Raw genomic sequence first — 53,245 nt, 5'->3', positions numbered from 1 at the left:
GCACGCTCCGGCGCCGGCCGCCCAGGCGCAGCTGCCGGCCGTCGCGGCGCTGGACCGCCCGCTCGGCGCCGCCTTGGCCAGCGAGCCGCCGGCCGCGCCGGTGCCAGGCCCCAATGACAGCCGCATCACGCTGCGCGCCAGCGCCGACAGCTGGGTCCAGATCCGCGACCGCCAGGGCGGGCTGGTGATGACCCGGGTGATGGGCGCGGGCGAGACCTATGCCGTGCTGCCGCAGGAAGGCCAGCGCCTGACCACCGGCAATGCCGGCGGGCTGCAGGTCGAGGTCGACGGCCAGCCGGTGGCGTCGCTCGGCGGCCCGGGCCAAGTGGTGCGCAACATCCAGCTGGATCCGCAGAAGCTGCGCGACCGGGCATCGGTGAACTGAGGCTGTGGCCGGGAATTTGATCCGGTGAGGCGGCTGGCGTGGATTTCGAGAACCGGAGCGCAGCGGACATTTCGTCCGTGAGCACCGGAAGCGCAGAAAGCCGCGTCAGGCGGCCACCGGGCGAATTCCCGGGACGCACATGGTCGCAATGCCGCCTCCCGGATTGCGGGATCGGCGCGAAAGGGCCATGTTGTCGCGCAACGAACGCCGCATCACCTAAGGTTCCGTCATGAGCGCCGCTGTCCGCGCCTATCGCCAGATCCAACGCCGGAAGTCCCGCCTGATCCATGTCGGCAAGGTCCCGGTCGGCGGCGATTCGCCGATCACCGTGCAGTCTATGACCAACACCCGGACCACGGACATCCAGGCGACGATCGACCAGATCCGGCAGCTCGAGATCGCCGGGGCCGACATCGTCCGGGTGTCCTGCCCGGACGAGGAATCCAGCGCGGCGCTGAAGCACATCGTGCCGGAAGTGACCGTGCCGATCGTCGCGGACATCCATTTCCACTACAAGCGCGGCATCGAGGCGGCCCAGAACGGCGCGGCCTGCCTGCGCATCAACCCCGGCAACATCGGCTCGAAGGAGCGGGTGGCCGAGGTGGTGAAGGCGGCGAAGGACCACAACTGCTCGATGCGGATCGGCGTCAATGCCGGCTCGCTGGAGCGCGAGCTCCTGGAGAAGTACGGCGAGCCCTGCCCGGAGGCGATGGTCGAGTCGGCGCTCAACCACATCCGCATCCTCGAGGATCACGATTTCTTCAACTTCAAGATCTCGTGCAAGGCGTCGGACGTGTTCCTGGCGGTCGCCGCCTATCAGGCGCTGGCCGAGGCCTGCGACTACCCGCTGCATATCGGCGTCACCGAGGCCGGCGGCCTGCGCAGCGGCACGGTGAAGTCGTCGATCGGCCTCGGCATGCTGCTGTGGTCCGGCATCGGCGACACCGTCCGCGTTTCCCTCTCCGCCGATCCGGTGGAGGAGGTGAAGGTCGGCTTCGACATGCTGAAGTCGCTCGGCCTGCGCCATCGCGGCGTCAACATCATCTCCTGCCCGTCCTGCGCCCGGCAGCAATTCGACGTGATCAAGACCGTCGAGGTGCTGGAGCAGCGCCTGGCCCACATCACCACGCCGATGACCGTCTCGGTGATCGGCTGCGTGGTCAACGGCCCGGGCGAGGCGACGATGACCGATATCGGCTTCACCGGCGGCGGCAAGGGCACGCATCAGGTCTACATCAACGGCCTGCCGAACCACCGGCTGAAGGACGAGGGCATCGTCGACCACCTGGTGTCGCTGGTCGAGGACAAGGCCAAGCAGATCGAGGCCGAGCGCGCCGCCGCCGAGGCGGAAGCGGCCCAGGCGGCTGAATGAGCCGCCTGTCCGGCCGCTAGCGGGCCCGTCATCCCTTGACCGACCGGCCCGTTCCCCTGATTTGAGCCTTCCGTGCAACTCGACGAAAACCTGAACCGCGTCCTGTCTCGCGTGGCCGAGCTGCGCGACGGCATGGGCTCCGGCAAGCTGTCGCCGGACCAGTTCACCGCCTATTCCAAGGAATATTCCGAGCTCGAGCCGATCGCGGACGAGATCACGGCGCTGCACAAGGGCCGGGCCGAGCTGGCCCAGCTCGAGGCCATGGCCGCGGCCGAGACCGACCCGGAGATGAAGGCCCTGGCGCAGGAGGAGCTGTTCGCGCTGCGCGACAGCCTGCCGGCGTTGGAGCGGCGGGTGCAGGTGCTGCTGCTGCCGAAGGACGAGGCCGACGACCGCAACGCCATCCTCGAGGTCCGCGCCGGCACCGGCGGCGACGAGGCGGCGCTGTTTGCCGCCGACCTGTTCCGCATGTATCAGCGCTACGCCGCGATCCGCGGCTGGCGCTTCGAGGTGATGGACATCGCCGACACGCCGCTGGGCGGCTACAAGGAGGCGTCGGCCGAGATCAGCGGCCGCGGCGTCTTCGCCCGGCTGAAGTTCGAGAGCGGCGCCCACCGCGTCCAGCGGGTGCCGGAGACCGAGGCCCAGGGCCGCATCCACACCTCCGCCGCCACCGTGGCGGTGTTGCCGGAGGCGGAGGAGGTCGACGTCCAGATCGACGACAAGGACCTGCGGGTCGACGTGTTCCGGGCCCAGGGCGCCGGCGGCCAGCACGTCAACAAGACCGAGAGCGCGGTGCGCATCACCCATCTGCCGACCGGCATCGTGGTGGTGATGCAGGACGAGAAGTCGCAGCACAAGAACCGCGCCAAGGCGATGAAGATCCTGCGCGCCCGGCTGTACGAGGCCGAGCGCGCGGCCAAGGACGCAGTGCGGGCCGCCGACCGCAAGAGCCAGGTCGGCTCCGGCGACCGGTCGGAGCGGATCCGCACCTACAACTTCCCGCAAGGGCGGGTGACCGACCACCGCATCAACCTGACGCTCTACAAGATCGAGCGGGTGATGGCGGGCGAGGCGCTGGACGAGCTGGTCGAGGCGCTGATCGCCGAGGACGAGGCCGCCCGCCTCGCCGCCCTCGCCGACCAGCCGTGAGTCTGCGATCCAGCGACGCTTGCCCATTTGAGTTCCCCCTCCCCTTGCGGGAGGGGGAACTCAAATGGGCAAGCGTNCCCAATGAGTCCCCCCTCCCCTTGCGGGAGGGGGGCAGGGGGAGGGGGTTCTCCCGGCCAGAGCCGAGGACGACGTTTCGCGGTTCAGTCTGCGAAGCAGGTCGCTTTCGCGCGCAGACGCGCGCAGACCCCTCCCCCTGCCCCCCTCCCGCAAGGGGAGGGGGGACTCATTGGGGTTGCGGCCCGATCGCCCGATGACCACCCGCACCCCCAAGATCGCCGAAGCCCTGCGCGAAGGCACCGCCCGGCTGGCCGCTTCCCGCATCGACAGCGCCGCGTCCGACGCCCGCATCCTGCTGATGCATGCGCTGGGCACCGACCGCACCGGCCTCTTGTCCCGCGCCGGCGAGGCCGTGCCGGCGGAGGCCGCCGCGCGCTATGCCGGGTACCTCGACCGCCGCGCCGCGCATGAGCCGGTGTCGCGCATCCTCGGGCATCGCGAGTTCTGGAGCCTCGATTTCGCCCTCGGCCCGGCGACGCTGGACCCGCGGCCGGACAGCGAGACGCTGGTCGAGGCGGCGCTGGCCGCCGTGCCCGCGGGGCGGCCCCTGCGCGTGCTCGATCTCGGCACCGGCACCGGCTGCCTGCTGCTCGCCGTGCTGCACGACCGGCCCGGCGCCTTCGGCGTCGGTGTCGACCGCAGCGAGGCCGCGGCCCGGGTCGCGCGGGACAATGCGTGGGCCCTGGGCCTCTCCGGCCGCGCCGCCTTCCTCGTCGGCGACTGGGCGACGGCGCTGGCCGGCCGCTTCGACCTGGTCCTGTCCAACCCGCCCTACATCCCGGAGGCGGACATCGCGGCGCTGGAGCCGGAGGTGCGCGAGCACGACCCGCGCCTGGCCCTGTCCGGCGGCGCCGACGGGCTCGACGCCTACCGGGCCCTGGCGGCCGCGCTGCCGGCCCTGCTGGCGCCGGGCGGCACCGCGGTGGTCGAGCTCGGCATCGGCCAGGCGGCCGATGTGACGGCACTGTTCCGCGGCGCCGGCCTTGACATCGCCGGCACGCCGCACGATCTGGCAGGCATAGCGCGTTGCGTGATCGCGACGTCGCGGTAAAAAAACCATTGGCCCGACGCCTGATTGCCGTTAGGGTCCCCTTATTCCGTCATTTCCGGGCTTGACCGCTTGAGGCGGCCGCCATTCCGGCGCTGGAAGCGACGATGACGCTGGGCCCGGCCGCATCAGGCGGCGGCGAGGGACGGCAGCGCGGAAACAGCGATCTGCAGAAGCAAGGCTGATGAGACCAGGACCGAATTCGCGGCGTGCGCGCGGCAGGAACGGCGGCGGTGGAGGTGGCGGCGGCGGTGGCGGCGGCCAGCAGCGCCGGCCGAACGCACTGCCCAATCGCAACCAGACCATCGACAGCAACGGGCCGGACATCCGCATCCGCGGCAACGTCTTCCAGGTCTACGACAAGTATATGGGGCTGGCGCGCGACGCCCAGGCGTCGGGCGACCGCGTCATGGCCGAGAACTACCAGCAGCATGCGGAGCATTATGTCCGCATCATCAACGCCATGAACGAGGCCTATGGTGGCCCGCAGCACCAGCCGGGCGGCGGCCAGGACGGCGGCCGCGAGCAGCCGGGCGTCGATGCGGATTACGATCCGCTGACCAGCCCGGCGCCGCAGCGCCGCGAGTTCGAGCCGCGCAACGACGGCGGCGACCGCCAGCAGCGGCGTGAGTTCGAGCCGCGCGAGGGCGGCGAGCGGCCGCAGCGCCGCGAATTCGACCAGCGTGACGGCGGCGACCGCGGCGATCGCCCGCAGCGCCGGGAGTTCGAGGGCCGGGGCGAGGGCGGCGACCGCCAGAACCAGGGCTTCCGCGACCGCGACCAGGGCTTCCGCGACAATCGCGGGCCGCGCGACCAGGGCTTCCGTGACCAGAACCGCGACCGCGGCGACCAGGGTCAGCGCGACCGCTTCGGCGGCCAGCCGCGCGACAACCGCCAGGACTATCGCGGCGACCGGCCGCAGCCGTCCGTGGCGCTGAACGCGCCGCAGCCGCACATCCCCAGCCCGCTCGACCCGGCGCCGGTCGACATGGCCGCGTCCTCGGCCAGCTTCGGCGCCGATCCGCGCGACCAGGAGGACAGCGGCATCGACACCGAGCTGGCGCTGCCGGCCTCGATCATCGCCCGGCCGCGCCGGGGCCGTCCGCCACGCGCGGCCGCCCCGGAGGTCGAGGTGGCGTCGTCGGACCAGCCGGCCGCCGCCGCTCCGGTCGAGGCGCCGGTTCCCGCAGCCCAGCCCGAGGCATCGGCCCAGCCGGGCCTGCCCGGGGTCGCGACGGAGGAGGCCCCGGCCGCGCCGAAGCGCCGGCCCGGCCGGCCGCGCAAGGTGAAGGCGGCGGAGGACGCCCCGGCCACCGAGCCCCCGAGCGGCGAATAACGATCCGAACCCAGCGAAAGCCCGGCCCGTGCCGGGCTTTCGTCGTTTCGGGGAACCGCGTCCCGGACCCTCCTGTTGCCTAGGTATCTCCATGAGATCCTCGCCGAAAGGAGGACCGATCATGCGCAAGACCCTGATGACGGCGGCGTCCGCCGTTGCCCTGCTGGCGCTGCCGGCCCTGGCGCAGACGACGACGCAGCAGCCGCCCGCCACGACGACCACCCCCTCGACCAGCGCCCCCGCGGCGGCGGCCCCGGGCGGCGGCACCGTGCCGGAGGGGCAGCAGCAGCTCCCTGAATCCCATATGCTCGGCTCCGACCTGATCGGCGCCAGCGTCACCAACGCCAATGGCGATTCGATCGGCAAGACCTCGGATGTGCTGGTCGACAAGGGCAGCAAGACCGTGGATGCCGTGGTCATCGATGTCGGGGGCTTCCTCGGCATCGGCTCGAAATCCGTGGCGATCCCGCTCGACAAGCTGACCATCGGCGCCCGGCCCGATGAGGGCGTGAAGACCGCCATGACCAAGGAGCAGCTGGAGGCGCTGCCGGCCTTCGAGGGCCGCAAGGCCGAGGAGCCTGCGGCCCCGGCCACCGGCACCATGGGCGGCAGCGGCACCACCGGGACCACAGGCAGCGGTTCGGGCAACTAGCCTGGCCGCCTGTTCGTCGCCGGCAGGGGCGACGGAAGAGCCGCCCCGTCGGACCGGGAGCGATCCCGGGCCGGCGGGGTGGTCTCGTTTTGGGGATGGGCTCGCTCGAGAGATCCGCGCTAGGCCCTCGCCGTCATTGCGAGCGCAGCGAAGCAATCCAGGGCCGGTGCGCACCGGCCCCTGGATTGCTTCGTCGGCTCCGCCTCCTCGCAATGACGGCGTTGGGAACTCTGAAGAGCCCGCCCTCACCGCACCTTGAACAGCGGCACCAGGGGCTCGCAGCGCAGCTCCGCCCGCACCCGCTGCTGGCCGATCGCGGCCGAGAGCAGGGCGAAGACCTCGTCATAGATGGTCAGCACCCGGTCGACATCGGCCTGGCTGTGGGCATAGCTCATATTGTGGCTGCCCAGCGACAGCAGGCCGCGGGCGAAGATCTCCTGCAGCCACAGTGTCTTGATCTCGAAGGCGCTGGTGTCCGGCTGGTCCTTGATCAGCAGGAAGGTCCAGGACGGGTGGCCGGACAGGGACAGCACCTCGCCCAGCCGGTGCCGCTCGACCAGCGCCGCGGTGCCGTCGCGCAGCGCCGTACCCAATGTGGCCATGTGCCGGGTCACCGGCTCGCGCACCACCTTGTCCAGCGTCGCCCGGGCCGCGGCCAGGGACAGCGTCTCGCCGCCCATGGTGAAGGAGAAGAAGATCTCCTCCATCTCCATCATCAGGTCGCGCCGGCCGCACACCGCCGACAGCGGATAGCCGTTGGCGATGCCCTTGCCCAGCGTGGTCAGGTCGGGGGTGACGCCGAACAGCTCCTGCGCCCCGCCATTGGCGACGCGGAAGCCGGTGATGGTCTCGTCGAACACCAGCACCGCGCCGTGCCTGGTCGCCCGCTCGCGCACGCCCTCCAGATAGCCTTCGGCCGGGAAGGCGACGTTCATCGGCTCCATGACGATCGCGGCCACCTGGCCGGCATGCTCGTCCAGCAGCCGGTCCAGCGCCGCCAGGTCGTTGTACGGGAAGCTGTGGGTCAGCGCCCGGGTCGATTCCGGCACGCCGCGGTTGCGGGCGGTGGCGCCGATATACCAGTCCTGCCAGCCGTGATAGCCGCTGACCAGCACATGGTCGCGGCCGGTATAGGCGCGGGCGACGCGGACGGCGCCGGCGGTGGCGTCCGACCCGTTCTTGCCGAAGCGCACCATCTCGGCCGACGGCACGATCGCCACCAGCCGCTCCGCCACCTCGGCCTCCAGCGGGCTCGACAGGCTGAAGATGGTGCCGTCGCCGACCTGCGCCTTGACCGCCGCGGTGACGTCCGGGTCGTTGTAGCCCAGCGTCACCGAGGCCAGGCTGTTGATGAAGTCGATGTATTCGTTGCCGTCGACATCCCACAGCTTGCTGCCCTGGCCGCGGGCGGCGAAATAGGGCGACACGCCGAGCGGATACTGCGTGATGCTCTTGCTGAAGGTCTGGGCGCCCAGCGGGATGGTCCGCCGGGCCCGGTCGAGCATCGCCTCGGATGCCGCATAGCGTTCTGACACTTTGGTCCTCACGGTTTGGTCAAGGCGGCGTCCTGGGCGAGCGAGCGCTCCAGGCCCTCGTTCCGCCGGTGGACGCGGTTGAGCGCGGCGATCTCCGGATGCGCCGCCAGGAACTGCAGGATGTCGTCGGTGCCGAAGGCCGGGTTCGCCGGGTACAGCCCGGCATAGACCGCCCGCACCAGGGCCAAATCCTCCGGCGTGTCGACGGTCCAGCGCTCGGCCGACAGGTCGGTGTCGCCGACCAGGCTGCCCAGGCGGAACCGCTCCGGCCGGGTGTAGATGAAGCGGGTGACGTGCTCGCGGTCGGACGACAGCGTGGCCTCGCGCCAAGCCGTCTCCAGCACCTCGGCGCGCATCACCTCGGCATCGAGCCCGTCGGGCCAGCGCGGCGTCAGCGTGTTGCAGGAATGGTCGTAGCCGCCGGCGACATGCAGCTCGACCAGCCGGTCGATCAGCCCCGGGTCGATCAGCGGGCAGTCGCCGGTGAGGCGCACGATCTGGTCGGCGCCGCTGCCCGAAGCGGCGGCGTGGAACCGGTCCAGCACGTCGTCCAGGCTGCCGCGGAAACAGTCGATGCCGATGCGGGCGGCAAGCTGCACCAGCGCATCGTCGGCGGGCTCGGTGCTGGTGGCCAGCACCAGCCGGTCCAGCGTCCGGCAGCGCCGCAGCCGCTCGACCTGGCGCGCCAGCATCGGCTCGCCCAGCAGGTCGGCCATCACCTTGCCGGGCAGCCGCGACGAGGACATCCGCGCCTGCAGGATCGCCAGCACCGTCATGTCCGCTCCCAATAGCTGGTGTCATCCAGGATGAAGCGCCCTGCGGCCGCGGTCCAGCCGGGGAAGGGCTCGGCCGCCACCAGGCGGCGCAGCCCGATCTGCTCGAAGGCCATGCGCGCCGTCAGCGCCACCGCCTCGTCCCGCCAGGCCTCGGGGACGCCCTCTACGGCGACCATAGCCTCGCCCGCGTCGCGGTCCACCGGGCCGAGCCGCACGGCGCCACCGGCGTCGCCACCCTCCTTCGCCAGCACCGCCAGCACTGCGACATCGCCCGACGCCATCGGCCGCAGCGCCACGCCGCCGCCGGTCAGGATCGCAGCGGGGCGGCCGCCGGAGGGCCACAGGGCCGGGTTCAGCACCAGGTCGTCGGTGGAGGGCACGATCGTGATCGGCGGCGGCGCGGCGGCGACGGCGCGCAGGATGCCGGCCAGCTCCTCCGGCCGGGTGACGCCGACCAGGGTGGTGCCGATCTCCGGCCGGCCGATCACCGTGCCCAGCGCCGCGGCCAGCGGGTCGGCGGCGCCGACGGCGTCGCGCCAGCGCCCGACCAGCGCCTCGGCCGCGGGCGACACCCGGGCGGCCTGGGCGGGCGGGGCCAGCAGCAGCCCCTGCAGGAAGACCGACCGGGCGTGCAGCTCGATGCCTCGCTCACGCAGATCCGCGAGGAGCGGCGGACCGATCCGCCCGTCGACGGCATTCCAGGGCAGCTGCACGAGGTCGAGCGGATAGCGCTCCAGCACGGCGGCGAGCTGCCCGGCGCTGTAGACCGAGGCGCCGATGCGCTCGACCTCGCCGGCCCGCTTCAGCGCCGTCATCGCCGCCCACAGCGCCGCGCCGCCGGGACGCAGCAGGTCGTTGGCGTTGTGGGTCAGCAGGCCGGCCAGCCGGTCGCGGCGCAGCTTCGCCCGCGATGCGGCGAAGGCGTCGCGCACCGCGCGCCCGATCTCGTCGGCGTGGCGCAGACCGCCCAGATGCGGCGTCTTGGTGACGATGCGGAAGCGGTGCGCCGCCGGCAGCACCTGGCCCAGCACCTGCTCGGCGGTGCCATAGGCGGGGGCGGTGTCCAGCACGCCGATGCCGGAAGCGGCGGCGGTCTCCAGGATCGCCGCCACATCCTCCGGCGGGCAGATGCCGCGGTCATTGGCGATGCCGTAGTCGAGCCCGAACTGGGCGGTGCCGAGGCCCAGCGCCGTGGCGCCGCGCCAGGGGGCGGGGGCTGCGCTCAAGATCCGGCCAGGCGGCGCTTCGGCGCGGCCCCGGCGCCCTCGTCCTCCAGGACACGGCGCTCCAGCGCCTCGAGCTCGGTCTTGTACAGCGGCAGCTCGCGGTCGAGGAACTCGCCCAGCCGGGTGGCGAAGCCCTGCCGCGGCAGTGCGGCGATCAGCTTCAGCATGACGTCGTTGCCGGGCCAGAACTGCCCGCCGCGCCGGGCCTTCACCGCCTCGTAATCCTGGTGCAGGCAGCAGATCATCACGGCGTTGCTGACCGTCTCCCGCCCCTTGACGAAGCCGCGCCGCATGATCCCGTCGGTGTAGTAGCCGAGCAGCTCCAGCCACTGGTTCCAGCGCGCCAGGCCGGGATGGGCCTGGCCGGCCCACACCCGGTCCAGCCCCATGCGCTGGAAGGCATGCTCGGTCACCCGGGCCATCGCCTCCAGCTGCATCAGCTGGCGGGCCGGCGGCGGGTTGCCGACCACCAGCGAGATCTGGGCCGAGCGGGCGACCCAGTCGATCGCCGACAGCGAGATGATGCCATGCAGCGGGCCGCCACCCTTGCCGCAGATCAGGGCGGCGAAGCGGTCGCGCTTGCGGATCGATTCGAGGAAGCCGCGCTGGTCCTCGACATGGTTCGGGTAGATGCCCTGGGCCAGCCAGCGCGTCGTCTTCGCGTCGTTGAACCAGTCGGCCCAGCCATCGGTGATCGCCGCCTCGGACGGGACGCAGAGGTCGAGGGTCTCGCCCTCGATGAAGACGGAGTAGTGCTGCGTCTCATCCGCCATGCGGGCGAATCCTTCCGGGGCTCTGCGGTCGCGCGCGCGGCCCGGCCCGGCGCCTGCCGGTGGTTCCTTCGTCGTGGCGCAGCACGGTCGGCAAATCAGCGATCCGCAATCGGTGGTCGAAAACGCCCTAGCAGCGGACAACCGGCCGGTCCTGTCAAGCGGAACCGGAGGGCCGCCCGCCCTATCCCGCTATGCATCCGCCGGCAGCAAAAAGGCGCATCCCGGAGGATGCGCCTTCAAGCGTCGCGAGGGTGGTCCGAAGGGCCGGATCAGGCCTTCTTGAGCTCGGCCTCCAGCTCCGGGATCAGCTTGAACAGGTCGCCGACCAGGCCGTAATCGGCGACCTGGAAGATCGGCGCCTCCTCGTCCTTGTTGATGGCGACGATGACCTTGCTGTCCTTCATGCCGGCCAGGTGCTGGATCGCGCCGGAGATGCCGACGGCGATGTACAGGTCCGGCGCCACCACCTTGCCGGTCTGGCCGACCTGGTAGTCGTTCGGCACGTAGCCGGCGTCGACCGCGGCGCGGCTGGCGCCGATCGCGGCGCCGAGATGGTCGGCGATGCCCTCGAGGATCTTGAAGTTCTCGGAGGAGCCCATGGCGCGGCCGCCGGAGATGATGATCCGGGCCGAGGTCAGCTCCGGCCGCTCGGACTTGCTCAGCTCCTGGCCGACGAAGCTCGACAGCCCGGCATCGGCCTTGGCCTCGACCGCCTCGACCGCGGCCGAGCCGCCTTCGGCCGCCGCCGCCTCGAAGGCGGTGCCGCGCACGGTGATCACCTTGATCGGGTCGGAAGACTGCACCGTGGCGATGGCGTTGCCGGCATAGATCGGCCGCTCGAAGGTGTCCGGCCCGTCGACCGCGGTGATCTCGGAGATCTGCTGCACGTCGAGCAGGGCGGCGACGCGCGGCATCAGGTTCTTGCCAGCGCTGGTCGCGGTGGCCAGCACATGGCTGTAGCCCTTGGCGAGGTCGACGACCAGCGGCGCCACGGTCTCGGCCAGCTGGTGCTCCAGCGCCGGGGCCTCGGCCAGCAGCACCTTCGCCACGCCGGCCACCTTGGCCGCGGCGTCGGCCGCCGGGCGGGCGCCGGCGCCGGCGACCAGCACATGGATGTCGCCGCCGATCTTCTGCGCCGCGGTGACGGCGTGCAGCGTGGCGGGCTTCAGGGTGGCGTTGTCGTGGTCGGCAACGATCAGGATCGACATGTCTTGGTCCCCCGCCCTCAGATCACGCGCGCTTCGGTCTTCAGCTTGGCCACCAGCTCCTGCACGCTGGCGACCTTGACGCCGCCCTTGCGCTTCGGCGGCTCGGCCACCTTCAGCGTCTTCAGCCGCGGCGCCGGGTCGACGCCGAGATCGGCCGGGCTGACGGTGTCGAGCTGCTTCTTCTTCGCCTTCATGATGTTCGGCAGCGAGGCGTAGCGCGGCTCGTTCAGGCGCAGGTCGGTGGTGATGATCGCCGGCAGCTTGACCCGGATGGTCTCGAGCCCGCCATCGACTTCGCGCGTCACCAGGGCGGCGCCGTCCTCCAGCACCAGCTTCGAGGCGAAGGTCGCCTGGCCCCAGCCCAGCAGGGCAGCCAGCGCCTGGCCGGTCTGGTTGGCGTCGTCGTCGATCGCCTGCTTGCCCAGGATCACCAGCTGCGGCTGTTCCTTGTCGACCAGCGCCTTCAGGATCTTGGCCACGGCCAGGGGCTGCAGCTCGACATCGGTCTGCACCAGGATGCCGCGGTCGGCACCCATCGCCAGCGCGGTGCGGATCGTCTCCTGCGCCTGGGCCGGGCCGACCGACACGGCCACGACCTCGGTCGCCTTGCCGGCCTCCTTGGCGCGGATCGCCTCCTCGACCGAGATCTCGTCGAAGGGGTTCATCGACATCTTGACGTTGGCCATGTCGACGCCGGACCCGTCGGCCTTGACCCGGACCTTGACGTTGAAGTCGATCACCCGTTTGACCGGGACCAGGATCTTCATCGGCTCGCACTCCATCGGACGGCGCTTTTCGCGCTGCAGTATGACGCTTTTAGTGCCCAAGGGCGGGATCGGCAACCGCCCCGGGCGGATCGCGAACAAAGGCCCGGATTCCGAGGCTCCGGTCCATCCGGTCCGCGACGGTTTGTGCTCCCCCGCCGACGGCGATGCGCTTACGGCTTCGGCTGGCCGGGGTCGAAGGTGGGCCCGCCCATGCAGGGCGCGACGATGTCGGAGCACTGGGCGGTGCGGAGATAGCCGCCGGAGGTGCGGTAGCGGACCTCGGCGACACGGCCGTCGACCAGGGTGAAGGTGGCCTCGCAGTAGTTCGGGTCGAGCGCGCTGGTGCCGATCTTCTGGCCGATGCCGGCATTGACCGGGCTGATGCCCATGTCGGTCCCGCCCGAGCCGCCGAAGCCGCCGACGCCGGCGGCCTCGTCCGCGGACATGCCGGCGCTCTGATAGGTCAGGTAATGGGTGTTGCCGTCGGCACGGCTGCGGGACGGCGTGCCGGCGCAGGACAGCAGCCGCGCCTCGCTCAGCCCGACCAGGTCGCTCTGGGCCGTCAGCGCCTGCTGCTGCCGCGCCTCGCGGTCGGAGCAGCCGTTGAGGACGAGGAAGGCGATCCCGGCCAGGACGGCGTGGCGAAGGGTCATGGGGCAACTCCGAGAGCGGAAATCAGGTTGGCGGCCACGATAGCACGCCCGGCGGGAACGCAACCCGCTTCGTGGCCGGTTATAATTGTTTGCCGATGCGTTCGGCCATCGCCTGCGGCGACAGCTGCGGCGGCAGCACGTCCAGCACCTGCCAGTCCGGCCCCATCAGATAGGTGAAGGCGGTGTGGTCCATCGAGTAGGAGCCGTCCGGCTGCGGCGCCTTCTTGTAGTAGACCCGGAAGGCCTTGGCCGCCGCGGCGATCTGGTCGGCCGACCCGGTCAGGCCGACCATGCGGGGATAGAAGGCCTGGGCGTACTGGCCGACCACCTCGGGCGTGTCGCGCTCCGGGTCGACGGTGATGAACACCGGCACCACGCCCTCGGCCTTCGACCCCAGCGTGTCCAGCGCCGCCGCCATGGTCGACAGCTCGGTCGGGCAGACGTCGGGGCAGTTGGTGAAGCCGAAGAAGATCAGCGCATCCTTGCCGGCGAAGTCCTTCTCGGTGACCGGCTTGCCGGCCTGGTCGACCAGCGCGATCGGGCCGCCGACCGAGCCGAAGCCCTGGCCGACGACGCCGCGGCCGCCCGGGGGGCCGAGCCAGAAGGCCACGGCCGCCGCGATGGCGATCGCCGGCACCGCCAGCGCCAGGGACCGCAGGATCCGCTTCCTCCACATCTCGACCGGCCTTCCAGCTTGCGTCATCGTCTGCCGTCATAGGCGCTGCGGCCTCCGGACGGAAGCGCGCGCGGCGTCGCAGAACGGACGGATGGTATCATGGCGGAGAAGGCGCAGCCCGGCGCGGCCGGCGGCGATGCGGATGCGGAAAGCGGCTCGGTCGGCGACGACAACCGCGGCCGGGCCCTGGTGGCGCTGGAGATCATGCGCCGCCGCGGCCTGATCGACCCGGCGACCTACGAGGCCCGGCGGAAGGAGATCGAGGAGGCATAGGAGCCGTTCGAGAATGCGCTGGGGTGAGTCGGCTGGCGGTGATTTTGAGAACCGGAGCGCAGCGGACGTTCAAGTCCGTGAGCGCCGGAAGCGGAAAAATCGCCGTCAGACGGCCGCCCCAGTAGCATTATCGGACGGCTCCTACATCAGCACGGCCAGCAGCACCGGCAGGGTCAGCAGGCTGATGATGGTGCCGACGACGACGGCGCCGGCCACCTCCTCCACCGGGCCGCCATAGCGGGCGGCGAACAGGTAGTTGAACACCGCCGGCGGCATCGCCGATTGCAGGATCAGGATCGCCGCGGTCGGGTGCGGTATGGCGAACAGCCAGACCACGCCGTAGCCGGCGGCGAGGCCGAGGCCCAGGCGCAGCGCCGCCAGCCACAGGGCGCGGCCGAGATTGGCGATGCGCAGGCTGGCCAGCGACACGCCCAGCGCGATCAGCATCAAGGGCAGGGTGACGCCGCCCAGGAGCTCGGTCGCGTTGCCCAGCCAGCGCGGCGCGTCGATGCCGCCGGCGGCGAAGGCGATGGCCAGCAAAATGGCGTAGATCGTCGGGGTTTTGAGGATCTCGGTCCACCGGCTGTGGCCCGAGGCGCAGGAGACGCCGACGGTGAACTGCAGCAGCGTCATGGCGGCGGAGAAGGGCAGGGCCAGCGCCAGCCCCTCGTCACCGAAGGCGAAATAGGCGATCGGCAGGCCGAGATTGCCGGCATTCGGCAGCATCACCGTCGGCAGCAGCGGCCGCACCGCCCGGCCGGTGAGGTACAGCGCCAGCCCGCCGACCAGGCCGCAGGCGAAGACCGACAGCATCGCCAGCCCGGCCTGGCCGATGATCTCGCCGGCCGGGACGTGGAACTTGGTCAGGGTCGAGAACACCAGGCAGGGCGACCCGACATAGGTCACGAGGCGGGTGACGAAGCCGAGGTCGAAGGGATGGCGCGACCGGGCCCAGACATAGCCGACGGCGGCCGAGGCGATCACCGGCGCCAGCACCGGGATCAGGGCGGCGATCAGCTCCATCATCGCGGCAGCCCGATCATCGGGCGATCGCCACCGGCCCGCCGGTCGCCTCCAGGCAGCGGCGCATGGCCAGGGCCACGACCACGCCCAGCCAGGCGCCGGCGACGATGTCGGCGGGGTAGTGCGAGGTGACGACGACGCGGCTCAGCGCCACCAGCCCGCCCAGCAGGGCGAAGGCCCAGCCCCAGCGCGGGAACAGGATCCACAGCGCCGTCATCGCCGTGGCCATGGTCTGGGCGTGGCCGGACGGGAAGCTGTTCGAGAACAGGTCCCAGCCGAAGGGGTGCGGCGCGAAGGCGTCCTGGCGGAACAGGTGGCGCGGCCGCGGCCGGCCGATCACCGCTTTCAGCAGCCAGTTGGTCACGGTGGTGGCCAGCAGCGCCGCCAGCATGAAGCCGAAGCCGCGGGCCCGCTTCAGCCGCCGGGCGCGGACATCGCCATGGGCGGCCAGGAAGGCGGTGAAGCGGTATCCCAGCCAGGCCAGGATCGCCAGCGCGTACCACCACACGCCCAGGCCGATATCGGTGAAGACCTTGACCGCGGCGATGATGGACGAGCCGCGATGCGCCTCGAACCACAGCGCCGCCGGGCGGTCGGCGAAGGCGACCAGCAGGGCGCACAGCACGGCGACGGCCAGGAAGCTGGCCAGGACCGGGCGGTCCAGCAAGCCGGCACGTTTTGCCGCGATGGTGTCCGATCGACCCACTGCCCCTCCGGAGTTGTCCGTCCTGTACGACGGAACCGCGGCCGGGTGAAACGGCGTTCCGGGCATCCGAGGGTCCCGGATCTGTAATACCGGTGGCCTTTGAGATCGGCTCTCCGGTTCTTTCCCGTGATGGCCACGGCGCTGCGCGCCTCGCCATCACGGGTCAAGATCGCGGCCATCGGCATGATTTCAAGAAGAATATGTAAATTGCATATATTGATCTCAATAAAAATGTATATCTAAGATATAGCCGACGCCGCGATGTGAATGGACAGGAGCACAGCATGGGCGACCTTCATCCGGATGCCGGCCTCGACCTGCGCCCGGTCGCCGGCCGCATCGGCGCCGAGATCCGCGGCCTCCGCCTCTCCGGCGACCTTGGTGCCGAAACCCTGGACGGTCTCCGCGCTGCGCTGCACCGGCACAAGGTGATCTTCCTGCGCGGCCAGGACCTGGACGATGCCGGGCAGGAGGCGTTCGCCCGGTCGCTGGGCGACCCGGTGGCGCATCCGACCCAGCCGGTGGCGACGGGTGCCGATTTCCTGCTCGAGCTCGATTCCGCCCGCGGCCAGCGCGCCAACTCCTGGCACACCGACGTCACCTTCGTCGACGCCTACCCCCAGGCCTCGATCCTGCGGGCGGTGACGGTGCCGGAGTTCGGCGGCGACACCATCTGGGCCAACACCGCCACCGCCTATCTCGACCTGCCGGCGCCGCTGCGCGGCCTGGCCGACCAGCTCTGGGCCCTGCACAGCAACGATTACGACTACGCCGCGTCGCATCCGGAGGCGACGGCGGAGCGGCTGCGCTACCACCGCGAGGTCTTCGCCTCGACCGTCTACGAGACCGAGCACCCGGTGGTGCGGGTGCATCCGGTCACCGGCGAGCGCACGCTGGTGCTGGGCCATTTCGTGCGGCGCTTTCTCGGCCTGTCGGCCAATGAATCGGCGCAACTCTTCGCCACGCTGCAGGCCTATGTGACGCGGCCGGAGAACACGGTGCGCTGGCAGTGGCGGGCCGGCGATGTGGCGATCTGGGACAACCGCGCCACCCAGCATTACGCGGTCAACGACTATGGCGACCGGCGGCGGGTGGTGCGCCGCGCCACCATCGCCGGCGACATCCCGGCCGCCATCGATGGCCGCCGCAGCGTGACGCGGGTCAAGGCGGCGCGGCAGCCGGAGGCGGCAGCGGCCTGAGCCGTCTGTCTCCGAGGAAGCGAGTCTCTTTTGAGCGCTCAACGCCGTCATTGCTTCGCCTCCGCGCAATGACGGCGAAGGGCCGTGCGATCGCAATAAACACAATGTTCATTGCGGCTATCCTGATTCTCGTTCATGATATGTTCCATGAATGAGGCGCCATCCGAACCGATCAAGCCGACCGATCCCGACATGCTGTGGACCGGCTGGGCGCTGCACATGGTGCGCGAGGCGGCCGAGATCGACATGCGCAGCAAGCGGATGACCGAGCGGCAGCAGGAGACGGCGGACAGGGATTCGTCGGTCGAGTTCGGGCTGATCCAGTCGCGGCTGTCGCGGTCGCTGCGGCTGTCGGTGGCGCTGGCCGAGCGGATCCGCACCGAATACCTGATGCGCCGGGACGGGCGCGAGGCCTCGGGCGAGCAGCAGCGCCGCCGGCAGAAACGGGAGCAGGCCGTCGACAGCGTCGTCAAGGCGATCGCGACGCCCGCCGATGGCGATGGCGACTATCTGCGGTCGGTGCTGTGGAAGCGGCTGGTCGAGGACGAGATCCTGGACGCGCAGCTCGACAGCCTGTCGGAGGAGGCGTTCGTGCAGGCGGTGTGCCGCAAGATCGGCCGCCCGCCGCCCTCGATCCCGCTGCCGCAGGGCTGCGGCGAGGTCGAGGCGGTGGACGCCCCGCAGGCGAAGCCCGCCGAAGCTGCCGATCGGGAACCGGCTGAGGATCGTGCATCGGCACCGGACGATCCCGGCACGGGCCGGCCCGTGCCGCCGCCGTCGAAGCCGGACAGCAGCTAACCGTCCCGGCACATCCTCACCGTCATTGCGAGGAGGCGAAGCCGACGAAGCAATCCATCGTCCCGCATGAGCAAATGCATGGATTGCTTCCCCCGGCTCAGGGCCGGGGTCGCAATGACGGTGTGGGTGGGAGAATCAGTGTCGAGAACCGCTCCCTTTGCCTCTCCCGTTTACGGGAGAGGTCGGAGGCGCTTGCGCCTCCGGGTGAGGGGATTTTGTCGAGGCCGGGACCCGCCCTCACCCGGTCTCGCTATGCGAGCCCGACCTCTCCCGCCAGGCGGGAGAGGCAATCTAAGAGATATCCATATATGTCCTCGGCCAATCCCTGCGACCGTGCGCCCCTTGCCCTATCCCCTCCAGGGGGATAGGTTATCTTCATGAGCCACGCCAACAATCCCGAGATCCTAGGCCGGCTGAAGCGGGCGCAGGGGCATCTCGCCGCCACGCTGCGCATGGTCGAGGCCGGCGAGGACGGGCTCGCCATCGCCCAGCAGCTCCAGGCCGTCGTCAAGGCGGTGGAGAAGGCGAAGACCATGCTGATCCTCGACCATGTCGACCATTGCGTCGCGCATCTGGCGAACGGGGCCGAGGGCCGTGACGCCCGGCTCGCCTCGCTGCGCGAGATCACCAAGTATCTGTGAGGCCATCAACGCCATGTGCTGCCGCGTCGCCGTCGAACGGGTCTACCGCGAGCTCTGCGCCCGGGCCGAACCGCCGGAATGGGCCTTCGAGGCCGCGCTGACCCTGTACCGCCACAACCATCCGGAGGTGCCGGTCGCCATGGCCACGCGCGAGGTCTGCGACTGGACCGGCCATCCGGCCCAGCTCCTGCTCCACTGAACCGAGAGGCGGCGATGCACAGCCATTCCCTCGACGCCTGGCGGCACGACCACCTGTTCCTCGGCGCCGACCACGACCGCAACGAGCGCCGCACCCGCTGGGTGGTGGCGCTGACCGCGGCGATGATGGTGGCCGAGATCCTGGGCGGCCTCGCCTTCGGCTCGATGGCACTCCTGGCCGACGGGCTGCACATGGCCACCCATGCCGGGGCGCTCGGCGTCGCCGCGCTGGCCTATGGCTATGCCCGCCGCCACGCGCGCGATCCGCGCTTCGCCTTCGGCACCGGCAAGCTCGGCGACCTCGCCGGCTTCGCCAGCGCCCTGGTGCTGGCGGTGGTGTCGGTCGGCATCGGCTGGGAATCGGTGCTGCGCCTGCTGAACCCGGTCGCCATCGCCTATGACGAGGCCATCGTCATCGCGGTCGTGGGCCTCGGCGTCAACATCGCCAGCGCCTGGCTGCTGCATGACGGCGGCCATCACCACGGCCATCATCACGGGCACGGTCACGGACACGACCATGGGCACGGCCACGATCACGATGACCACCATGGGCATCACCAGGACGACGATCATCACGCTGATGGGCACCACGCCCATGGCCATCACGACCGTGACCACAATCTGCGCGCGGCCTATTTCCACGTGCTGGCCGATGCCGTGACCTCGGTCGGCGCCATCCTCGGCCTGCTCGCCGGCCGCTTCTACGGCTGGGCCTGGATGGATGCGGTCATGGGCATCGTCGGCGGCATCATGATCGCGCGCTGGTCCTGGGGCCTGCTGCGCGATTCGGGGGCGGTGCTGCTCGACACCGTGCCGGATCCGGGCCTGGCCGAATCGATCCGCGGCCGGATCGAGACCGGAGGGGACCGCATCGCCGACCTGCATCTCTGGCGCGTCGGGCCGGGGCATGCCGCGGCGATCGTGTCGCTGGTCAGCGACCGGCCGCTGCCGCCGGCGCAGTACAAGGCCCGGCTCGGCGGCCTGCCCGGCCTGTCGCATGTGACGGTCGAGGTGAACCGCTGCGAGCACCAGGCGGCGGCGTGAGGCGGCCTGCGGCGGATTGCCGTGGCGCCTTCCGGCGGCTATGCAGCCATCCTGCGCCCGCCAAGCCCGGCCGGTCCGGAGGATGAGGAACCCGATGCTGCGCCGCCTGCCGATCGTCGCCGCCGCTGCCGCCCTGGCGCTGACCGCGCCGCTGGCCCTCGTCCGGGCCGAGGTCGCGGCCGGCCAGGTGGCCGGCGCCGCCGGCCTGTCCGACCGGCTGGCACTGACCGCCCTGGTGCAGTCGCTGCGCGCCGGGCTCGGCGCCACCGACAGCGCCACCCTGTTCCTGGAAGACTGGTGTGGCCGCTACGGCCTGGCGCCGACCGCCAAGATCGTAGCCAAGCGCGTGCCCGGCGAGGTGAAGCTGACCGACCAGCAGCGGCAGGAGCTGGAGATCACCGATTCGGCCGAGCCGGTGGTGTATCGCCGGGTCCAACTGGTCTGCGGCGACCAGGTGCTGTCCGAGGCCGACAACTGGTACCTGCCGAACCGCCTGACGCCGGAGATCAACGCGACGCTGACCGGGACCGACACGCCCTTCGGCCGCGCCATCCGGCCGCTCGGCCCGTCGCGCCGCACCCTGTCCTCGACCGTGTTGTGGCAGGCGCTGCCGGAGGGGTGGGAGCGGATGCCGGCCGCAGACCTTGCCGGCTGGGCCGCCGCGGCGCCGGCCCCGGCCTATGACCCCTCGGCCTCGCTGTTCGAGAACCGCGCCATCGTGCTGCGCCAGGACGGCAAGCCGATCTCCGAGGTGCGCGAGACCTACAAGATGCCGCTGATCGCCTTCCGCTTCCGCTGAAACGCAGAAGCCCGGCCGAAAGGCCGGGCTTCGCGTCGATCGATCCGGGGCCGTGCCTTACTGGGCGTCGGCCGCGACCTGCAGCTTGACGATGGTGTCCGGGTTGGCCGGCGGCTCGCCGCGCTTGATCTTGTCGACGAACTCCATGCCCTCGACCACCTGGCCCCACACCGTGTACTGGCCGTTCAGGAAGTCGCCATTGGCGAACATGATGAAGAACTGGCTGTCGGCGCTGTTCGGGCTCTGCGCCCGGGCCATGCCGACGGTGCCGCGCTTGAACGGCGTCTGGGTGAACTCGGCGTCGATCTTCTGGCCGGAGCCGCCCATGCCGGTGCCGGTCGGGTCGCCGGTCTGGGCCATGAAGCCCTCGATCACGCGGTGGAACTTGACGCCGTTGTAGAAGCCCTGCCGCACCAGCTCCTTGATCCGGGCGACATGCTTCGGTGCCAGGTCGGGGCGCAGCTCGATCACCACCCGGCCATAGGTCAGGTCGAGATAGAGCGTGTTTTCGAGATCGCGGGCCGAAGCCCCCTGGGTGATGGCCATGGCGAGGAGAAGACTCCCGAGAAGTTGGAAGAAACGCGTCATGCGCTGGGCGCTCCAGACGGGTCGCAAGAAGTGGCGAGACACAAGCACGGGTCGGGCCCGAGAGCAACCCGGTGCGGCATGCGGCCCCGCGCGATCAGCAGCCGTCGGCCGTGTCCGGCCCGGCATAGCTCCGGGTCAGCGGCAGGCCGTACTGCTGCAGCAGCGCCTTCTCGGCATGGCAGAACCTGGTGGCGGACCGCGCCGTCTCGACCGGCTGGAACATGTCGCTGGTGGTGCCGACATCCTCGCCCGGCACCAGGCGGTAGACAGTGTAGTCGACGAGGCTGGGGCCGGGGATGCCCTCCTCCGGGTCGAAGCCCCGCTGGGCGACGAAGACGAAGGTGCCGGGCTGGCCGTCGATCTTGCCGCGGACGAAGCGCACGCTGCGCACCACGTCCTCGCCGGTGTGCGGGTCGTCCCGGATGGTGTCCTCGAACCCGCCGCCGTCCTTGGTCAGGGTGTCGAAGCCCACCACCTCCGGCATGCCGCCGTTGCCCGCCATCAGCACCAGGTACAGGTCGTAGCCATGGGCGTTGCCGTTCTCGCGCCAGCCCAGGGTGACGATGGCGCTGCGCCCGTCCGGCGCGAAGCGCTCGATCGTGTTCGGCCCCGGCTTCAGCGGGATCGGCGCCAGCTCGGTGAAGCGGTGCTTCGCCGGCTCCGCCGCCGCGGCCGGTCCGGCGGCGCCGAGGGCGAGGAGGGCGGCCAGCAGCAGGCGCAAGCTCATGGTCGGTCTCGTCTGATTCGGAAGATCGCAGGATGGGGCGGCGAATGCGGCGCGGTCAGGGCGCCGGGGGCAGCGGCAGGCGGCGGCTGTCCTTGATGGTGTCGAGCACGATGCGCGAGCGGATGGCGGAGACGCCGTCGACCCGCATCAGGCTGTCCATGATGAAGCGCGACAGGTCCTTCAGGTCCGGCGCGACCACCCGCAGCTCGTAGTCGGCGTCGCCGGTGACGGCGCAGCATTCGACGATCTCGGGGTGGCGCTGCACCGCCTCGCGGAACGCCTCCGCCGTGAAGGCGCCGTGCTTCTCCAGGGTGATCGAGATGTAGGCGGCCACCGACAGGCCGATGCGGTCGGGGTCCAGCAGGGCGGCATAGCCGCGGATCACCCCGGCCTCCTCCAGCCGCTGCAGCCGCCGGGCGCATTGCGACGGCGACAGCAGGACCCGTTCGGCCAGGGCGATGTTGCTCATCCGGGCATCGTCCTGCAGGGCCGCGAGGATCCGCCAGTCGAAGCCATCCAGCGTCTCCGTCGCCATCTCCGGGCATCCTCGCCGTGATCGATGCGCGAATCGCGCATGGCGGACCATACGCCCGGCCGGTGCCTCCGTCAGCCCGGCGGACGGGCCGTCGATGTTCCCCTTGGGTTCTCTCTTCGGCATGCCCACATGAACGGAAACGGGACGCGCCGGTCCGGCGCCGTCCCCTCCGCTCCCAAGGTCCTGCCATGCCCGGCTACGAAACCCGCTTCCTCCTCGACGCCTCGGCGCCGGGGACCGAATCCTCGACCCCGACCGCCGCCCCTGCCGGCGGCGATGCGCTCGACGCCTATTCCCGCACGGTGATCGACGCCGTGCGCGCCGCGGCGCCCGCGGTGGTGCATCTGCGCGTCCTCGGCAAGGGGCCGGACGGCACAGTCGGGCCGCGCGGCAGCGGCTCCGGCGTCATCTTCACCCCGGACGGCTTCGTCCTGACCAACAGCCATGTGGTGAACGGGGCGACCAGCATCACCGCCACGCTCAGCGACGGCCGCAGCGTCGTCGCCTGGCCGGTCGGCGAGGACCCGGACACCGACCTCGCCGTGCTGCGCCTGCATGACAGCGTGCCGGGCTGGGCGCCGCTCGGCTCCTCCGCCGCGCTGCAGGTCGGCCAGTTGGTGGTCGCCATCGGCAACCCGCTGGGCTTCGAGGCGACGGTGACGGCCGGCGTGGTCAGCGCCCTCGGCCGGTCGCTGCGCGGCCAGTCCGGCCGGCTGATCGACGGCGTGCTGCAGACCGACGCGGCGCTGAATCCCGGCAATAGCGGCGGCCCGCTGGTCGACGCGCTGGGCCGGGTGGTGGGCATCAACACCGCGATGATCGCCGGCGCCCAGGGGCTGTGCTTCGCCATCGGCGCCGACACCGCCCTGGTGGTGGCGTCGGAGATCATCCGTCACGGCCGGGTGCGGCGCGCCTCGCTCGGCATCGCCGGCCAGACCATCCGGCTGCCGCGGCCGACCCAGCTGGCGCTGGGCCTGCCGGCCCGGGGCGGCGTGCGGGTGGCGGAACTGCTGCCCGGCGGCGCCGGGGCGGCGGCGCTGCGGACGGGCGACGTGATCCTGGCGGTGGACGGGCATCCGGTCGACGGCGTCGACGCGCTGCACCGGCTGCTCGGGGCCGAACGGGTCGGTATCGCCACGGTGCTGCGCCTGCTGCGCGACCGCAAGGTGGTGGAGGTGCCGGTGACGCCGCGCGAGCGGGCGGGGTGACCCGCCTGTCCCTCAGTTGAACTTGGTCGCCATGCTGACGCCATAGCCGATGATGCCGCCGCCGGACAGCGCCACCGCCGGCAGGTCGTGCGTCTCGATGTTCCCGAAGTTCTTCTCGCGCGTGTAGAAGCCGGCGAGGGCGTATTGCGCGTCGTAGAACTCGCCCAGCCGCTTGGCATAGGCCAGCTGCTCCGGCCCGTCGGTCGGCTGCTGGGTCTGCGTCTGGATGTAGCTGTGCAGCGCCATGTTGACCTCGCGCTGCGAGGCGATGGCGGTGCCGGGATACAGCTTCACCCGCTCGGCCATGAAGCCGGCGGCCCTGGCCTCGGCCGCGTCGTTCTGCTTCGCCGAGACGCGCTTCAGCCCGTCCCAGGCGTCGGTCAGGTCGGGCCAGGCCATGCCGGCCTGGCGGTACAGGCTCTTGGCCTCGCCGGGGTTGCGGGCCTCGGCGGCCTTGGCCTGGGCCAGCAGGGCCTCGCCGCGGCTGCGGTCGAAGGCGGCTTCGCCCTGGACGGCGCCGCTCTGCAGCACCGTGGGCGGCAGCGCCGGCTGGTGCGGCTCCGCGGCGCAGGCGGCGAGGGCGAGCAGGGCCAGGGGGATGAGGAGGCGCGGATGCATGGCCCATCCTTTAGCGCAAAGCGGCCCGCGCCGCCATGGACGGCGTGCCGCGACGGCGGATCAGCCGCCGCGCGGCTTCAGCCCGCAGCCGCGCAGGATCAGCCCGGTGACGTGGCGGCTGGCGACCAGGAAGACGTCGTCATCCATCGCCTCGCGGCCCAGCACGGCCCGGATCTGGGCCTCGAAATCGGCATAGGTCTGGGTCACGGCCCACAGGCTGAAGACCAGGTGCCGCGGGTCGACCGGCGCCATCCGGCCGGCGGCGATCCAGCCCTCGATCACCCGGGCCTTCTCGTCGATCGTCCGCTTCAGCTTGCCGGACAGGTAGTCGGCGACCTGCGGCGCGCCGTGGATGATCTCGTTGGCGAAGACCTTCGACGCCAGCGGCCGGCTGCGGGACCAGCGCATCTTGTCGCGGATATAGGCCGTCAGCGCCTCGGCCGGGTCGCGCTCCGGCACCAGATGGTCGAAGGCGTCGACCCAGAGGTCGAGGATGCGGGACAGCACGGCGCGGTACAGCGCCTCCTTGGTGCCGAAATAGTAGTGGACGTTGGCCTTGGGCAGGCCGGCGCGCTCGGCGATGCCCTGCATGGTGGCGCCGGAGAAGCCGGCCTCGGCGAACACGCCCTCGGCGGCGTCGAGGATCTGCGCCTCACGGGCCCGGCGCAGGCGGCCGCCCGAGCCAGCGCCCGGCCGCGGTCCCAGGGCGGGGCCGGCGTCGTCGTCCGGCGGGTCCAGCGTCTCGGCATCGGTCATGCCGGCATCATCGGCCGGATGGCCGGCCCCGTCGATAGGCTAGCGGCCGGGCGCCGGCTCCGCCGTCCGTGGCCGGGCTGGTCGGGCGCGGTCCGCCTCGCCGCGTCCGGCCAGGGCGATGCCGGCGATGATGAAGACGCTGCCGACCAGCGCCGCGGCCTGCGGCACCTGGCCCAGGATCGGCCAGGCCAGCAGCGTCGCCACCACCGGCTGGCCGTAGCCGGCGACGGCGGAGAAGCCGGCGTCGAGCGTGCGCAGCGCCCGGGCGACCAGCAGCTGGGAGGCGAAGGCGATCAGCGCCTGGGCCGCCAGGTTCAGCCAGCCGGACGGCGCCGCCGGCAGGATCCGGTCCTGCAGCAGCGCCACCGGCAGCGCGCCCAGCGCGGCGCCGACCAGGGTCCAGAAGGTGACGGTGGCGGCGTCCCGCCGCCGGCACAGCGCCGCCGAGATCAGGAAGCACACGGCGTAGAACAGGGCGGCCAGCAGGGCCATGCCGTTGCCCAGCAGGTCGCCGCCGGCGGCGCCGCGGGCCCCGGCCAGGATGGCGATGCCGAGGAAGGCGACGAGGCCGCCGCCGACCACCCTTCCGTCCGGCCGGCACCACCGCCACAGCGCCGGCAGCAGCGCCACCAGCAGCGGGTAGATCATCACCAGCAGCGTCGCCTCCAGCACGCTGGTGCGCACGATCGAGGCATTCCACAGCACCAGGTCGGCGGCCAGCATCACCCCCGCCAGCAGGGCCAGGCCGATGTCGCGCGCCGGCATGCCGGGCGACCGCCAGGCCACGATCGCCGCCGGGATGCAGCTGAGCGTCAGGCGCCAGAAGGCGGTGGCGGCGGGGTCGACCGGGCTGGTCCGGACCAGGATCGGGCCGATGCCCGACAGGCCGACGCCGGCATAGAGCCGGCCGAGGGCGTTCCAGCGCATGTAACCATCTTTCTGACGTTTGCCGGTAACGATATAGGCCTCGCTGAAACCTGTCAAAGGGGCTATGCTGGTTTCATGCCTTGTGAGCACCCGTCCGAACCGCAGCTGGTCGGCGGCTTCGCCTGCCTGGATTTCTGCAACACCGTGTCCGGCTGGGACGGGCCGGGACCGCGGGAGCGGGCGGGCACCCCCGCCGCTTTGGCCGCGTGGTGCGCCCGCGTCTTCGGCGAGACGCCGCGGATCGATGCGGCGGGCTGGGCCCGGCTGATCCGGCTGCGCGCGACGCTGCATGCGGTGCTCGACGCCATGGCGACCCGGGCCGATCCGCCGGCGGAGGCGGTGGCCGAGCTGCAGGCGGAGGTGGCGGAGGCCGCGGCCCGGCGCCGGTTGACCGTCACCGCGGCCGGAGGCGCCTGGCGGGATGCGCCGCCCGCGGACGGGACGGCGGTACGGCATCGCCTGGCGATGGACGCGCTCGACCTCCTGCTCCAGGGCGAGCCGGCACGGCTGAAGCGCTGCGCCGGCCATGACTGCGCCTGGCTGTTCTATGACCGCAGCAAGAACGCCAGCCGGCGCTGGTGCCTGATGGCCGATTGCGGCACCTCCGACAAGGTCCGCCGCTTCCGCCAGCGGCAGCGCTCGGGCGATGCTGTCTGAGGCTGGCCGGTCTCACCCCACGCGTCGGTACAGGCCGGGATAGTCCAGCACCAGCTCGTTGGCGTCGGTGCTGATCTCGGCGGTGAAGCCGCTGCCATCCAGCGATTCGAAGCGCCAGCGCCGCAGGGCGAGGTGGGTGTAGCGCTGCGACGCGGCGAAGGGCACCAGGTCCGGCAGCGGCAGATAGGCCACCCGGATCTCGGCCGCTTCGCCGGGCTCCAGCCCCAGCCGGCGGATCGGCAGCGTGTTGGTGAAGGGCGTCGCCACCAGGTCGACATCGATGCAGCCGTCCAGCTGCGGCAGCGGCGTGCCGTCGCCGGTGGTCCAGGCGCCGCCGCCATCCGCGATCAGCCGCAGCCGCCGGTCCCCGGCATGGTCGGTCACCGCCACCGACCGCACCCGCCATTCGGCATCCATCACCATGGTGTAGCTCAGGGCCCATTCCACGCCTTCATCGCCGCCGATCACCACGCTGTCGGCCTGAATCCAGGCGCCGCTGCGGTGCAGCCGCAGATGCTCCAGGCCGATGCCTTGGGCCGGGGCCCATCGGACATGTCGGTCCATGCGCCGTCTCTCCCGCGCTGCCATTTATCGTTCCTGAAATGTTCCTAGCATGATTCGACGCCCTGAAACAAACGCAAATGATAGCCACTCTCAATTGAAAATAGAGTTGACCATTTGGTCAGGTTCTCGATACCGTTCCGCTCAGGTGAGGTGCGGGGCCGCGATCGAAACCGGGAAATCCGGATGCGGCGTCGGGATGTAAGCCGGGGATGGCGGGCGAGGGGCCTGCCGGATCGGGTCATCGGAGGCTGGGAATGACGACGGGATCCGACATCGCGGCCGGGCGCCTCGGCGCCGACCGCATCGCCGAGGACTTCGCGGAGATCCATCCGCCGCTCGACCGGCGCACGGCGCTGATCGAATCCAGCCGCTGCTATTTCTGCTACGACGCGCCCTGCATCGAGGCCTGCCCCACCGGGATCGACATCCCGGCCTTCATCAAGGGCATCGCCACCGACAATGTGAAGGGCGCGGCGCAGACCATCCTGACCGCCAACATCATGGGCGGCATGTGCGCCCGGGTCTGCCCGGTCGAGGAGCTGTGCGAGGACGCGTGCGTCCGCAACCACCAGGAGGAGAAGCCGGTGGCGATCAGCGCCCTGCAGCGCTACGCCACCGACCATGTCTTCCTGCGCGACGAGCAGCTGTTCAGCCGCGCGCCGTCGACCGGCCGGCGCGTCGCCGTGGTCGGCGCCGGCCCGGCCGGCCTGGCCTGCGCCCACCGCCTCGCCGTGCTGGGCCACGACGTCGTCGTGTTCGAGGCCAAGGCGAAGGGCGGCGGGCTGAACGAATACGGCCTGGCCGCCTACAAGATGGCGGACGGCTTCGCCCAGGCCGAGCTGGCCTACATCCTCGAGATCGGCGGCATCGAGATCCGCGCCGGCGTGGCGCTGGGCCGCGACGTCTCCCTCAGCGAGCTGCGACGCGACTACGACGCCGTGTTCCTCGGCCTCGGCCACAACGCCGCCAACGCCCTGGGCTGCGACGGCGAGGCCCTGGCCGGGGTGGAGAGCGCGGTCGATTTCATCGCCCGGCTCCGCCAGGCCGCGGACAAGGGATCGGTGCCGGTCGGCCGCCGTGTGGTGGTGATCGGCGGCGGCAATACCGCGATCGACGCCGCCACCCAGGCCAAGCGGCTGGGGGCGGAGGAGGTGACGCTGGTCTACCGCCGCGGCGCCGAGCAGATGACCGCCACCTGGAAGGAGCAGGACTGGACCCAGGTCAACGGTGTCACCGTCCGGCACTGGGCCCAGCCGCGCCGCATCCTGGGCTGGCCGGCCAACGGCCGCGGCCCGTCGGTGAAGGAGGTCGAGTTCGAGCACACCCAGCTCGACGCCCAGGGCCGCCTGACCGGCACCGGCGACCGCTTCACCGTGCTGGCCGACCAGGTCTTCACCGCCATCGGCCAGTACCTGGTGCCCTCCGCCTTTGCCAATGAGGCGGAGACGCTGGACATGGCCGGCAACCGGATCGCCGTGAACGAGGAGAAGCAGACCTCGCTGTCCGGCGTCTGGGCCGGCGGCGACTGCGTGCCCGGCCAGGACCTGACCGTCAGCGCCGTGCAGGACGGCAAGCTGGCGGCGCTGTCGATCGACCGGGCGCTGCGGCGCTGAATGTGCTACATAAGTAGTGCATTCGGAGGAGTGACGCCATGAGCGACGGATCCAGCACCACCATCACCCTGCGCGAAGCCAATCAGGGCTTCGCCGAGATGATCCGCGCGGTCGAATCCGGCCAGGAATTCATCATCACCCGCCGCGGCGAGCCGGTGGCGCGGGTGGTGCCGGTGTCGCGCCGGCGCGTGCTGACCCCGTCCCAGCAGGCGGCGCTGGAGCGGACGCGGGCACGCATGACGCATGGCTATCGCAGCGCATCGCCGGAGCCTTTCGACCGCGACGCGCTGCATGACCGATAGGCGGTTCACCTTGGACACCAATGTCCTGGTCTATGCGATCGACACAGCCGAGGGCGAGAAGCACCGCCGGGCGAAGGACATCGTCGAGCGCGCGGTGCAGGCGGACAGTGTCCTCACGCTCCAGGCGCTGGGGGAATTCTACGTCACCTCCCAGCGCCGCCGCCTGTTGCCGGCGGCCGATGCCGCGGCCCAGATCGGTGATTGGGTGGAGCTGTTCGCGACCGTTGCTGCGGCTGACACGAATGTCGTGACCGCCGCGCTGGAAGCGGCCGCCAAGCGGTTCAGCTATTGGGACGCCATGATGCTGTCGACCGCCGGCAGCCATGGCTGCACCACGCTGCTGAGCGAGGACATGGCGGACGGCGCCACGCTGGGCGGCGTCACCGTGCGCAACCCGTTCCGGGGCGACCGGCTGCCGGACGAGATCGAGGCGCTGTTGACGGTTTGACCCGGCCGGCGCCGCCGGTCGGACGAGAAAACAAGCGGCCGCAGAGCCGAGGAACACCAGCAGGAGGCTGTCATGGCCGATCTGAGCAACGACTTCCTGGGGATCCGCTCCCCCAACCCGTACTGGCTGGCCTCGGCGCCGCCGACGGACAAGGAATACAACGTCGTCCGCGCCTTCCGCGCCGGCTGGGGCGGGGTGGTGTGGAAGACGCTGGGCGAGGACCCGCCGGTGGTCAACGTCTCCTCCCGCTACGGCGCCGTCAGCTACAACGGCACCCGCGTCGCCGGCCTGAACAACATCGAGCTGATCACCGACCGGCCGCTGGACGTCAATCTGCGCGAGATCAAGCAGGTCAAGCGCGACTGGCCGGACCGGGCCGTGATCGTGTCGCTGATGGTGCCCTGCGAGGAGGCAAGCTGGAAGGCGATCCTGCCGCTGGTCGAGGACACCGGCGCCGATGGCATCGAGCTGAACTTCGGCTGCCCGCACGGCATGTCGGAGCGCGGCATGGGCTCCGCCGTCGGCCAGGTGCCGGAATATGTCGAGATGGTCGCGCGCTGGTGCAAGCAGTTCACCCGCATGCCGGTGATCGTCAAGCTGACGCCGAACATCACCAACATCCTGGGGCCGGCGCGGGCGGCCAGGCGCGGCGGCGCCGACGCGGTGTCGCTGATCAACACCATCCAGTCGATCGTGTCGATCGACCTCGATGTGATGGCCCCGACGCCGACGGTCGACGGGCTGGGCACCCATGGCGGCTATTGCGGCCCGGCGGTGAAGCCGATCGCGCTGCGCATGGTCGGGCAGATCGCGCGCGACCCGGAATGCCGGGGCATGGCGATCTCGGCAATCGGCGGCGTCTCGACCTGGCGCGACGCGGCGGAGTTCATGGCGCTGGGCGCCACCAACGTCCAGGTCTGCACCGCGGCGATGACCCACGGCTTCAAGATCGTCGAGGACATGTCCTCCGGCCTGGCCAACTGGATGGACGGCAAGGGCTACGCCGACACCCGCGCCTTCCAGGGGCTGGCGGTGCCGAACTTCGTCGAATGGCAGGACCTGAACATCAACTTCAAGTCGGTCGCCAACATCGACCAGGACGCCTGCATCCAGTGCGGCAAGTGCTACATCGCCTGCGAGGACACCTCGCACCAGTCGATCTTCGCGCTGCGCACGCCCGAGGGCGGCCGCCGCTACGAGATCAATGAGGAAGAGTGCGTCGGCTGCAATCTGTGCATGCATGTCTGCCCGGTCGACAACTGCATCACCATGCAGACGGTCGACACCGGCCGGCCGTACCTGAACTGGCAGCACCACCCCAACAACCCGATGCGTGAGCCCGCATGACTCACACCCCCTACGTCCTGCGTCGCCTTGCGGTGAGTCGAATGAGGGCGCGGGCCACGAAGAGCGTATCGGACCATACGGTCGAGTGGCCCGCGCCCGCAGGCGGCCGCCGCAAGGCGACCCTTCGGGCCAGCGCCACAGGCCGGCAGGGTGCGTCGCCGCGCTTGCCCGATGTCCCCGCATCGCGCCGCGCGCGGCTCCTGCCCTGCCGGCCTGTGGCGCTGGCGCAGGGCGCAGGGGGTGTGAGCCATGCGGGCAAGGACGCCGCCGAATAACCCTCTCACTTTGATGCGATTTGGCATCGTCGGCTCGGGGGTGATCGGTCATGATGGCGCCCTTCCAATCATTCGATACGAAAAGAAGCGAGGGGTACAATGGCTGTCATGCGACGCGCGGTGCTGGTGGGGATCATGGCCGCGGCGCTCGCCGGATGTGCCGGCAGCAAGGCGCCGGCACCCGGACCTGTGGCGGAGGCCAAGATCGACGATTTCGCCGGCTCCTGGATCGGCGCGAGCCAGGAAGAGGTGCAGCGGGCCTCGGCGGTGATCGTCGAGCCGCGGACCGACGGCGGCTTCCGGCTGTTCTGGCGCAATGTCCAGGCCGGCGACGGCAAGGACGGGCTGGAGTTCCGCGAGCGCGAACTGGGCTTCCAGCCCTCGACCCGGCCGAACTTCTGGACCGCCTCGGTCCCAGCCGACCGCGCCTATGCCACCGCCAGCCTGGCCGGCCCGACCCTGACGGTCGAGGTCGTCGGCACCACCAAGGAAGGCAAGGTCGAGCGCCAGCTCTACCGCCGCACCCTGGTCGACGGCACCCATCTGAAGCTCGCCTACACCCGCGAGGTGGCGGGCCAGCCGGCCTCGACCATCGAGGGCGATTTCATCCGCAAGCCGGCCTGATCCGGGGCCAGGCCCCCGGATCCGACCTCAAGGACGTGTGAACGATGCAGCAGAACATCCAGATCGACCCGCAGCGCCTCTGGGACGCGATCATGGAGACCGCCGAGTTCGGCAGGACCCCGAAGGGCGGGGTCAAGCGCCTGACCCTGACCGATCTGGACAAGCAGGTGCGGGACTGGTTCCGGCAGCAATGCGAGGCGGTCGGCTGCATCGTCACCGTCGATGAGATCGGCAACATGTTCGCCCGCCGGCCGGGCCGGGATAACTCGCTGCCGCCGATCTGCGTCGGCAGCCATCTCGACACCCAGCCGACGGGCGGCAAGTTCGACGGCATCCTCGGGGTTCTCTCTGGCCTCGAGCTGCTGCGCACCCTGCACGACACCGGCTACGAGACCAACGCGCCGATCGAGGTCATCAACTGGACCAATGAGGAGGGCTCCCGCTTCGCCCCGGCGATGCTGGCCTCCGGCGTCTTCGCCGGCGTGTTCACCAAGGAATATGCCTACAGCCGGGAGGACCGCGAGGGCCGGCGCTTCGGCGACGAGCTGGACCGGATCGGCTATCGCGGCACGGAGCCGGTCGGTCAGCGCCAGCTCGGCGCCCATTTCGAGCTGCATATCGAGCAGGGGCCGATCCTCGAGGCCGAGGAGAAGGTGATCGGCGTCGTCACCGGCGTGCAGGGCATGCGCTGGTACGAGGTGACGGTGACCGGCCGCGAGAGCCATGCCGGGTCGACCCCGATGCGGCTGCGGCGCGACGCGCTGCGCGGCGCCGCCCGGATGATCGAGGCGGTGATCGCGGTCGGCGACGCCACCGCCGATGCCGTCGCCACGGTCGGCCTGGTCGAGGTCCGCCCGAACAGCCGCAACGTCATCCCGGGCGAGGTGTTCTTCACCATCGACTACCGCCACCCCGACGATGCGAAGATCGGGGTGATGGAAAAGGCCGCGCGAGAAGCGATCGACCGGATCGCGGCCGAGCTGAAGCTGGAGGTCAGGCTCGAGGCGATCTGGGATTCGCCGGCGGTGAAGTTCGACCCGGCCTGCATCGACGCGGTCGAGGCGGCGGCGCAGTCGAACGGCTTCAGCCATCGCCGCATCGTCTCTGGCCCCGGGCATGACTCGGCCTATATCGCCCGGGTGGCGCCGACCGCGATGATCTTCGTACCGTGCCGCGAGGGCATCAGCCACAACGAGGAGGAGAGCATCGAGTTCGACCACGCCGCCGCCGGGGCCAATGTGCTGCTGCGCGCCGTGCTCGATTACGACCGCTCGCTCGAACAGAAGGCGGGCTGAGGCATGGTGGTGTCGGCGGTCCGTCAATCCCCGCAGGTGGCGTCCGCCGCTCCGCCGGTGGTCGAGGCGCGCCGCCTCGGCCTGACCTTCCAGACCGCCGACGCGCCGGTGGTGGCGCTGCAGGATGTCGACCTGACCATCGGCGAGGGCGAGTTCGTGTCGCTGATCGGCCCGTCCGGCTGCGGCAAGACCACGCTGATGCGGGTGGTGGCCGACCTGGTGCGGCCGACCGCCGGCTCGGTCACGGTGAACGGGCTGACGCCGGAAGAGGCGCGGCTGGCCCGCGCCTATGGCTATGTGTTCCAGGCGCCGGCGCTCTATCCATGGCGCAATGTCCGCCGCAATGTCGAGCTGCCGCTCGAGATCATGGGCGTGCCGGCGGCGGAGCGGGAGGAGCGGGCGAGGGTCGCGCTCGGTACCGTCGGCCTGAGTCAGTTCGAGAAGAAGTTCCCGTGGCAGCTCTCCGGCGGCATGCAGCAGCGCGTGTCGATCGCACGCGCCCTCGGCTTCCAGCCGAAGCTTCTGCTGATGGACGAGCCGTTCGGCGCGCTGGACGAGATCACCCGCGATAACCTCAACGTCCATCTGTTGGACCTGTGGAATCGCACCAACCTGACCGTGATCTTCGTCACCCATTCGATCCCGGAGGCGGTGTTTCTGTCCTCCAAGATCGTGGTGATGTCGCCGCGGCCGGGCCGGATCCTCGACGTGATCGACAGCGACCTGCCGCGCCAGCGCGACCTCGACATCCGCGAGACGCCGGAATTCCTCGCCATCGCCCAGCAGGTCCGCGAAGGCCTGCGGGCCGGGCACTCCTACGAGTGAGGGCCGCATGACCGCCCTCGCCGAGACCCTGCCTGCCCGGCCGGGGGCCTGGGCGCGGCTGAAGGGCGGACGGGCGCTGCCGCTGGCGACTGTGCTCGGCGTGCTGCTGGTGGTCTGGTACCTCGCCTCGTTCTGGCTGAACGCGCCGGCGGCGGTGGAGCGGCTGAACCGCGCCGGGCCGGACTGGACCACGCAACAATTCTTCGAGGCCGTCTGGAAGCTGGACCGCCCGCTGCTGCCGACGCCGGACCAGGTGGCGGCCGACCTGTGGACCAACACAATCGGCCGGCCGGTCACCAGCAACCGCAGCCTCGTCTACCATGCCTGGGTGACGATGAGCTCGACCCTGGTCGGCTTCGTCCTCGGCACGCTGCTCGGCATCGGGCTCGCCGTCGGCATCGTCCATGTGCCGACGCTCGACCGGTCGCTGATGCCCTGGGTGATCGCCAGCCAGACCGTGCCGATCCTGGCGATCGCGCCGATGATCGTGGTCGTGCTCGGCAATATCGGCCTCACCGGCGTGATCCCGAAATCGATCATCTCCGCCTATCTCAGCTTCTTCCCGGTGACCATCGGCATGGTCAAGGGCCTGCGCTCGCCCGACCCGCTGCAACTCGACCTGCTGCGCACCTACTCCGCCAAGGGCGCGCAGGTGTTCTGGAAGCTGCGCTGGCCGGCGGCGGTGCCGTTCCTGTTCCCCAGCCTGAAGATCGCGATCTCGCTGGCGCTGATGGGGGCGATCGTCGGTGAGCTGCCGACCGGCGCCCAGGCCGGCATCGGCGCCCGGCTTCTGGCCGGCTCCTATTTCGGCCAGATGATCCAGCTGTGGTCGGCCCTGGTGATGGCGGCGATCCTGGCCCTGCTCTGTGTCTTCGCCGTCACCCTCACCGAGCGTGCCGTGATCGCCAGCCGCGGAGGCAAGGGATGAGCGCGAGGGTGCTGCGCAGCCTCGGCTGGCTGGTCCTGGCGGTGATCCTCGCCGCCGCCGTGCTGTGGTGGATCGGCGACGGCGGCGTGTTCGCGTCCGGCACCGCCTGGATCGCCCTGCCGATCGTCGCGGCGGTGGCTGCGTCCTGGGCGGCGCTGCGCGGCCTGTCGCCGGTGCCCGGCCGGGCCGCCGGCATTGCCGTGCCGGTCCTGTTCGGCGCCATGCTGCTGTGGCTGTGGCAGGTGCTGGTCACGGGATTCCAGGTGCCGCAGATCCTGCTGCCGGCGCCGTCGCAGATCGCGGCGCGCTTCGCCGCCAGCACCGACACGCTGTGGGTCGACTTCGTCCAGACCTTCATCCGCTCGGCCATACCGGGCTTCCTGATCGGGTCCGGCGCCGGCTTCCTGACCGCGGTGGCGATCGACCGCTCGCCCTTCCTGCAGCGCGGGCTGCTGCCGCTCGGCTCCGCAGTCTCGGCCATGCCGATCGTCGGCATCGCCCCGGTGATGATCATGTGGTTCGGCTTCGACTGGCACTCCAAGGCCGCCGTGGTCGTGGTCATGACCTTCTTCCCGATGCTGGTGAACGCGCTGGCGGGGTTGGAGGCCGCGGGGACGATGGAGCGCGACCTGATGCGGTCCTACGCCGCCAGCTACTGGCAGACGCTGTGGAAGCTGCGGCTGCCGGGGGCGCTGCCCTTCATCTTCAACGCGCTGAAGCTGAACGCCACGCTCGCCCTGATCGGCGCCATCGTGGCCGAGTTCTTCGGCACCCCGATCTACGGCATGGGCTTCCGCATCTCGACCGAGGTGGCGCGCCTCAATGTCGACATGGTGTGGGCCACCATCCTGGTCGCGGCGGTCGCCGGCTCCGCCTCCTACGGGCTGCTCGCCCTGGTGGAGCGGGCGACCACCTTCTGGCACCCTTCGATGCGGGAAGCAGAACGGTAAACAAGATCCAACGAACGGGAGAGGCTTTATGAAAAAGACGATTCTGGGACTGGCCTCGGCCGCGGCGCTGCTCGCGGCCATGGGCATGGCGCAGGCGGCGGACCCTTTCACCATCCAGCTGAAATGGGTCACCCAGGCGCAGTTCGGCGGCTACTACGTCGCGGCCGACAAGGGCTTCTACAAGGATGAGGGGCTGGACGTCACGATCAAGCCGGGCGGGCCCGACATCGCCCCGCCGCAGGTGATCGCGGCGGGCGGCGCCGACGTCATCGTCGAATGGATGCCGGCGGCGCTGGCGGCGCGCGAGAAAGGTGTGCCGCTGGTCAATGTCGCGCAGTTCTTCAACCGCTCCGGCATGATGCTGACCTGCAAGAAGGACAGCGGCGTCACCTCCCCGGCCGACTTCAAGGGCAAGACCCTCGGCGTCTGGTTCGCCGGCAACGAGTATCCGTTCCTGTCCTGGATGGGCAAGCTGGGCCTGTCGACCTCGGGATCCTCACCGGACGTCAAGGTGCTGCGCCAGGGCTTCAACGTCGACCCGCTGCTGCAGAACCAGGCGGCCTGCATCTCGACCATGATCTACAACGAGTACTGGCAGGTGATCGACGCCGGCGTGCCGGAGAGCGACCTGATCACCTTCTATTACGAGGACCAGGGCGTGGCGACGCTGGAGGACGGGCTGTACGCGCTCGACTCCAAGCTGAAGGACCCGGCCTATGTCGACCGGCTGGGCCGCTTCATCAAGGCGTCGGCCAAGGGCTGGGCCTACGCCAAGGCGCATCCGGACGAGGCCGGCAAGATCGTCGCCGAGGCCGATGCCTCCGGCGCGACCACCGACGCGGTGCAGACCCGCATGGCCGAGAACATCGCCAAGCTGATCACCGTGCCGGACGACAAGATCGGCTGGCTCGACCCCGAGGCGTACAAGCGTACGGTCCAGGTGCTGCTGTCGAGCAAGAGCGACCCGGTGATCACCAAGGACCCGGGCGACGCCGCCTGGACCCACGCCGCCTGGGACAAGGGCATGGGCAAGTAGGCTCTGCTCCGCTGAACAAAGAAGGGCCGGCGATAGCCGGCCCTTTCCGTTTGGCCGGGCGCCTGGGCGCCCGGCCCCAGTCCTTATAGCACGAAGTCCGACGCCTGCAGCGAGATGGCGCCGGTCAGCACGATGTGGAAGTCGGAGACGCCGTCGCCATTGATGTCGCCGGCGATGGTGGTCTGCCCGTTGTTGGCGGCGAAGCGCAACTCCCCGGCATGGTTCGTGAACAGGCCGTTGCCGATGAAGGTGAAGGCTTGGTCGCCGGAGGCACCGGTGTTGGCGTCGATTCCCGAGAGGTCGATCCGGTCCCCCTGGGCGTGGCTGAAATCGATGATCCGGTCGGCATTGGCCCCGACGACGCTGTCGCCCGTCGCCGTGAAGACAAAGCGGTCGCTGCCGATGCCGCCAGCCAGCGTGTCCTTGCCGGCTCCGCCGCGGAGCACGTCGTTGCCTTCATAGCCATTGAGCACATTGGCCCCGCTATTGCCGATCAGGGTGTCCCCGGCCCTGCTGCCGTTGACGTTCTCGATCGAAACGAGGATGTCGCCCTGGGCATTGCCACCAGTGCCCCTGCCAGTGGACAGATCCACCGTGACCCCCGTCGATTCGCTCCAGTAGCTGGCAGTGTCGATGCCGACGCCGCCATCGAGCCGGTCAGCCCCGGCCCCGCCGCGGAGCACGTCGTTGCCGTTCCAGCCCTGCAGGGTATTGGCGCCGGCATTGCCGGTGAGGCTGTCATTGCCCTGGCTGCCGGAGACGTTCTCGATTCCGGTCAGGACGTCGCCCTGGGCGTCGCCGCCGGTGCCCTTGCCGGTGGAGAGATCCACCGCGACCCCGACCGTGCCGGTGTAGTAGCTGGCGGTATCGGTGCCGGCGCCGCCGTCGAGGCGGTCGGCCCCGGCCCCGCCGCGAAGCACGTCGTTCCCCTCATAGCCGTTCAGCACGTTGGCGCCGGCATTGCCGGTGAGGCTGTCATTGCCGCGGCTGCCGGAGACGTTCTCGATTCCGATCAGGACATCGCCCTGAGCATTGCCCCCAATGCCCTTGCCGGTGGAGAGATCCACCGACACCCCGACGGTGTCCCCGTAGTAGCTGGCGGTGTCGATGCCGGCGCCGCCGTTGAGGCTGTCGGCCCCGGCACCGCCGACGAGGACGTCATTGCCATCCCCGCCCTGGAGGGTGTCGTTGCCGTCATAGCCCTGCAGCCGGTTGGCGCCGGCGTTGCCGATCAGGGTATCGGCGACGTTCGAGCCATTGACGTTCTCGACGCCGCTGAAAGTGTCGCCCTGGGCTTCGCCGCCGCTGCCCGTGCCGGCCAGCAGGTTCACGGTCACGCCGGTGTTGGTGCCGTAGTAGGTGACGGTGTCGACGCCGGCCCCGCCGATGAAGCGGTCGCTGCCGTCGCCGCCGCGGAGCACGTCGTCGCCATTGCCGCCAACGAGGGTGTCGCTGCCGTCGGCGCCGGAAAGGCTGTCGTTGCCGTTGCCGCCGAACATGGTGTCGCGATAGGCGGTGCCGGTGGCGGTGATCGCGGCGGTGGAGGTGTTGAAGACGAAGTCGCTGGCGCTGAGGCTGGCCAGCGAGACGTTCTGCAGGCGGATGATCTCGGTGTTGCTGAAGTAGCCGAGGGTGATGACGACGTCGGCGCCGTCCTGCTGCATGAAGGGCTGCAGGCTGCCGAGATCGGCGACCTTGAGGAAGGACAGGTCGATCCTGTCGCCGTTGGTGTTGAAGTCGGCGATGGTGTCGCTGCCGAAGGACCGGGTGTTGTAGGCGAAGACGTCGTTGCCGGCGCCGCAGCCCCGGCGGCACGAACAGGAGCTCGACCAGCAGCCAGCCATAGGCGGTGCCGCCCCACAGCCCGCCGACCGTGGCGCCGCCGTCCGGATCCCGGATCAGCAACGCCAGCGGCCGGTNCGTCCTGCTGCATGAAGGGCTGCAGGCTGCCGAGATCGGCGACCTTGAGGAAGGACAGGTCGATCCTGTCGCCGTTGGTGTTGAAGTCGGCGATGGTGTCGCTGCCGAAGGACCGGGTGTTGTAGGCGAAGACGTCGTTGCCGGCGCCGCCCATCATCCAGTCGTCGCCGGAGCCGCCGACCAGCCGGTCGGTGCCGGCGCCGCCGACGAGGGTGTCGCTGCCGTCGTCACCGGAAAGGGTGTCGTTGCCGTTGCCGCCGAACATGGTGTCGCGATAGGCGGTGCCGGTGGCGGTGATCGCGGCGGTGGAGGTGTTGAAGACGAAGTCGCTGGCGCTGAGGCTGGCCAGCGAGACGTTCTGCAGGCGGATGACCTCGGTGTTGCTGAAATAGCCGAGGGTGATGACGACGTCGTCGGCGTCCTGCTGCATGAAGGGCTGCAGGCTGCCGAGATCGGCGACCTTGAGGAAGGACAGGTCGATCCTGTCGCCGTTGGTGTTGAAGTCGGCGATGGTGTCGCTGCCGAAGGACCGGGTGTTGTAGGCGAAGACGTCGTTGCCGGCGCCNTGGTGTCGCGATAGGCGGTGCCGGTGGCGGTGATCGCGGCGGTGGAGGTGTTGAAGACGAAGTCGCTGGCGCTGAGGCTGGCCAGCGAGACGTTCTGCAGGCGGATGATCTCGGTGTTGCTGAAATAGCCGAGGGTGATGACGACGTCGTCGGCGTCCTGCTGCATGAAGGGCTGCAGGCTGCCGAGATCGGCGACCTTGAGGAAGGACAGGTCGATCCTGTCGCCGTTGGTGTTGAAATCGGCGATGGTGTCGCTGCCGAAGGACCGGGTGTTGTAGGCGAAGACGTCGTTGCCGGCGCCGCCCATCATCCAGTCGTCGCCGGAGCCGCCGACCAGCCGGTCGGTGCCGGCGCCGCCGACGAGGTTGTCGCTGCCGTCGCCACCGGAAAGGGTGTCGTTGCCGTTGCCGCCGAACATGGTGTCGCGATAGGCGGTGCCGGTGGCGGTGATCGCGGCGGTGGAGGTGTTGAAGACGAAGTCGCTGGCGCTGAGGCTGGCCAGCGAGACGTTCTGCAGGCGGATGATCTCGGTGTTGCTGAAATAGCCGAGGGTGATGACGACGTCNTGGTGTCGCGATAGGCGGTGCCGGTGGCGGTGATCGCGGCGGTGGAGGTGTTGAAGACGAAGTCGCTGGCGCTGAGGCTGGCCAGCGAGACGTTCTGCAGGCGGATGATCTCGGTGTTGCTGAAATAGCCGAGGGTGATGACGACGTCCGCGCCGTCCTGCTGCATGAAGGGCTGCAGGCTGGCGAGATCGGCGACCTTGAGGAACGACAGGTCGATCTTGTCGCCATTGGTGTTGAAGTCGGTGATCGTGTCGCTGCCGAAGGACCGGGTGTCATAGGCGAAGACATCGTTGCCGCCCCCACCCGTCAGCGTGTCATTGCCGCCGCGGCCGATGATCTTGTCGTTGCCGGAGCCGCCGACAATCGTCTCGCTGCTGTCGGTACCGATGTAGTCTGCCATTGCTGTTTCCCCTTTTTGCACGATGCAGGCGGCTGCCTGCGGATGGCCGCGGCGCGGGGCGCCGGGCACGACGGCGCTGCAGGCACCTTCCGTTGTGGAAGGCGTCCCCGCCCGCTTCCGTGCGATGGGCGGAAGCGGCGCCGTGTCGGATGTCTCAGGGAGCGGCCGGCCTTGCCGGCGCCGGAGGTGCTACAGGAGGAGGCGCAGGCCCCTCGGGCGGCCGGGGCTTCGGCCCGCCGCGTGCGATGTCGCTGCCATCGGGATGCGGGACGCCGAGGGCCGCTTCCATGCCGTCCCAGGCCTCGTTTCGATCAAGCGGATGACATCCAAGATGCTCCCCCACGCTCATTGCATATAATTTGATTCAAATTGGAACATACCGCGGCCATTCTCCGATCGGCAATCCGCCCTGGATGGCCCGCCGGTCGGCGGGCGCCGTTCGATCGGATGGTTCCGCAGGCCGGACGTGCCGCCGGCGGGCTGCTTGCGAGGACGCCGGGATCAGGGCCGTGTCATCACTGCGCTTGTCAGCCTGGATATCGGGGGATGGTGGCGCGATTGTGTCACCAGGGTGAGATTGTCGTCCCAATCCGACAATTTAGCGGGCTTTTCCGAATCGCCGCCGCGGCCCCGCGCTTCAGGCCCTGGCGGCCCGGTGCAGGGCGACACCCGCCATCACCAGGCCGATCCCGGCCAGCTCCCGCGGCGAGGGGACCTGTCCCAGCACCAGGACGCCGATCCCGGCGGCGGTGGCCGGCAGCAGCGACAGCATCAGCGCGAAGCTGGCACGGGGCAGCCGGGCCATGGCCAGCTGGTCGCAGACATAGGGGATGACCGAGGAGGCGATGCCGACCCCGATGCCGGCCAGCAGCAGCGCCGGGTCGGCGAGCGCCGGCAGCGCCGGGCCCAGGGCGATCGGGCTGATCGCGGCCAGCGCCACCAGCATGGCCACGGCCAGCCCGTCGACGCCGCCGGCCCCGGCGACGCGATGCCCCAGCATGATGTAGCCGACGAACAGCCCGCCATTGGCGAAGGCCAGGGCGTAGCCCAGCGCGTCGCCCTCCAGCCGCAGCTGGGTCAGCATCGCGACGCCGGCCGCCGCCAGGCCCAGCGCCACGACGTTGCGCCGGCTGTGCAGCCCCGCCAGCGCCAGGCCGATCGGCCCCAGGAACTCGATGGCGCCGACCGTGGCCAGCGGCAGCCGGGCGATGGCCAGGTAGAAGCAGCCATTCATCGCCGCCAGCACCAGGCCCAGCGCCAGCAGGGTGCGGCGGTCGGCCGGGCTGCTGCGCCGCCACAGCCGCCAGGGCCGGCGCCACAGCGTGAAGACCAGGGCGGCGGCGGCGATGCGCAGCCAGGCGACGCCCAGCACCTCCACCCGGGCGAACAGCAGCACGGCGCAGGCCGGCCCCAGATAGTGGAACACGGCGCTGATCACGAAGAACAGCTGCGGCGGCACCCGCCGCGCCAGCGGTGCGGCGCGGGACGCTTCGGAGGTCGACATGCCCGAAGCTTTGCATGTCCCGGCGAAGCGGCCCATGATCAGGCGAAGCCGGATGCAGCCTTCGGCCTTCGCTTCGAAGGAGATTTATCGAATTGACCTTTCAGCTCTCGCCGCTGCTCGCGGATGACCGGAACCTCGCCTTGATCCGCCTGCTGCAGGCCGAGCCGCGGCTGGGCACGGCCGAGCTGGCGCGGCGCATCGGCATGTCGGCGCCGGCGGTGCGCGAGCGGCTGCTGCGGCTGGAGGAGGCGGGGGTGATCCGCGGCTGGCGGCTGGAGCTGGAGCCGAAGGCGCTCGGCTACCCGCTGACCGTCTTCGTCCGCATCCGGCCGATGCCGGGGCAGGTGCCGAAGATCGCCGAGCTGGCGCGGGCGATGCCGCAGGTGGCGGAGTGCCACCGCATCACCGGCGAGGACTGCTTCATCCTGAAGGTGCATGTCGAGGCGATCGAGACGCTGGACCGGCTGCTCGACCGCTTCCTGGCGCATGGCCAGACCACCACCTCGATCGTCCAGTCGACCCCGGTGCCGCCGCGCGACCCGCCGCTGCCGGGGTAGAACCCGGGGCCGGTCCTACAGCCCGCGGCGCGAGCGCAGGGCGGCGACCAGCGTGCCGTCGTCGAGATAGTCCAGCTCGCCGCCCACCGGCACGCCGTGGGCCAGCCGGGTGATGCTGGGCCCGGCGCCCTCCAGCTTCTCGGCCAGGTAATGCGCGGTGGTCTGGCCGTCGACCGTGGCGTTCAGGGCCAGGATCACCTCGGTCACGCCCGGCTCGCGGGCGCGGGCCAGGAGGCGCGGGATCGCCAGGTCCTCCGGCCCGACACCGTCGATCGCCGACAGCGTGCCGCCCAGCACGTGGTAACGGCCGCGGAAGGCGCGCGCCCGCTCCAGCGCCCACAGGTCGGCCACCTGCTCGACCACGCAGATCACCCCGGCATCGCGGGTCGGGTCGCTGCAGATCGGGCAGGGGTCGATGGTGTCGAGATTGCCGCAGATCGAGCAGGGCACGATGGCCTCGGCCGCCGCCTCCAGCGCCTCGGCCAGCGGGCGCATGACCGTGTCTCGGTGGCGCAGCAGGTGCAGCGCGATCCGGCGGGCCGAGCGGGGCCCCAGCCCCGGCAGCCTTGCCAGCAGGTCCATCACAGTGGCGATCTCGCCGCTCATCCGCGCTCCATTTCGTCGGCGTTGCCGTGCCGCGATCCTATCCGACGCATCGTCGTAGCACAGCGGGCAAAACCCGACCTGCCACGATCGCACCGAGGCGCCTTGAACGGCATCGGCGCTTCGCCTATAACCGACGGCGCGCGGGTGTAGCTCAATGGTAGAGCAGAAGCTTCCCAAGCTTACGACGAGGGTTCGATTCCCTTCACCCGCTCCAGCCTCTCCTGAAATCGCCGCCCTCGCGCCCTGCCGTCGACGCCCGGCACTGCCGATTCGTGCTATGATTCGGCCGTAATCGCGGCAGCGATTACCATAGTATTCAGAGCGTGGGAGTTTGGATGACGCCACTGGCGTCTTCGACGATGGTCATGTAGCGCCTCCAGATGATGGAGCACACGCATGGAAATACTTCATAATTTATTCAAAGCCTCGCCAGAGGCGGCGCTGTTCCTGTCGCTGGCGATCGGCTACGCGGTCGGCAAGATCCAGTTCGGGCGATTCCAGTTCGGCGGGGTCGCCGGCTCGCTGATCGCCGCGGTGCTGATCAGCCAGGTCGGCGTGACGATCGACCCCGGCATCAAGGCGGTGGCCTTCGCCCTGTTCATCTACGCCGTCGGCTTCGAGAGCGGCCCGCAATTCTTCAATTCGCTGAACCGCTCGGCGCTGCGCGAGATCGCGCTCGCCGTGTTCCTGGCGGCGACCGCGCTGGTCACCGTCATCCTCTGCGCCCGGATCGGCGGGCTGGACAAGGGGCTGGCGGCCGGCATCGCCGCCGGCGGGCTGACCCAGTCGGCGATCATCGGCACCGCCGGCGACACGCTGAACCGCCTCGGCCTGCCGGCCGACGAGGTGGCGCGCCAGCAGGCCGAGATCGCGATCGGCTACGCCGTGACCTACATCTTCGGCTCGCTGGGGCCGATCCTGGTCTGCCTGATCCTGATCCCGCGCCTGTTCGGCCGCGACATCCGCGAGGATGCGGTGAAGGCGGAGCGGGCGCTGGCCGGCGGCGGCGCGGTGCTGGGCCGCGGCGACGTCGCCGCGGCGCCGGCGCTGGTCGGCCGCACCTATGCCGTCACCGCCGCCGCCGGGCGGACGGTCGGCGAGATCGAGGCCGCGGCGCCGGGGATCACCATCGAGCGGGTGCGCCGCGGCGACGAGGCGCCGGCGCTCGACCCCGGGCTGCGGCTCGAGCCCGGCGACCACGTGCTGGTGGTCGGCCGGCGCGAGGCGGTGGTCGCGGCGGCGCCGGCGATCGGCACAGAGGAACCGGCCACAGTCGGCATGGAGATGGTGCTGCATCTCCGCGACGTGGTCTTCACCCGCCCCGGCGCCAATGGCAGGACGATCGGCGAGCTCAAGGCCCAGGCCGACGCCGCGGCCAAGCACGGCGTCTATATCGCCGGCATCACCCGGATGGAGCGGCCGCTGCCGGTGCTGGACGGCACCGCGCTGCATCACGGCGACGTGATCACGCTGCAGGGCGCTGCCTCCGATGTCGACCGGGCGGCCAGGCTGCTCGGCTACGAGATCGCGCCCAGCGACAAGACCGATTTCGTCTATCTCGGCCTCGGCATCCTGCTCGGCCTGCTGGTCGGCCTGATCACCGCGCGGGTCGGCGGCATCCCGCTGACCCTCGGCAGCGGCGGCGGCGCGCTCCTGTCCGGCCTCGTCTTCGGCTGGCTGCGCGCCAAGCACCCGACCTTCGGCGCGATGCCCTCGGCGGCCGGCCAGATCCTGAAGGATTTCGGCCTCGCCGCCTTCGTCGCCTGCGTCGGCCTGTCCTCCGGCGCCCAGGCCTGGACCACGCTGCAGCAGAGCGGCGCCGCGATCTTCGTGCTCGGCCTCGTGGTCACGCTGGTGCCGCTGGTCCTGACCCTGCTCTTCGGACGCTACGTGCTGCGCTACGACAACGCCGCCATCCTGGCCGGCGCCCTGTCCGGCTCGCGCAGCGCCAACCCGGCCTTCGGCGCCGTGCTCGACAAGGCCGGCAACTCGGTGCCGACCGTGCCCTTCGCCATCACCTACGCCATGGCCAATGTGCTGCTGACCATCCTCGGCCCGCTCGTGGTCGGTCTGGTTTGAGGAGAGCCATCATGAACGACACCGCACCCGCCATCGACGAGAAGACCGCCGTCTCGCTCGCCAAGCTCAGCCCGTTCGAGCTGAAGGACGCGCTGATCCAGCTGGCCAGGAGCGACGCCGACCGGATGATGCTGAACGCCGGCCGCGGCAACCCGAATTTCCTGGCGACCGTGCCGCGGCACGGCTTCTTCCAGCTCGGCCTGTTCGCCATGACCGAGGCCGAGCGCTCCTTCGCCTATATGCCGGAAGGGGTCGGCGGCTTCCCGAAGCGCGACGGCATAGAGGAGCGGTTCGAGATCTTCGCCCGCGCTCACAAGGACGTGCCCGGCGTGTCCTTCCTGGTCGGCGCCGTCTCCTATGTCCGCGACCAGCTCGGCCTCTCCGCCGGCGATTTCCTGTACGAGATGTGCGAGGGCATCCTGGCCTGCAACTACCCGGTGCCCGACCGGATGCTGGTGCTCAGCGAGAAAATCGTCGGCCAGTACCTGCGGAAGGAGATGATCGGCCGCCAGCCCTTCACCGGCGATTTCGACCTCTACGCGGTCGAGGGCGGCACCGCGGCGATGACCTATCTGTTCAACAGCCTGCGCGAAAACCGGCTGCTGGCGCCGGGCGATGCGATCGCCATCGGCCTGCCGATCTTCACCCCCTATATCGAGATCCCGCATCTCAACGACTACAAGCTGGTCGAGGTCGGGCTGGACGCCGACCCGGAGAAGGGCTGGCAGTACGACGACAAGGAGCTCGACAAGCTGCTCGACCCGAAGGTGAAGGCCTTCTTCCTGGTCAACCCGTCCAACCCGCCCTCGGTCAAGCTGGGCGCGGCCAATCTGAAGCGGCTGCAGGAGATCGTGGCCAAGCGGCCCGACCTGATCCTGCTGACCGACGACGTCTACGGCACCTTCGCCGACGACTTCGTCTCGCTGTTCGCGACCTGCCCGCGGAACACCATCCTGGTCTATTCCTACTCGAAGTATTTCGGCGCCACCGGCTGGCGCCTCGGCGTGATCGCCACCCACCGGGACAACGTGCTCGACCGCAGCATCGCCAGGCTGCCGGCCAAGGTGCAGAAGGAGCTGGACGAGCGCTACGCCTCGATCACCACCGACCCGCGGCACCTGCCCTTCATCGACCGGGTGGTGGCCGACAGCCGCACCGTGGCGCTGAACCACACGGCCGGCCTGTCGACGCCGCAGCAGGTGCAGATGGTGCTGTTCTCGCTGTTCTGCCTGATGGACGAGCCCGATTCCTACAAGAAGGCGATGAAGCGGATCATCCGCCGCCGCAAGGCCGCTTTGTACCAGGCGGCGGGGGTGACGGTGGAGGAGGATGAGAACTCGGTCGACTACTACACCATCCTCGACCTCGAGGTGCTGGGCACACGGCTGCATGGCCGCAAATTCGTCGACTGGTTCATGAAGAACACCAGGCCGCAGGAGGTGCTGTTCCGCCTGGCCAGGGACAGCGGCGTGGTGCTGCTGCCCGGCCGCGGCTTCGGCACGCTGCATCCTTCGGCCCGGGTGTCGCTCGCCAACCTCAACGAGACCGACTACGTCAAGATCGGCACCGCGATCCGCACCCTGATGGCGGAGTATGTCGAGCGGTTCCAGGCGGCGGGGAAGAAGAAATAGGCCGATGGCTCCGACCATCACGGTCCCACACCAGCCCGGCCCGTCCGACCGCGACGCCATCGCCCGCGCGCTGTTCGCCTTCAACGACGCCGTGGCCGGACCATCCGGCTACCGGCCGCTGGCGTTGCTGATCCGGGATCCGGACGGCGGCGCCACGGTCGGCGGGCTGTGGGGCGGCACCGCCTATGGCTGGCTGCTGGTCGAGCTCCTGTTCGTGCCGCCGGGGCTGCGGCGCCGGGGCCTCGGCTCGCGGCTGCTGGCGCAGGCCGAGGACATCGCGCGGCGGCGCGGCTGCCGGGGCGCCTGGCTGGACACGCACGGCTTCCAGGCGCCGGGGTTCTACCGGCAGCACGGCTACGAGGTGTTCGGCACGCTGCCGGACTATCCACCCGGCCACGACCGGTTCTTCCTGCGGAAAGCCCTGTCCCCCTCCGGCGAAGGACCCGGCCGACCGACAGCATGACGGTCCCGCGGTCGGGACCCGTTCCGCTCGCCGGCGCCTCCCCCTAATCTCTCCGGCGCCACATACCTAGGAGGGAGGCAGGACATGAACCATGCGGGCAAGGTGATCGAGGGCCTGATGCGGGCGGAGCTCGATCGCTACACGGCGGCGAACCCCGCCTCGCGGCGCCTGGCGGAGCGGGCGGCGGAGGCCTTTCCCGGCGGCGTGCCGCTGCACTGGATGCGCGACTGGGCCACGCCCTTTCCGCTGTTCATGGCCGAGGCGAGGGGCGCGGAGCTCATCGACGCCGACGGCCACCACTACGTCGATTTCTGCCTGGGCGACACCGGGTCGATGTTCGGCCATTCGCCGGCGCCGGTGGTGCGCGCGGTGTCCGACCAGATCGCCCGCGGCGTCACCGCCATGCTGCCGACCGAGGACGGCGTTGCCGCCGCCGAGGCCCTGGCCCGGCGTTTCGGCCTGCCGTTCTGGCAGGTGACCACGACCGCGACCGATGCCAACCGCTTCGTGCTGCGCTGGGCGCGCGCGATCACCGGCCGGTCGAAGATCCTGGTGTTCAACGGCTGCTATCACGGCACGGTCGACGACACCTTCGTGCGGCTGGAGGATGGCCGCGCCGTGCACCGCCCCGGCCTGCTGGGCCAGGCGACCGACCTGACCGCCACCACCAAGGTGGTCGAGTTCAACGATCTCGCGGGGCTGGAGGCGGCGCTGGCGCCGGGCGACGTCGCCTGCGTCATCACCGAGCCGGCGCTGACCAATATCGGCATGGTGCTGCCGGAGCCGGGCTTCCACGCGGCCCTGCGCGACCTGACGCGCCGGCACGGCACGCTGCTGGTGATCGACGAGACCCACACCATCTCGACCGGCCCCGGCGGCTGGACCCGGGAATACGGGCTGGAGCCTGATGTCTTCACCCTCGGCAAGCCGATCGCCGGCGGCATCCCCTGCGGCGTCTACGGCTTCACCGCCGAGATCGAGGCACGGATGCGCCGGGTCGAGGCCGGCGTGCCGCACGGCCATAGCGGCATGGGCACCACCCTCTCGGCCAATGCGCTCGCCATGCGCGCGCTCAGGGCGATGCTGGAGGAGGTGATGACCGAGGCCGCCTATGCCGGCATGGTCGACCGCGCCAGAGGTCTGGCTGCCGGGATCGAGGCCGCGGTGGCGCGCCATGGCCTGGCCTGGCACGTCACCCAGATCGGCGCCCGGGTCGAGTTCCACTTCACGCCCACACCCTATCGCAGCGGCAGCGAGGCCGCGGCGGCGATGCGGCCGGATCTGGAGCAGCTGGTGAACCTGTTCCTGATCAACCGCGGCATCCTGATCGCGCCGTTCCACAACATGATGCTGACCAGCCCGGCCACGACGGAGGCGCAGATCGCCCGCTTCCACGACGCCTTCGACGCCTGCGCCGCGGCGCTGGCCGGCCACGCCTGAGGGGAGGACCGGACATGCCCGATATGACCAAAGGCGCCGATCCCGCCGAGGAGTGCCTGGACTTCCTGGCCCGGCACCGCGACGTCCGCTTCGTCGACATCCTGCTGACCGATGCCTGCGGCGTGCAGCGCGGCAAGCGCATCCCGGTCGGCGAGCTGGAGCGGATCTGGCGCAACGGCCGCTACATGCCCGGCTCGATCATCAGCCTCGACATCACCGGGGCGGATGTGGAGGAGACCGGACTGGTGTGGGAGGACGGCGACGCCGACCGCACTGCCCGCCCCGTGCCCGGCACGCTGGTGCCGGTGCCGTGGAAGGCCGAGCCCTCCGCCCAGGTCCTGCTGACCCTGTTCGAGCTGGACGGCACGCCCTCGGCCTACGACCCGCGCCAAGTGCTGGCCCGGGTGGTGTCGCGGCTGGCCGCCGATGGCCTGCACCCGGTGGTGGCGGTGGAGCTGGAATTCTATGTCTTCGACGCGTCCTGGCGCGAGACCGGGCGGCCGGTCCCGCCGCAGGGCGCCAGCAGCGGCAAGCAGGCCTATGGCGTCGCCGATCTCGACGAGCTCGGCGATTTCCTGGCCGATCTCTACGCCTGCTGCGAGATCCAGGGCCTGCCGGCCGACACCGCGATCAGCGAATACGCGCCGGGCCAGGTCGAGATCAACCTGAAGCACCGCGCCGACGCGCTGCGGGCGGCCGACGACGCCATCATGTACAAGCGGCTGGTCCGCGCCGTGGCGAAGCGGCACGGGATGGAGGCCACCTTCATGGCCAAGCCCTATGCCGGCGAGACCGGCAGCGGCACCCATCTGCACATCAGCCTGGCGGATGGCGACGGCGGCAACCGCTTCGCGGCCGAGGGCGGGGACGAGCTGCTGCGCCACGCCATCGGCGGCATGGGGGCGACGATCCGCGACGGCATGCTGGTGTTCGCGCCCAACGCCAACTCCTACCGCCGGTTCCAGACCCTCAGCTACGCGCCGCTGGCGCCGACCTGGGGCGTCAACAACCGCACCGTGGCGCTGCGCGTTCCGATCGGCCCGCCGGCGGCCAAGCATGTCGAGCACCGGGTGGCGGGCGCCGACGCCAACCCGTATCTGGCGCTGGCGGCGGCGCTGGCCGGGATGCATCGCGGCATCCTCGACCGGCGCGACCCCGGCCCGCCGGTGACCGGCAACGGCTACGGCACCCCGGCCTCGGACATCCCGCCGAACTGGCTCGATTCGATCCGCGACTTCCGGGAGTCGGCGCTGATGCGCGACTATCTCGGCGACGCCTTCGTCGACGCCTTCGCCAAGATCAAGCTGGCCGAGTACCGGCGCTTCCACAGCCAGGTGCCGCCGCTGGATTTCGATTGGTACGTCAAGGTGGTGTGAGGGACGGCGCTCGGCCGAAGAACGGATTGCCTCTCCCGCCTGGCGGGAGAGGTCGGGCGCCCGAAGGGCGACCGGGTGAGGGCTGGTCCTGGCCTCGACAAAATCCCCTCACCCTGAGCCGCTTCGCGTCTCCGACCTCTCCCGCAAGCGGGAGAGGCAAAAGGAATGTCGACCCGTCACCACCCGCAGCTCTCGCCCTTGTTCTGCTCGGTCAGCCAGGCGTTCAGGGGTGTGAAGTACTCGACCACGGCGCTGGCGTCGGTCTCGCGCGCGCCGGTGAAGGCCTCCAGCTCGTCCGGCCACGGCTTGGACTGGCCCATCTCCAGCATCGCGTTGAAGCGCTCGCCGACCTCCTTGTTGCCGTAGACCGAGCAGCGATGCAGCGGCCCGGTCCAGCCGGCCTGCTGGCAGGCGGCGCGGTGGAACTGGAACTGGTAGATCGCCGCCAGGAAGTACCGCATATAGGGCGTGTTGCCGGGGATGTGGTACTTGGCGCCGGGGTCGAAGGCGTCGGCCGGGCGTGGCCCCGGCGGCACCAGACCCTGGTACTTCAAGCGCAGCGCCCACCAGGCATCGTTGTACTGTTCCGGCTTGGCTTGGCCAGCGAACACCTCCCAGCGCCAGCGGTCGACCAGCAGGCCGAAGGGCAGGAAGGCGATCTTGTCGAGCGCCATCTTCAAGAGGAACGGGATGTCGCCCTCGGCGCCCGGCACCTTGTCCAAGAGGCCGATCTGGTTCAGGTAGGTCGGGGTCAGCGCCGACAGCCCGACGAAATCGCCGATCGCCTCGTGGAACCCGTCATTGGCCCCGTTCTTGAAGATGTAGGGCTGGCCTTTGTAGGCGCGCTGATAGTAGTTGTGCCCCAGCTCGTGGTGGACGGTGTAGAAATCCTCGCCATTGATCTTGGTGCACATCTTGATGCGGACGTCGTCGCGGTCGTCGAGGTCCCAGGCCGAGGCGTGGCAGACGACGTCGCGCCCCTCCGGCCGCACGATCTGCGACCGCTGCCAGAAGGTCTCCGGCAAAGGCGCCAGGCCGAGCGAGGTGTAGAAGGCCTCGCCGGTCTTCACCATCTTCGTGGCGTCGTAGCCCTGGGCGACCAGCAGCTTGTCCAGGCTGTAGCCCTCGGCCTCGTCCTGCGGCGCCACCAGGTCGTAGATGTTGCCCCAGGACTGGGCCCACATGTTGCCCAGCAGGTCGGCGCGGATCGGCCCGGTCTTCGGCTGCACCGCGTCGCCGTATTGCGCGTTCAGCCGGCCGCGGACATAGCAGTGCAGGTTCTTGTAGAAGGGCTCGACCTGGCCCCACAGCCGGTCGGTCTCGGCGGCGAAATCGTCGGCCGGCATGTCGTAGCCGGAGCGCCAGAGGGCGCCGGTGTCGGCATAGCCCAGCGCCGTCGATCCCTCATTTGCCAGCGCCACCAGCCTTGCATAGTCCGGCCGCATCACCGGCGCGATCGAATGCCAGCCCTCCCACACCGCCCTGGTCTCGGCCGGGTCGCGCGAGGCGGCCAGGATGTCCTCGGCGTCGCTCAGGGTCAGGGTCTTGCCCTGCAGCTGGAACTCGCCGGTGGAGTAGATGGAATCCAGCTTGGTGCTCAGCGTCGCCAGCTCGCGCGCGGCACCCGGCCGGTCCGGCGCCGGCAGCACCAGGTTGCGCTTCAGGATGTCGAGCTTGCGCCGGGTGACAGGGTCGAGCGTGAGGCCGTCGAAGCGCGACGCCTGCTTGGCATAGGCGCTGGTCTTCTCGGTCCATTCGCCATTGGCCTTGGCTTCCAGCCACTGGGTGTCGTCGGTGATGAAGGTGGCGCGCACCCAGGACGCCTTGTTGAGATATTCGCTGGTGGCGGCCAGGTCGGCCTCGGCCTTGTCGACGAAGGCGCGGGCCTCTTCCGGGGTCGGCGCAGCGGTCTGGGCCGGGGCGGCGATGCCCCACAGCAGGGCGGCCGCGGCTGTGCCGGCGGCCAGCAGGCGGGATCTCATCGGAACGGTCCCCCTATGCATTGAATTTTATGAGAAATTGCCGGCCTTCTCTCCATGGCCGGACCGATTGCGCCCATGGAAACGGGAGGGAAATCGCCTGTCAATCGCCGCGTTGCCGGGCAGAGCGGTGCCCGAAATATCAACCCGTCATGGCGAGCCCCGAAGGGGCGCGGCCATCCAGCGGCGCCGCCCCCTTGGATGGCCACGTCGCTACGCTCCTCGCCATGACGAAAAAGGGCTTCTGACCCCAGTCCGCTCCCTGACCTAAAACGGCCAGGCAGCCGACACGGCGTTCGACACGCCTCGGCGCAGGGCCTGGATGCCGGTCTCGACATGGCGCGACGGGTGCACCCGGTTGGTCAGCAGCGTCCAGGCGTGGCCGCGCTCCAGGTCGATCCACATCGCCGTGCCGGTGAAGCCGGTGTGGCCGATGGTGTCGGGCGAGCACAGCGACCCGCCGGACCAGCCCTCGTGCCGCACCTGCCAGCCCAGGCCGTGCGGATGGCCCTCGGCGCGCAGCATCTCGGCGATGGTGGCCGGCCGCAGCACCTCCTCGGCCAGGAAGGCCCGGGCGAAGTCCAGCACCGCGGCGGCGCTGCCGAACAGCCCGGCATGGCCGGCCAGGCCGCCCAGGGCATAGGCGTTCTCGTCATGCACCTCGCCGCGCATCACCCGGCCGCGCCAGGTGCAGCGCTCGGTGGCGGCGGCGCGGGCCGGGCCGGGGCTGACGGCGAAGTCGCCGGGCGGCAGCAGGTCGCGCAGCGGCTTGTCCCGCAGCCGCTCGACCAGGATGCCCAGCAGCACGTAGTTGACGTCGGAATAGCCGTCGGCGCCGGCGGTCCAGTCCTTCTGCAGCACCAGTGCCTTCAGCGTCTCGGCGTCGTTGCCCCAGGTGTACAGCGGCTCCACCGCCGGCAGGCCGGAGCGGTGGGACAGCAGCTGGCGGATGGTGACCTGCCGCACCCAGTGCTCGGGCTGGTACTGGCGCAGGTCCGGCAGGTGCAGCGCCAGCGGGTCGGACAGGTCGACACGCCCCTGTTCGACCAGCCGCAGCACTTCGGTGGCGGTCAGGATCACCTTGGTCAGGCTGGCCAGGTCGAACAGCGTGTCCTCGGCCAGGGGCACCAGCTGCGGCACCAGCACGGCCTGGCCGCCGAAGCGGATCGCGCGGTCGCCGTCACGGGTCACCAGCCCCAGCACTGCGCCGGGGATGCGGCCGGCGTCGATCGCTTCATCGATCAGGGCGAAGGCGGCATCGGCCGCGGCGGCAAGGGTCATTCGAGGGAGTCCGGCAACCTGATGAAGTCCCCCCTCCCCTCGCGGGAGGGGGSWAGGGGGAGGGGGTTCGCACCGTTGGAACCGAAGCCGGTGGTCGGCATCAGGCCGTGGCGATGTGTCAGGATTGAATAAGACCACGCCCCTCGATCGACAACCCCCTCCCCCTTGCCCCCTCCGGCGAGGGGTGGGGGGACTCGAGAACGAGTGGCGATCAGCAAGGCGCTCACGCCGCGCGGGTCATCGGCCAGCGGCACGAAGCCGATCGCCGGGAAGGCCGGGAACACGCCGTGGAACAGGTAGATCAGCAGCGCCCCGAGCCAGAAGGACGGCACGGTG

At 70.4% G+C, this 53,245-nt stretch carries 55 protein-coding genes, 1 tRNA gene and 2 pseudogenes; 32 read left to right on the top strand and 26 right to left on the bottom strand.

What is annotated here, in order from left to right:
• The 6 genes from BWR60_RS21635 to BWR60_RS21610 all read left to right on the top strand — a co-directional run.
• Window positions 1–385 (top strand): DUF4115 domain-containing protein (locus BWR60_RS21635; protein ID WP_144445693.1); only part of this gene is annotated, 385 nt, incomplete at its 5' end.
• 229 nt (window positions 386–614) lie between these two features.
• Complete coding sequence (gene ispG, locus BWR60_RS21630; RefSeq protein ID WP_088153089.1) at window positions 615–1,757, top strand: flavodoxin-dependent (E)-4-hydroxy-3-methylbut-2-enyl-diphosphate synthase; 1,143 nt, start codon at window positions 615–617, stop codon at window positions 1,755–1,757.
• A gap of 72 nt (window positions 1,758–1,829) precedes the next feature.
• Entirely contained in the window at window positions 1,830–2,909 is a 1,080-nt protein-coding gene (prfA, locus tag BWR60_RS21625) for a peptide chain release factor 1 (RefSeq protein WP_088153088.1), read from the top strand.
• A 271-nt stretch (window positions 2,910–3,180) separates the two neighbouring features.
• Window positions 3,181–4,038 (top strand): peptide chain release factor N(5)-glutamine methyltransferase, encoded by an 858-nt coding sequence (gene prmC / locus BWR60_RS21620; protein ID WP_088153087.1) that lies wholly within the window; start codon window positions 3,181–3,183, stop codon window positions 4,036–4,038.
• Between the two features lie 181 nt (window positions 4,039–4,219).
• Window positions 4,220–5,371, top strand: a complete 1,152-nt coding sequence (locus BWR60_RS39020; protein WP_429913034.1) for a DUF4167 domain-containing protein — start codon at window positions 4,220–4,222, stop codon at window positions 5,369–5,371.
• A gap of 121 nt (window positions 5,372–5,492) precedes the next feature.
• Window positions 5,493–6,023, top strand: coding sequence for a PRC-barrel domain-containing protein (locus tag BWR60_RS21610; RefSeq protein WP_144445692.1), 531 nt, complete (start codon window positions 5,493–5,495; stop codon window positions 6,021–6,023).
• Window positions 6,024–6,268: 245 nt separating this feature from the next.
• Here BWR60_RS21610 and BWR60_RS21605 read toward each other — a convergent pair whose 3' ends face one another.
• The 8 genes from BWR60_RS21605 to BWR60_RS21575 form a co-directional block, all read right to left on the bottom strand.
• Window positions 6,269–7,558 (bottom strand): aminotransferase class III-fold pyridoxal phosphate-dependent enzyme, encoded by a 1,290-nt coding sequence (locus tag BWR60_RS21605; RefSeq protein WP_088153085.1) that lies wholly within the window; start codon window positions 7,556–7,558, stop codon window positions 6,269–6,271.
• Between the two features lie 8 nt (window positions 7,559–7,566).
• Window positions 7,567–8,334 (bottom strand): cytidylyltransferase domain-containing protein, encoded by a 768-nt coding sequence (locus tag BWR60_RS21600; RefSeq protein ID WP_088153084.1) that lies wholly within the window; start codon window positions 8,332–8,334, stop codon window positions 7,567–7,569.
• Window positions 8,331–9,560 (bottom strand): aldo/keto reductase, encoded by a 1,230-nt coding sequence (locus BWR60_RS21595; RefSeq protein ID WP_179221883.1) that lies wholly within the window; start codon window positions 9,558–9,560, stop codon window positions 8,331–8,333. Before BWR60_RS21595 ends, BWR60_RS21600 begins: the two co-directional genes overlap by 4 nt.
• Window positions 9,557–10,333: a GNAT family N-acetyltransferase gene (locus BWR60_RS36450; RefSeq protein WP_144445690.1), complete on the bottom strand. Its 777-nt coding sequence runs from the start codon at window positions 10,331–10,333 to the stop codon at window positions 9,557–9,559. The genes BWR60_RS21595 and BWR60_RS36450 overlap by 4 nt, the downstream gene beginning before the upstream one ends.
• Before the next feature lie 269 nt (window positions 10,334–10,602).
• Window positions 10,603–11,541 carry an electron transfer flavoprotein subunit alpha/FixB family protein gene (locus BWR60_RS21590; protein ID WP_088153082.1) on the bottom strand — a complete coding sequence of 313 codons (939 nt, stop codon included), beginning with the start codon at window positions 11,539–11,541 and terminating at the stop codon, window positions 10,603–10,605.
• A gap of 17 nt (window positions 11,542–11,558) precedes the next feature.
• Entirely contained in the window at window positions 11,559–12,308 is a 750-nt protein-coding gene (locus tag BWR60_RS21585) for an electron transfer flavoprotein subunit beta/FixA family protein (protein ID WP_088153091.1), read from the bottom strand.
• A gap of 170 nt (window positions 12,309–12,478) precedes the next feature.
• Complete coding sequence (locus BWR60_RS21580) at window positions 12,479–12,961, bottom strand: hypothetical protein (protein ID WP_088153081.1); 483 nt, start codon at window positions 12,959–12,961, stop codon at window positions 12,479–12,481.
• Between the two features lie 79 nt (window positions 12,962–13,040).
• On the bottom strand, window positions 13,041–13,664 hold the full coding sequence (locus BWR60_RS21575; RefSeq protein ID WP_218823609.1) for an SCO family protein: 624 nt from the start codon (window positions 13,662–13,664) through the stop codon (window positions 13,041–13,043).
• A 72-nt stretch (window positions 13,665–13,736) separates the two neighbouring features.
• Here BWR60_RS21575 and BWR60_RS37180 point away from each other — a divergent pair, with 72 nt between their 5' ends.
• Window positions 13,737–13,910 (top strand): hypothetical protein, encoded by a 174-nt coding sequence (locus tag BWR60_RS37180; RefSeq protein WP_179221882.1) that lies wholly within the window; start codon window positions 13,737–13,739, stop codon window positions 13,908–13,910.
• A gap of 141 nt (window positions 13,911–14,051) precedes the next feature.
• Here the strand turns inward: BWR60_RS37180 and BWR60_RS21570 are convergent, their stop codons facing one another.
• Both BWR60_RS21570 and BWR60_RS21565 read right to left on the bottom strand, forming a co-directional pair.
• On the bottom strand, window positions 14,052–14,936 hold the full coding sequence (locus BWR60_RS21570; protein WP_088153079.1) for an AEC family transporter: 885 nt from the start codon (window positions 14,934–14,936) through the stop codon (window positions 14,052–14,054).
• Window positions 14,937–14,949: 13 nt separating this feature from the next.
• Complete coding sequence (locus BWR60_RS21565) at window positions 14,950–15,639, bottom strand: phosphatase PAP2 family protein (protein ID WP_179221881.1); 690 nt, start codon at window positions 15,637–15,639, stop codon at window positions 14,950–14,952.
• 284 nt (window positions 15,640–15,923) lie between these two features.
• On the opposite strand from BWR60_RS21565, the gene BWR60_RS21560 reads away from it, so the two are divergent.
• From BWR60_RS21560 to BWR60_RS21535, 6 genes are all read left to right on the top strand, one after another.
• Entirely contained in the window at window positions 15,924–16,838 is a 915-nt protein-coding gene (locus BWR60_RS21560; protein WP_088153077.1) for a TauD/TfdA dioxygenase family protein, read from the top strand.
• Window positions 16,839–16,985: 147 nt separating this feature from the next.
• Window positions 16,986–17,636 (top strand): hypothetical protein, encoded by a 651-nt coding sequence (locus tag BWR60_RS21555; RefSeq protein ID WP_088153076.1) that lies wholly within the window; start codon window positions 16,986–16,988, stop codon window positions 17,634–17,636.
• Between the two features lie 377 nt (window positions 17,637–18,013).
• Complete coding sequence (locus tag BWR60_RS21550) at window positions 18,014–18,277, top strand: metal-sensing transcriptional repressor (protein ID WP_088153075.1); 264 nt, start codon at window positions 18,014–18,016, stop codon at window positions 18,275–18,277.
• A gap of 13 nt (window positions 18,278–18,290) precedes the next feature.
• Window positions 18,291–18,476, top strand: coding sequence for a hypothetical protein (locus BWR60_RS21545; protein ID WP_088153074.1), 186 nt, complete (start codon window positions 18,291–18,293; stop codon window positions 18,474–18,476).
• Between the two features lie 14 nt (window positions 18,477–18,490).
• Window positions 18,491–19,519, top strand: coding sequence for a CDF family Co(II)/Ni(II) efflux transporter DmeF (dmeF, locus tag BWR60_RS21540; RefSeq protein ID WP_088153073.1), 1,029 nt, complete (start codon window positions 18,491–18,493; stop codon window positions 19,517–19,519).
• A 94-nt stretch (window positions 19,520–19,613) separates the two neighbouring features.
• A complete protein-coding gene (locus BWR60_RS21535) occupies window positions 19,614–20,318 on the top strand; it encodes a hypothetical protein (RefSeq protein WP_088153072.1) in 705 nt (234 codons plus the stop codon).
• Between the two features lie 57 nt (window positions 20,319–20,375).
• Here BWR60_RS21535 and BWR60_RS21530 read toward each other — a convergent pair whose 3' ends face one another.
• The 3 genes from BWR60_RS21530 to BWR60_RS21520 all read right to left on the bottom strand — a co-directional run bounded on the left by BWR60_RS21530 (window position 20,376) and on the right by BWR60_RS21520 (window position 22,168).
• Entirely contained in the window at window positions 20,376–20,864 is a 489-nt protein-coding gene (locus BWR60_RS21530) for a peptidylprolyl isomerase (protein ID WP_230983133.1), read from the bottom strand.
• A gap of 136 nt (window positions 20,865–21,000) precedes the next feature.
• Window positions 21,001–21,633 carry a hypothetical protein gene (locus BWR60_RS21525; RefSeq protein WP_088153070.1) on the bottom strand — a complete coding sequence of 211 codons (633 nt, stop codon included), beginning with the start codon at window positions 21,631–21,633 and terminating at the stop codon, window positions 21,001–21,003.
• Window positions 21,634–21,688: 55 nt separating this feature from the next.
• Window positions 21,689–22,168 (bottom strand): Lrp/AsnC family transcriptional regulator, encoded by a 480-nt coding sequence (locus BWR60_RS21520; protein WP_088153069.1) that lies wholly within the window; start codon window positions 22,166–22,168, stop codon window positions 21,689–21,691.
• A gap of 188 nt (window positions 22,169–22,356) precedes the next feature.
• Here BWR60_RS21520 and BWR60_RS21515 point away from each other — a divergent pair, with 188 nt between their 5' ends.
• Window positions 22,357–23,376, top strand: a complete 1,020-nt coding sequence (locus BWR60_RS21515) for a S1C family serine protease (protein ID WP_088153068.1) — start codon at window positions 22,357–22,359, stop codon at window positions 23,374–23,376.
• 12 nt (window positions 23,377–23,388) lie between these two features.
• Here the strand turns inward: BWR60_RS21515 and BWR60_RS21510 are convergent, their stop codons facing one another.
• The 3 genes from BWR60_RS21510 to BWR60_RS21500 are packed head-to-tail and all read right to left on the bottom strand — an operon-like array spanning window position 23,389 to window position 25,677.
• The gene (locus BWR60_RS21510) at window positions 23,389–23,994 is read right to left on the bottom strand and encodes a hypothetical protein (RefSeq protein WP_088153067.1); all 606 of its coding nucleotides are present in this window, start codon (window positions 23,992–23,994) and stop codon (window positions 23,389–23,391) included.
• 60 nt (window positions 23,995–24,054) lie between these two features.
• Window positions 24,055–24,750, bottom strand: a complete 696-nt coding sequence (locus BWR60_RS21505) for a TetR/AcrR family transcriptional regulator (protein ID WP_088153066.1) — start codon at window positions 24,748–24,750, stop codon at window positions 24,055–24,057.
• 39 nt (window positions 24,751–24,789) lie between these two features.
• Entirely contained in the window at window positions 24,790–25,677 is an 888-nt protein-coding gene (locus BWR60_RS21500; protein ID WP_088153065.1) for a DMT family transporter, read from the bottom strand.
• A gap of 75 nt (window positions 25,678–25,752) precedes the next feature.
• On the opposite strand from BWR60_RS21500, the gene BWR60_RS21495 reads away from it, so the two are divergent.
• Window positions 25,753–26,334 (top strand): CGNR zinc finger domain-containing protein, encoded by a 582-nt coding sequence (locus tag BWR60_RS21495; protein ID WP_088153064.1) that lies wholly within the window; start codon window positions 25,753–25,755, stop codon window positions 26,332–26,334.
• A gap of 12 nt (window positions 26,335–26,346) precedes the next feature.
• On the opposite strand, the gene BWR60_RS21490 is transcribed toward BWR60_RS21495, so the two are convergent.
• Window positions 26,347–26,898, bottom strand: a complete 552-nt coding sequence (locus BWR60_RS21490; protein ID WP_088153063.1) for a putative glycolipid-binding domain-containing protein — start codon at window positions 26,896–26,898, stop codon at window positions 26,347–26,349.
• Between the two features lie 254 nt (window positions 26,899–27,152).
• Here BWR60_RS21490 and BWR60_RS21485 point away from each other — a divergent pair, with 254 nt between their 5' ends.
• The 10 genes from BWR60_RS21485 to BWR60_RS21440 all read left to right on the top strand — a co-directional run bounded on the left by BWR60_RS21485 (window position 27,153) and on the right by BWR60_RS21440 (window position 36,541).
• Window positions 27,153–28,511, top strand: a complete 1,359-nt coding sequence (locus BWR60_RS21485; protein ID WP_088153062.1) for an NAD(P)-dependent oxidoreductase — start codon at window positions 27,153–27,155, stop codon at window positions 28,509–28,511.
• A 38-nt stretch (window positions 28,512–28,549) separates the two neighbouring features.
• Entirely contained in the window at window positions 28,550–28,813 is a 264-nt protein-coding gene (locus tag BWR60_RS21480) for a type II toxin-antitoxin system Phd/YefM family antitoxin (protein ID WP_088153061.1), read from the top strand.
• Window positions 28,803–29,261: a PIN domain-containing protein gene (locus BWR60_RS21475; RefSeq protein WP_088153060.1), complete on the top strand. Its 459-nt coding sequence runs from the start codon at window positions 28,803–28,805 to the stop codon at window positions 29,259–29,261. The genes BWR60_RS21480 and BWR60_RS21475 overlap by 11 nt, the downstream gene beginning before the upstream one ends.
• A 72-nt stretch (window positions 29,262–29,333) precedes the next feature.
• Window positions 29,334–30,608: an NAD-dependent dihydropyrimidine dehydrogenase subunit PreA gene (gene preA, locus BWR60_RS21470; protein ID WP_088153059.1), complete on the top strand. Its 1,275-nt coding sequence runs from the start codon at window positions 29,334–29,336 to the stop codon at window positions 30,606–30,608.
• 374 nt (window positions 30,609–30,982) lie between these two features.
• Window positions 30,983–31,507: a hypothetical protein gene (locus BWR60_RS21465; RefSeq protein WP_144445688.1), complete on the top strand. Its 525-nt coding sequence runs from the start codon at window positions 30,983–30,985 to the stop codon at window positions 31,505–31,507.
• A 44-nt stretch (window positions 31,508–31,551) separates the two neighbouring features.
• Window positions 31,552–32,802: a Zn-dependent hydrolase gene (locus tag BWR60_RS21460; protein WP_088153057.1), complete on the top strand. Its 1,251-nt coding sequence runs from the start codon at window positions 31,552–31,554 to the stop codon at window positions 32,800–32,802.
• 3 nt (window positions 32,803–32,805) lie between these two features.
• On the top strand, window positions 32,806–33,627 hold the full coding sequence (locus BWR60_RS21455) for an ABC transporter ATP-binding protein (protein WP_088153056.1): 822 nt from the start codon (window positions 32,806–32,808) through the stop codon (window positions 33,625–33,627).
• Between the two features lie 7 nt (window positions 33,628–33,634).
• A complete protein-coding gene (locus BWR60_RS21450; RefSeq protein WP_088153055.1) occupies window positions 33,635–34,555 on the top strand; it encodes an ABC transporter permease in 921 nt (306 codons plus the stop codon).
• Entirely contained in the window at window positions 34,552–35,505 is a 954-nt protein-coding gene (locus BWR60_RS21445) for an ABC transporter permease (RefSeq protein ID WP_088153054.1), read from the top strand. The genes BWR60_RS21450 and BWR60_RS21445 overlap by 4 nt, the downstream gene beginning before the upstream one ends.
• Window positions 35,506–35,533: 28 nt before the next feature.
• Window positions 35,534–36,541 carry an ABC transporter substrate-binding protein gene (locus tag BWR60_RS21440; RefSeq protein WP_088153053.1) on the top strand — a complete coding sequence of 336 codons (1,008 nt, stop codon included), beginning with the start codon at window positions 35,534–35,536 and terminating at the stop codon, window positions 36,539–36,541.
• Between the two features lie 83 nt (window positions 36,542–36,624).
• On the opposite strand, the gene BWR60_RS21435 is transcribed toward BWR60_RS21440, so the two are convergent.
• The 5 genes and pseudogenes from BWR60_RS21435 to BWR60_RS21420 form a co-directional block, all read right to left on the bottom strand.
• Entirely contained in the window at window positions 36,625–38,385 is a 1,761-nt protein-coding gene (locus BWR60_RS21435) for a calcium-binding protein (RefSeq protein WP_144445687.1), read from the bottom strand.
• A 173-nt stretch (window positions 38,386–38,558) separates the two neighbouring features.
• Window positions 38,559–38,726, bottom strand: a pseudogene (locus BWR60_RS39015) (calcium-binding protein); the annotation flags it as partial.
• A 401-nt stretch (window positions 38,727–39,127) separates the two neighbouring features.
• Window positions 39,128–39,445: pseudogene (locus BWR60_RS39010) on the bottom strand (M10 family metallopeptidase C-terminal domain-containing protein); the annotation flags it as partial.
• Entirely contained in the window at window positions 39,334–39,993 is a 660-nt protein-coding gene (locus BWR60_RS39005) for a M10 family metallopeptidase C-terminal domain-containing protein (protein WP_088153050.1), read from the bottom strand. The pseudogene BWR60_RS39010 and the gene BWR60_RS39005, both read right to left, overlap by 112 nt.
• A 637-nt stretch (window positions 39,994–40,630) precedes the next feature.
• Window positions 40,631–41,497 carry an EamA family transporter gene (locus tag BWR60_RS21420; protein ID WP_088153049.1) on the bottom strand — a complete coding sequence of 289 codons (867 nt, stop codon included), beginning with the start codon at window positions 41,495–41,497 and terminating at the stop codon, window positions 40,631–40,633.
• 92 nt (window positions 41,498–41,589) lie between these two features.
• Here BWR60_RS21420 and BWR60_RS21415 point away from each other — a divergent pair, with 92 nt between their 5' ends.
• Window positions 41,590–42,054: an Lrp/AsnC family transcriptional regulator gene (locus tag BWR60_RS21415; protein ID WP_088153048.1), complete on the top strand. Its 465-nt coding sequence runs from the start codon at window positions 41,590–41,592 to the stop codon at window positions 42,052–42,054.
• Between the two features lie 15 nt (window positions 42,055–42,069).
• Here BWR60_RS21415 and recR read toward each other — a convergent pair whose 3' ends face one another.
• Window positions 42,070–42,660, bottom strand: a complete 591-nt coding sequence (gene recR, locus BWR60_RS21410; protein WP_088153047.1) for a recombination mediator RecR — start codon at window positions 42,658–42,660, stop codon at window positions 42,070–42,072.
• A gap of 140 nt (window positions 42,661–42,800) precedes the next feature.
• On the opposite strand from recR, the gene BWR60_RS21405 reads away from it, so the two are divergent.
• The 6 genes from BWR60_RS21405 to BWR60_RS21380 all read left to right on the top strand — a co-directional run bounded on the left by BWR60_RS21405 (window position 42,801) and on the right by BWR60_RS21380 (window position 49,649).
• Window positions 42,801–42,874 (top strand) — tRNA-Gly (locus BWR60_RS21405).
• A gap of 182 nt (window positions 42,875–43,056) precedes the next feature.
• The gene (gene aspT, locus BWR60_RS21400; RefSeq protein ID WP_088153046.1) at window positions 43,057–44,739 is read left to right on the top strand and encodes an aspartate-alanine antiporter; all 1,683 of its coding nucleotides are present in this window, start codon (window positions 43,057–43,059) and stop codon (window positions 44,737–44,739) included.
• 11 nt (window positions 44,740–44,750) lie between these two features.
• Window positions 44,751–46,370 (top strand): bifunctional aspartate transaminase/aspartate 4-decarboxylase, encoded by a 1,620-nt coding sequence (locus tag BWR60_RS21395; protein ID WP_088153045.1) that lies wholly within the window; start codon window positions 44,751–44,753, stop codon window positions 46,368–46,370.
• 4 nt (window positions 46,371–46,374) lie between these two features.
• Window positions 46,375–46,833: a GNAT family N-acetyltransferase gene (locus BWR60_RS21390; RefSeq protein WP_088153044.1), complete on the top strand. Its 459-nt coding sequence runs from the start codon at window positions 46,375–46,377 to the stop codon at window positions 46,831–46,833.
• A gap of 84 nt (window positions 46,834–46,917) precedes the next feature.
• Window positions 46,918–48,273 (top strand): aspartate aminotransferase family protein, encoded by a 1,356-nt coding sequence (locus tag BWR60_RS21385; RefSeq protein WP_088153043.1) that lies wholly within the window; start codon window positions 46,918–46,920, stop codon window positions 48,271–48,273.
• A 14-nt stretch (window positions 48,274–48,287) separates the two neighbouring features.
• On the top strand, window positions 48,288–49,649 hold the full coding sequence (locus tag BWR60_RS21380) for a glutamine synthetase family protein (RefSeq protein WP_230983132.1): 1,362 nt from the start codon (window positions 48,288–48,290) through the stop codon (window positions 49,647–49,649).
• Between the two features lie 176 nt (window positions 49,650–49,825).
• On the opposite strand, the gene BWR60_RS21375 is transcribed toward BWR60_RS21380, so the two are convergent.
• From BWR60_RS21375 to BWR60_RS37745, 3 genes are all read right to left on the bottom strand, one after another.
• Window positions 49,826–51,631, bottom strand: a complete 1,806-nt coding sequence (locus BWR60_RS21375; protein ID WP_088153042.1) for a M2 family metallopeptidase — start codon at window positions 51,629–51,631, stop codon at window positions 49,826–49,828.
• A gap of 264 nt (window positions 51,632–51,895) precedes the next feature.
• On the bottom strand, window positions 51,896–52,909 hold the full coding sequence (locus BWR60_RS21370) for a serine hydrolase domain-containing protein (protein ID WP_088153041.1): 1,014 nt from the start codon (window positions 52,907–52,909) through the stop codon (window positions 51,896–51,898).
• The coding region (locus BWR60_RS37745) for a hypothetical protein (RefSeq protein ID WP_218823608.1) at window positions 52,906–53,245 on the bottom strand (340 nt) is incomplete at its 5' end. The genes BWR60_RS37745 and BWR60_RS21370, both read right to left, overlap by 4 nt.

The organism is Inquilinus limosus, from assembly GCF_002195995.1.
Taxonomy (GTDB): domain Bacteria; phylum Pseudomonadota; class Alphaproteobacteria; order DSM-16000; family Inquilinaceae; genus Inquilinus; species Inquilinus limosus_C.
Note: the sequence above shows the minus strand (reverse complement) of the source record. Positions and strands in the feature narration are given on the sequence as shown.

Coding starts and splice junctions, on each gene's coding strand:
- ispG (WP_088153089.1), top strand. CDS start 615: ATGAGCGCCGCTGTCCGCGCCTATCGCCAGATCCAACGCCGGAAGTCC.
- prmC (WP_088153087.1), top strand. CDS start 3,181: ATGACCACCCGCACCCCCAAGATCGCCGAAGCCCTGCGCGAAGGCACC.
- BWR60_RS39020 (WP_429913034.1), top strand. CDS start 4,220: ATGAGACCAGGACCGAATTCGCGGCGTGCGCGCGGCAGGAACGGCGGC.
- BWR60_RS21610 (WP_144445692.1), top strand. CDS start 5,493: ATGCGCAAGACCCTGATGACGGCGGCGTCCGCCGTTGCCCTGCTGGCG.
- BWR60_RS21600 (WP_088153084.1), bottom strand. CDS start 8,334: ATGACGGTGCTGGCGATCCTGCAGGCGCGGATGTCCTCGTCGCGGCTG.
- BWR60_RS36450 (WP_144445690.1), bottom strand. CDS start 10,333: ATGGCGGATGAGACGCAGCACTACTCCGTCTTCATCGAGGGCGAGACC.
- BWR60_RS21590 (WP_088153082.1), bottom strand. CDS start 11,541: ATGTCGATCCTGATCGTTGCCGACCACGACAACGCCACCCTGAAGCCC.
- BWR60_RS21585 (WP_088153091.1), bottom strand. CDS start 12,308: ATGAAGATCCTGGTCCCGGTCAAACGGGTGATCGACTTCAACGTCAAG.
- BWR60_RS21580 (WP_088153081.1), bottom strand. CDS start 12,961: ATGACCCTTCGCCACGCCGTCCTGGCCGGGATCGCCTTCCTCGTCCTC.
- BWR60_RS21575 (WP_218823609.1), bottom strand. CDS start 13,664: ATGACGCAAGCTGGAAGGCCGGTCGAGATGTGGAGGAAGCGGATCCTG.
- BWR60_RS37180 (WP_179221882.1), top strand. CDS start 13,737: ATGGCGGAGAAGGCGCAGCCCGGCGCGGCCGGCGGCGATGCGGATGCG.
- BWR60_RS21570 (WP_088153079.1), bottom strand. CDS start 14,936: ATGATGGAGCTGATCGCCGCCCTGATCCCGGTGCTGGCGCCGGTGATC.
- BWR60_RS21560 (WP_088153077.1), top strand. CDS start 15,924: ATGGGCGACCTTCATCCGGATGCCGGCCTCGACCTGCGCCCGGTCGCC.
- BWR60_RS21555 (WP_088153076.1), top strand. CDS start 16,986: ATGAATGAGGCGCCATCCGAACCGATCAAGCCGACCGATCCCGACATG.
- BWR60_RS21550 (WP_088153075.1), top strand. CDS start 18,014: ATGAGCCACGCCAACAATCCCGAGATCCTAGGCCGGCTGAAGCGGGCG.
- BWR60_RS21545 (WP_088153074.1), top strand. CDS start 18,291: ATGTGCTGCCGCGTCGCCGTCGAACGGGTCTACCGCGAGCTCTGCGCC.
- dmeF (WP_088153073.1), top strand. CDS start 18,491: ATGCACAGCCATTCCCTCGACGCCTGGCGGCACGACCACCTGTTCCTC.
- BWR60_RS21535 (WP_088153072.1), top strand. CDS start 19,614: ATGCTGCGCCGCCTGCCGATCGTCGCCGCCGCTGCCGCCCTGGCGCTG.
- BWR60_RS21530 (WP_230983133.1), bottom strand. CDS start 20,864: ATGGCCATCACCCAGGGGGCTTCGGCCCGCGATCTCGAAAACACGCTC.
- BWR60_RS21525 (WP_088153070.1), bottom strand. CDS start 21,633: ATGAGCTTGCGCCTGCTGCTGGCCGCCCTCCTCGCCCTCGGCGCCGCC.
- BWR60_RS21520 (WP_088153069.1), bottom strand. CDS start 22,168: ATGGCGACGGAGACGCTGGATGGCTTCGACTGGCGGATCCTCGCGGCC.
- BWR60_RS21515 (WP_088153068.1), top strand. CDS start 22,357: ATGCCCGGCTACGAAACCCGCTTCCTCCTCGACGCCTCGGCGCCGGGG.
- BWR60_RS21510 (WP_088153067.1), bottom strand. CDS start 23,994: ATGCATCCGCGCCTCCTCATCCCCCTGGCCCTGCTCGCCCTCGCCGCC.
- BWR60_RS21505 (WP_088153066.1), bottom strand. CDS start 24,750: ATGACCGATGCCGAGACGCTGGACCCGCCGGACGACGACGCCGGCCCC.
- BWR60_RS21500 (WP_088153065.1), bottom strand. CDS start 25,677: ATGCGCTGGAACGCCCTCGGCCGGCTCTATGCCGGCGTCGGCCTGTCG.
- BWR60_RS21495 (WP_088153064.1), top strand. CDS start 25,753: ATGCCTTGTGAGCACCCGTCCGAACCGCAGCTGGTCGGCGGCTTCGCC.
- BWR60_RS21490 (WP_088153063.1), bottom strand. CDS start 26,898: ATGGACCGACATGTCCGATGGGCCCCGGCCCAAGGCATCGGCCTGGAG.
- BWR60_RS21485 (WP_088153062.1), top strand. CDS start 27,153: ATGACGACGGGATCCGACATCGCGGCCGGGCGCCTCGGCGCCGACCGC.
- BWR60_RS21480 (WP_088153061.1), top strand. CDS start 28,550: ATGAGCGACGGATCCAGCACCACCATCACCCTGCGCGAAGCCAATCAG.
- BWR60_RS21475 (WP_088153060.1), top strand. CDS start 28,803: ATGACCGATAGGCGGTTCACCTTGGACACCAATGTCCTGGTCTATGCG.
- preA (WP_088153059.1), top strand. CDS start 29,334: ATGGCCGATCTGAGCAACGACTTCCTGGGGATCCGCTCCCCCAACCCG.
- BWR60_RS21465 (WP_144445688.1), top strand. CDS start 30,983: ATGGCTGTCATGCGACGCGCGGTGCTGGTGGGGATCATGGCCGCGGCG.
- BWR60_RS21460 (WP_088153057.1), top strand. CDS start 31,552: ATGCAGCAGAACATCCAGATCGACCCGCAGCGCCTCTGGGACGCGATC.
- BWR60_RS21455 (WP_088153056.1), top strand. CDS start 32,806: ATGGTGGTGTCGGCGGTCCGTCAATCCCCGCAGGTGGCGTCCGCCGCT.
- BWR60_RS21450 (WP_088153055.1), top strand. CDS start 33,635: ATGACCGCCCTCGCCGAGACCCTGCCTGCCCGGCCGGGGGCCTGGGCG.
- BWR60_RS21445 (WP_088153054.1), top strand. CDS start 34,552: ATGAGCGCGAGGGTGCTGCGCAGCCTCGGCTGGCTGGTCCTGGCGGTG.
- BWR60_RS21440 (WP_088153053.1), top strand. CDS start 35,534: ATGAAAAAGACGATTCTGGGACTGGCCTCGGCCGCGGCGCTGCTCGCG.
- BWR60_RS21435 (WP_144445687.1), bottom strand. CDS start 38,385: ATGGCTGGCTGCTGGTCGAGCTCCTGTTCGTGCCGCCGGGGCTGCGGC.
- BWR60_RS21420 (WP_088153049.1), bottom strand. CDS start 41,497: ATGTCGACCTCCGAAGCGTCCCGCGCCGCACCGCTGGCGCGGCGGGTG.
- recR (WP_088153047.1), bottom strand. CDS start 42,660: ATGAGCGGCGAGATCGCCACTGTGATGGACCTGCTGGCAAGGCTGCCG.
- aspT (WP_088153046.1), top strand. CDS start 43,057: ATGGAAATACTTCATAATTTATTCAAAGCCTCGCCAGAGGCGGCGCTG.
- BWR60_RS21395 (WP_088153045.1), top strand. CDS start 44,751: ATGAACGACACCGCACCCGCCATCGACGAGAAGACCGCCGTCTCGCTC.
- BWR60_RS21390 (WP_088153044.1), top strand. CDS start 46,375: ATGGCTCCGACCATCACGGTCCCACACCAGCCCGGCCCGTCCGACCGC.
- BWR60_RS21385 (WP_088153043.1), top strand. CDS start 46,918: ATGAACCATGCGGGCAAGGTGATCGAGGGCCTGATGCGGGCGGAGCTC.
- BWR60_RS21380 (WP_230983132.1), top strand. CDS start 48,288: ATGCCCGATATGACCAAAGGCGCCGATCCCGCCGAGGAGTGCCTGGAC.
- BWR60_RS21375 (WP_088153042.1), bottom strand. CDS start 51,631: ATGAGATCCCGCCTGCTGGCCGCCGGCACAGCCGCGGCCGCCCTGCTG.
- BWR60_RS21370 (WP_088153041.1), bottom strand. CDS start 52,909: ATGACCCTTGCCGCCGCGGCCGATGCCGCCTTCGCCCTGATCGATGAA.